Source organism: Rhodococcus sp. IEGM 1318 (assembly GCF_033142465.1).
Classification (GTDB): domain Bacteria; phylum Actinomycetota; class Actinomycetes; order Mycobacteriales; family Mycobacteriaceae; genus Rhodococcus_F; species Rhodococcus_F qingshengii_B.
The window spans coordinates 408,671-466,341 of sequence record NZ_JAWLSC010000004.1; the positions used below are offsets into that span (position 1 = coordinate 408,671).

At 62.9% G+C, this 57,671-nt stretch carries 50 protein-coding genes and 1 pseudogene (2 of these 51 running past the window's edge); 23 read left to right on the forward strand and 28 right to left on the reverse strand.

Features of this window, described 5'->3' with window-relative positions:
* On the forward strand, positions 1-163 hold the end of the coding sequence (locus R4P65_RS12820) for a histidine-type phosphatase (protein ID WP_317826748.1). It extends 536 nt beyond the left edge of the window; 163 of the gene's 699 nt are visible here — the last part of the coding sequence; its start codon lies off the left edge, out of view; the stop codon is at positions 161-163.
* Positions 160-432, forward strand: coding sequence for a hypothetical protein (locus R4P65_RS12825; RefSeq protein ID WP_317826749.1), 273 nt, complete (start codon positions 160-162; stop codon positions 430-432). Before R4P65_RS12820 ends, R4P65_RS12825 begins: the two co-directional genes overlap by 4 nt.
* On the opposite strand, the gene R4P65_RS12830 is transcribed toward R4P65_RS12825, so the two are convergent.
* On the reverse strand, positions 378-746 hold the full coding sequence (locus R4P65_RS12830; protein WP_317826750.1) for a helix-turn-helix transcriptional regulator: 369 nt from the start codon (positions 744-746) through the stop codon (positions 378-380). The genes R4P65_RS12825 and R4P65_RS12830 overlap by 55 nt on opposite strands.
* Before the next feature lie 139 nt (positions 747-885).
* Entirely contained in the window at positions 886-1,344 is a 459-nt protein-coding gene (locus tag R4P65_RS12835) for a hypothetical protein (RefSeq protein WP_230816135.1), read from the reverse strand.
* A 171-nt stretch (positions 1,345-1,515) separates the two neighbouring features.
* Here R4P65_RS12835 and R4P65_RS12840 point away from each other — a divergent pair, with 171 nt between their 5' ends.
* Complete coding sequence (locus R4P65_RS12840) at positions 1,516-2,412, forward strand: oxygenase MpaB family protein (protein WP_317826751.1); 897 nt, start codon at positions 1,516-1,518, stop codon at positions 2,410-2,412.
* Between the two features lie 52 nt (positions 2,413-2,464).
* Here R4P65_RS12840 and R4P65_RS12845 read toward each other — a convergent pair whose 3' ends face one another.
* Both R4P65_RS12845 and R4P65_RS12850 read right to left on the reverse strand, forming a co-directional pair.
* Complete coding sequence (locus R4P65_RS12845) at positions 2,465-3,073, reverse strand: hypothetical protein (RefSeq protein WP_230816137.1); 609 nt, start codon at positions 3,071-3,073, stop codon at positions 2,465-2,467.
* On the reverse strand, positions 3,070-3,534 hold the full coding sequence (locus tag R4P65_RS12850; protein WP_317826752.1) for a GNAT family N-acetyltransferase: 465 nt from the start codon (positions 3,532-3,534) through the stop codon (positions 3,070-3,072). Before R4P65_RS12850 ends, R4P65_RS12845 begins: the two co-directional genes overlap by 4 nt.
* Positions 3,535-3,683: 149 nt before the next feature.
* Between R4P65_RS12850 and R4P65_RS12855 the strand changes: the two genes are divergently transcribed.
* Positions 3,684-4,259, forward strand: coding sequence for a hypothetical protein (locus R4P65_RS12855; protein ID WP_317826753.1), 576 nt, complete (start codon positions 3,684-3,686; stop codon positions 4,257-4,259).
* A gap of 10 nt (positions 4,260-4,269) precedes the next feature.
* On the opposite strand, the gene R4P65_RS12860 is transcribed toward R4P65_RS12855, so the two are convergent.
* The 3 genes from R4P65_RS12860 to R4P65_RS12870 are packed head-to-tail and all read right to left on the reverse strand — an operon-like array spanning position 4,270 to position 7,620.
* Positions 4,270-5,214 (reverse strand): tyrosine-protein phosphatase, encoded by a 945-nt coding sequence (locus R4P65_RS12860; protein WP_317826754.1) that lies wholly within the window; start codon positions 5,212-5,214, stop codon positions 4,270-4,272.
* A 37-nt stretch (positions 5,215-5,251) separates the two neighbouring features.
* On the reverse strand, positions 5,252-6,415 hold the full coding sequence (locus R4P65_RS12865) for a hypothetical protein (RefSeq protein WP_317826755.1): 1,164 nt from the start codon (positions 6,413-6,415) through the stop codon (positions 5,252-5,254).
* Complete coding sequence (locus tag R4P65_RS12870) at positions 6,412-7,620, reverse strand: phosphotransferase family protein (protein WP_317826756.1); 1,209 nt, start codon at positions 7,618-7,620, stop codon at positions 6,412-6,414. The genes R4P65_RS12865 and R4P65_RS12870 overlap by 4 nt, the downstream gene beginning before the upstream one ends.
* Positions 7,621-7,744: 124 nt before the next feature.
* Between R4P65_RS12870 and R4P65_RS12875 the strand changes: the two genes are divergently transcribed.
* Positions 7,745-8,365 (forward strand): TetR/AcrR family transcriptional regulator, encoded by a 621-nt coding sequence (locus R4P65_RS12875; RefSeq protein ID WP_317826757.1) that lies wholly within the window; start codon positions 7,745-7,747, stop codon positions 8,363-8,365.
* Here R4P65_RS12875 and R4P65_RS12880 read toward each other — a convergent pair.
* On the reverse strand, positions 8,362-9,348 hold the full coding sequence (locus tag R4P65_RS12880) for a DUF2332 domain-containing protein (RefSeq protein ID WP_317826758.1): 987 nt from the start codon (positions 9,346-9,348) through the stop codon (positions 8,362-8,364). The genes R4P65_RS12875 and R4P65_RS12880 overlap by 4 nt on opposite strands.
* Positions 9,349-9,420: 72 nt before the next feature.
* Here R4P65_RS12880 and rraA point away from each other — a divergent pair, with 72 nt between their 5' ends.
* Positions 9,421-9,897 carry a ribonuclease E activity regulator RraA gene (gene rraA / locus R4P65_RS12885; protein WP_003943552.1) on the forward strand — a complete coding sequence of 159 codons (477 nt, stop codon included), beginning with the start codon at positions 9,421-9,423 and terminating at the stop codon, positions 9,895-9,897.
* Positions 9,898-9,912: 15 nt separating this feature from the next.
* Here rraA and R4P65_RS12890 read toward each other — a convergent pair whose 3' ends face one another.
* Entirely contained in the window at positions 9,913-10,140 is a 228-nt protein-coding gene (locus R4P65_RS12890; RefSeq protein ID WP_003943569.1) for an RNA-binding S4 domain-containing protein, read from the reverse strand.
* Positions 10,141-10,228: 88 nt separating this feature from the next.
* Between R4P65_RS12890 and lysX the strand changes: the two genes are divergently transcribed.
* The 4 genes from lysX (at position 10,229) to R4P65_RS12910 (ending at position 16,582) form a co-directional block, all read left to right on the forward strand.
* Positions 10,229-13,585, forward strand: a complete 3,357-nt coding sequence (gene lysX, locus R4P65_RS12895) for a bifunctional lysylphosphatidylglycerol synthetase/lysine--tRNA ligase LysX (RefSeq protein WP_317826759.1) — start codon at positions 10,229-10,231, stop codon at positions 13,583-13,585.
* A 13-nt stretch (positions 13,586-13,598) separates the two neighbouring features.
* Positions 13,599-14,489 carry an alpha/beta hydrolase gene (locus tag R4P65_RS12900; protein ID WP_317826760.1) on the forward strand — a complete coding sequence of 297 codons (891 nt, stop codon included), beginning with the start codon at positions 13,599-13,601 and terminating at the stop codon, positions 14,487-14,489.
* A 78-nt stretch (positions 14,490-14,567) separates the two neighbouring features.
* Entirely contained in the window at positions 14,568-15,977 is a 1,410-nt protein-coding gene (locus R4P65_RS12905; protein ID WP_230816148.1) for a diguanylate cyclase, read from the forward strand.
* A gap of 5 nt (positions 15,978-15,982) precedes the next feature.
* The gene (locus R4P65_RS12910) at positions 15,983-16,582 is read left to right on the forward strand and encodes a histidine phosphatase family protein (RefSeq protein ID WP_317826761.1); all 600 of its coding nucleotides are present in this window, start codon (positions 15,983-15,985) and stop codon (positions 16,580-16,582) included.
* A 6-nt stretch (positions 16,583-16,588) separates the two neighbouring features.
* On the opposite strand, the gene R4P65_RS12915 is transcribed toward R4P65_RS12910, so the two are convergent.
* From R4P65_RS12915 to R4P65_RS12940, 6 genes are all read right to left on the reverse strand, one after another.
* Positions 16,589-17,578, reverse strand: a complete 990-nt coding sequence (locus R4P65_RS12915) for an ABC transporter ATP-binding protein (protein WP_230816150.1) — start codon at positions 17,576-17,578, stop codon at positions 16,589-16,591.
* Positions 17,578-18,675, reverse strand: a complete 1,098-nt coding sequence (locus R4P65_RS12920; protein ID WP_003943600.1) for an ABC transporter ATP-binding protein — start codon at positions 18,673-18,675, stop codon at positions 17,578-17,580. Before R4P65_RS12920 ends, R4P65_RS12915 begins: the two co-directional genes overlap by 1 nt.
* Positions 18,672-19,766, reverse strand: coding sequence for an ABC transporter permease (locus R4P65_RS12925; protein WP_007735813.1), 1,095 nt, complete (start codon positions 19,764-19,766; stop codon positions 18,672-18,674). Before R4P65_RS12925 ends, R4P65_RS12920 begins: the two co-directional genes overlap by 4 nt.
* A complete protein-coding gene (locus tag R4P65_RS12930) occupies positions 19,759-20,715 on the reverse strand; it encodes an ABC transporter permease (protein WP_019746259.1) in 957 nt (318 codons plus the stop codon). The genes R4P65_RS12925 and R4P65_RS12930 overlap by 8 nt, the downstream gene beginning before the upstream one ends.
* Before the next feature lie 144 nt (positions 20,716-20,859).
* Entirely contained in the window at positions 20,860-22,479 is a 1,620-nt protein-coding gene (locus R4P65_RS12935) for an ABC transporter substrate-binding protein (RefSeq protein WP_317826762.1), read from the reverse strand.
* A 193-nt stretch (positions 22,480-22,672) separates the two neighbouring features.
* Positions 22,673-24,268 carry a Na+/H+ antiporter gene (locus tag R4P65_RS12940; protein ID WP_317826763.1) on the reverse strand — a complete coding sequence of 532 codons (1,596 nt, stop codon included), beginning with the start codon at positions 24,266-24,268 and terminating at the stop codon, positions 22,673-22,675.
* A 26-nt stretch (positions 24,269-24,294) separates the two neighbouring features.
* Here R4P65_RS12940 and R4P65_RS12945 point away from each other — a divergent pair, with 26 nt between their 5' ends.
* Positions 24,295-24,615, forward strand: coding sequence for a UBP-type zinc finger domain-containing protein (locus R4P65_RS12945; RefSeq protein WP_317826764.1), 321 nt, complete (start codon positions 24,295-24,297; stop codon positions 24,613-24,615).
* A gap of 292 nt (positions 24,616-24,907) precedes the next feature.
* A complete protein-coding gene (locus R4P65_RS12950) occupies positions 24,908-27,220 on the forward strand; it encodes a transketolase-like TK C-terminal-containing protein (protein WP_317826765.1) in 2,313 nt (770 codons plus the stop codon).
* Positions 27,221-27,295: 75 nt separating this feature from the next.
* Here R4P65_RS12950 and R4P65_RS12955 read toward each other — a convergent pair whose 3' ends face one another.
* Positions 27,296-28,915, reverse strand: a complete 1,620-nt coding sequence (locus R4P65_RS12955; protein ID WP_317826767.1) for an ABC transporter substrate-binding protein — start codon at positions 28,913-28,915, stop codon at positions 27,296-27,298.
* A 174-nt stretch (positions 28,916-29,089) separates the two neighbouring features.
* Positions 29,090-29,380, reverse strand: coding sequence for a putative quinol monooxygenase (locus R4P65_RS12960; protein WP_003943546.1), 291 nt, complete (start codon positions 29,378-29,380; stop codon positions 29,090-29,092).
* Between the two features lie 71 nt (positions 29,381-29,451).
* Here R4P65_RS12960 and R4P65_RS12965 point away from each other — a divergent pair, with 71 nt between their 5' ends.
* The gene (locus R4P65_RS12965; RefSeq protein ID WP_230816156.1) at positions 29,452-30,354 is read left to right on the forward strand and encodes an SDR family NAD(P)-dependent oxidoreductase; all 903 of its coding nucleotides are present in this window, start codon (positions 29,452-29,454) and stop codon (positions 30,352-30,354) included.
* A 1-nt stretch (position 30,355) separates the two neighbouring features.
* Here the strand turns inward: R4P65_RS12965 and R4P65_RS12970 are convergent, their stop codons facing one another.
* Both R4P65_RS12970 and R4P65_RS12975 read right to left on the reverse strand, forming a co-directional pair.
* Positions 30,356-31,081, reverse strand: a complete 726-nt coding sequence (locus tag R4P65_RS12970) for a hypothetical protein (protein WP_317826768.1) — start codon at positions 31,079-31,081, stop codon at positions 30,356-30,358.
* Between the two features lie 150 nt (positions 31,082-31,231).
* Positions 31,232-32,095, reverse strand: a complete 864-nt coding sequence (locus R4P65_RS12975) for a hypothetical protein (RefSeq protein ID WP_317826769.1) — start codon at positions 32,093-32,095, stop codon at positions 31,232-31,234.
* A gap of 212 nt (positions 32,096-32,307) precedes the next feature.
* Here R4P65_RS12975 and R4P65_RS12980 point away from each other — a divergent pair, with 212 nt between their 5' ends.
* Positions 32,308-32,874, forward strand: coding sequence for a DUF732 domain-containing protein (locus tag R4P65_RS12980; protein WP_317826770.1), 567 nt, complete (start codon positions 32,308-32,310; stop codon positions 32,872-32,874).
* A gap of 12 nt (positions 32,875-32,886) precedes the next feature.
* Here the strand turns inward: R4P65_RS12980 and R4P65_RS12985 are convergent, their stop codons facing one another.
* From R4P65_RS12985 to gltB, 3 genes are all read right to left on the reverse strand, one after another.
* Positions 32,887-33,783 (reverse strand): cutinase family protein, encoded by an 897-nt coding sequence (locus tag R4P65_RS12985; RefSeq protein WP_317826771.1) that lies wholly within the window; start codon positions 33,781-33,783, stop codon positions 32,887-32,889.
* 184 nt (positions 33,784-33,967) lie between these two features.
* Positions 33,968-35,419 carry a glutamate synthase subunit beta gene (locus R4P65_RS12990; RefSeq protein WP_317826772.1) on the reverse strand — a complete coding sequence of 484 codons (1,452 nt, stop codon included), beginning with the start codon at positions 35,417-35,419 and terminating at the stop codon, positions 33,968-33,970.
* A complete protein-coding gene (gene gltB / locus R4P65_RS12995; RefSeq protein WP_317826773.1) occupies positions 35,412-40,010 on the reverse strand; it encodes a glutamate synthase large subunit in 4,599 nt (1,532 codons plus the stop codon). Before gltB ends, R4P65_RS12990 begins: the two co-directional genes overlap by 8 nt.
* A gap of 556 nt (positions 40,011-40,566) precedes the next feature.
* Between gltB and R4P65_RS13000 the strand changes: the two genes are divergently transcribed.
* Positions 40,567-42,006 carry an NAD(P)/FAD-dependent oxidoreductase gene (locus tag R4P65_RS13000; protein WP_317826774.1) on the forward strand — a complete coding sequence of 480 codons (1,440 nt, stop codon included), beginning with the start codon at positions 40,567-40,569 and terminating at the stop codon, positions 42,004-42,006.
* Positions 42,007-42,289: 283 nt separating this feature from the next.
* Here R4P65_RS13000 and R4P65_RS13005 read toward each other — a convergent pair whose 3' ends face one another.
* On the reverse strand, positions 42,290-42,565 hold the full coding sequence (locus R4P65_RS13005; RefSeq protein ID WP_317826775.1) for a hypothetical protein: 276 nt from the start codon (positions 42,563-42,565) through the stop codon (positions 42,290-42,292).
* A 211-nt stretch (positions 42,566-42,776) separates the two neighbouring features.
* On the opposite strand from R4P65_RS13005, the gene R4P65_RS13010 reads away from it, so the two are divergent.
* The 3 genes and pseudogenes from R4P65_RS13010 (at position 42,777) to R4P65_RS13020 (ending at position 44,074) form a co-directional block, all read left to right on the forward strand.
* The gene (locus tag R4P65_RS13010; RefSeq protein ID WP_317826776.1) at positions 42,777-42,974 is read left to right on the forward strand and encodes a hypothetical protein; all 198 of its coding nucleotides are present in this window, start codon (positions 42,777-42,779) and stop codon (positions 42,972-42,974) included.
* A gap of 315 nt (positions 42,975-43,289) precedes the next feature.
* Positions 43,290-43,628 (forward strand): annotated as a pseudogene (locus tag R4P65_RS13015) (recombinase family protein); the annotation flags it as partial.
* 197 nt (positions 43,629-43,825) lie between these two features.
* Positions 43,826-44,074 carry a hypothetical protein gene (locus R4P65_RS13020; protein WP_317826777.1) on the forward strand — a complete coding sequence of 83 codons (249 nt, stop codon included), beginning with the start codon at positions 43,826-43,828 and terminating at the stop codon, positions 44,072-44,074.
* A gap of 53 nt (positions 44,075-44,127) precedes the next feature.
* On the opposite strand, the gene R4P65_RS13025 is transcribed toward R4P65_RS13020, so the two are convergent.
* On the reverse strand, positions 44,128-44,490 hold the full coding sequence (locus R4P65_RS13025) for a MerR family transcriptional regulator (protein WP_317826778.1): 363 nt from the start codon (positions 44,488-44,490) through the stop codon (positions 44,128-44,130).
* 74 nt (positions 44,491-44,564) lie between these two features.
* Between R4P65_RS13025 and R4P65_RS13030 the strand changes: the two genes are divergently transcribed.
* Genes R4P65_RS13030 through R4P65_RS13040 form a run of 3 tightly spaced genes read left to right on the forward strand, consistent with a single transcriptional unit; the run spans position 44,565 to position 47,043 of the window.
* Positions 44,565-45,785, forward strand: coding sequence for an MFS transporter (locus R4P65_RS13030; RefSeq protein WP_317826779.1), 1,221 nt, complete (start codon positions 44,565-44,567; stop codon positions 45,783-45,785).
* Between the two features lie 8 nt (positions 45,786-45,793).
* Positions 45,794-46,633 carry an MFS transporter gene (locus R4P65_RS13035; protein WP_317826780.1) on the forward strand — a complete coding sequence of 280 codons (840 nt, stop codon included), beginning with the start codon at positions 45,794-45,796 and terminating at the stop codon, positions 46,631-46,633.
* Entirely contained in the window at positions 46,570-47,043 is a 474-nt protein-coding gene (locus tag R4P65_RS13040; RefSeq protein WP_411742539.1) for an MFS transporter, read from the forward strand. Before R4P65_RS13035 ends, R4P65_RS13040 begins: the two co-directional genes overlap by 64 nt.
* Positions 47,044-47,847: 804 nt before the next feature.
* Here R4P65_RS13040 and R4P65_RS13045 read toward each other — a convergent pair.
* The 4 genes from R4P65_RS13045 to R4P65_RS13060 are packed head-to-tail and all read right to left on the reverse strand — an operon-like array spanning position 47,848 to position 54,117.
* A complete protein-coding gene (locus R4P65_RS13045) occupies positions 47,848-48,624 on the reverse strand; it encodes an enoyl-CoA hydratase/isomerase family protein (RefSeq protein ID WP_317826782.1) in 777 nt (258 codons plus the stop codon).
* Positions 48,624-49,865: a CoA transferase gene (locus R4P65_RS13050; RefSeq protein WP_317826783.1), complete on the reverse strand. Its 1,242-nt coding sequence runs from the start codon at positions 49,863-49,865 to the stop codon at positions 48,624-48,626. The genes R4P65_RS13045 and R4P65_RS13050 overlap by 1 nt, the downstream gene beginning before the upstream one ends.
* A 2-nt stretch (positions 49,866-49,867) precedes the next feature.
* Positions 49,868-52,045 (reverse strand): hydantoinase B/oxoprolinase family protein, encoded by a 2,178-nt coding sequence (locus R4P65_RS13055; RefSeq protein WP_317826784.1) that lies wholly within the window; start codon positions 52,043-52,045, stop codon positions 49,868-49,870.
* A 20-nt stretch (positions 52,046-52,065) separates the two neighbouring features.
* Positions 52,066-54,117 carry a hydantoinase/oxoprolinase family protein gene (locus R4P65_RS13060; RefSeq protein WP_317826785.1) on the reverse strand — a complete coding sequence of 684 codons (2,052 nt, stop codon included), beginning with the start codon at positions 54,115-54,117 and terminating at the stop codon, positions 52,066-52,068.
* 269 nt (positions 54,118-54,386) lie between these two features.
* Between R4P65_RS13060 and R4P65_RS13065 the strand changes: the two genes are divergently transcribed.
* Complete coding sequence (locus R4P65_RS13065) at positions 54,387-56,390, forward strand: helix-turn-helix domain-containing protein (RefSeq protein WP_317826786.1); 2,004 nt, start codon at positions 54,387-54,389, stop codon at positions 56,388-56,390.
* A gap of 148 nt (positions 56,391-56,538) precedes the next feature.
* Positions 56,539-57,671: the 5' portion of a hydroxymethylglutaryl-CoA reductase, degradative gene (locus R4P65_RS13070; protein WP_317826787.1), read on the forward strand. Its footprint extends 142 nt past the window's final position; only the first 1,133 of its 1,275 coding nucleotides appear in the window; the start codon lies at positions 56,539-56,541; its stop codon lies beyond the right edge, outside the window.

Genomic DNA, 57,671 nt, shown 5'->3' on the forward strand with positions numbered 1-57,671 from the left:
GGGTGTCGACCGTGCTGTGGACAGCGCTGAGAACTTCGCTCAGGGCCTGACCGGTGCGTTTCCAGCCGTCGCCGGCGATGTTGCACCGGCGACGCCGCCGTCCCGGGAGCGGACTTCCGGTTTGCACACGCAGAAACGATCATCCCCTTCGCGGCGCTCTTGAAACTGCCGGGAAGCACCGTCTCACAAGCCGAGGACGATCTCTACACCTACGCGAACAATCTCTGGCGCGGAGCGAATGTCAGCCCGATGGCCGCCAACGTGCAGTGGGACGTGTTCGGCGGACCGGACGGTAAGCGCGTGGTCCGAATGCTCTACAACGAGCGCGAGACAGCATTTGCGGCCCCGTGCGCTCCGGTGAGCGCCGGGAGTTACTTCTACACGCCGGACGAACTGGCCCGCTGCCTACCGGAGATTTCACCGGCGGCCTGAGGTCCGGACCGAGGTCGACGAGGGCGCGCCCATGCCTGGTGCAACGCCAGCATGCGCGCCTTCTCATCGTCTTCCATCAACAAGGCGTCGCAGATACGTACGATGACCGGAGCCGAAACACCAACGGACGTACCCTGTTCCAGCCGCTGATAGTGATTGAAACTGATGTCGGCGATCTGTGCGACATCACGCCGACTGAGGCCGTGCATGCGGCGAGAACCCTCGCAGCGCATGCCGACCTTTTCGGGCGCAAGACTGTTTCGTTTCTCGACGAGCATCTGGCTCATCAACTGACGCGCGCTCGACCCGTCCACGTCGCCACCTTTTCCATCCCTGAAATATGCCTTCACCTAACATGTTTCAGAATATGGGATGGGACGGGCACGGCGGTATCTCCGAGATGACAGATAATCACGCGATACCGCCAACCCTTGCCTGTTCGGGCTGTGACGATCAGGCTATGAACCTGCCGATAGTCGGATTCGACTGGCAGATCGGACTACTGCCCCAGTTGATCGAACCGAACGCCGTCGCAACGACATTGCCGACGCCGGTATTCACCGTCGCGGACAGATACGGGTACGTCCCTACCAGGTCGACGATTCCGGACTTGCCGGTGTCTGTGTTAACCCACGCAACAGTGACCTGACCGGCCGCCGGGATAGGCGCAGCTGCCGGGAACGAATCGAAGCGAATGTCGCCCTTGGCAATGGGCGGATTGGCCTCTGGTCCGGACTGGCCGGTGAGACCGGTCAACGAAGCCAGCGACCCCTGATTCGGACACCCGATGGTGACGGCGGCGCCGCCGAAAGGATGGGGCGGATCAGCCGAGGCGACTCCGGCGAACATGACGCTCGCGGCAATCGGTAGTCCGATGGCCGCAAAAACCCCGGCCGTGCGTGTGACGCTCATAGCTGCTCCTCGGGTCGACAACACTTTCCGGATACCCCTGGTACAACGCCCGAAACGAAGGAAAGACGACTATTCACACCCCCTAGACAACGCGTGTTGTCAGAACTACAGTCGGTGGTGCAGCTCACACCTACCTCTGCCGCGCGCAGACCAGTCTCAGGGAGTGTTCAGATGAAGCGCTACGACCTCCGCAGTCGCACGGATCGACTCGATCCCGAAACCGATTACGAAGAGATGTCGCGCATCCTCGCGGCGCAGGAGTTTCCCTGGGACATCAATCAAGCGCTCAGCTTCGCGCTGTTTCGTACGTACGCAGTCCCCTCCATCGGCAAGCTCCTTTTCTCCACGGGCGAGTTCACCGACAAGGTTCAGAAACGCTACGACGACACCAGCCTGATCCTCGACGCCATCCTCGAGCACGGCCTCAGCAGCACCGAAGGCCGCAAGAGCGTCCGTCGAATGAATCAGATGCACGGCTCGTACGACATCTCCAACGACGACATGCTCTACGTCCTGGCCACCTTCGTCGTCACGCCGGTCAGATGGCTCGACGAGTACGGCTGGCGAAAAATGACCGAGAACGAGATCGTCGGGTCGACGAACTATTACCGCCACTTGGGCAGGTACATGAACATCAAAGACACTCCTGACACCTACGCAGGATTCGTCAAACTTCTCGACGACTATGAGCGCGAACACTTTTCATTCGATCCCGGCGCCCGGGCCGTCGCTGATTCCACCCTCGACCTGATGTGCACCTTCCCGCCCAACAACCTGGCGCCGAAGGCTCTGGTCAAGGGATTCGCGTTCGCCCTCATGGACGATCACCTACTCGACGCCTTCCACTACAAGCACCCGAGCACTGCGATGCGCGTCGTCTCACGCGGTGCGCTGAAGGTCCGTGCGCGTCTGCTGCGCTTCTTCCCGGTACGCACGAAGCGGAAATTCGCCCGCGAGCTGCCCAACATCCGCAGCTACCCGAGCGGATACAAGGTCGAAGACCTCGGCACCTTCCCCGCCGGATGTCCGGTCAAGCACCTCCAGGCAGACCAGCAGGCCAAAGCGTAATCGCGCTAGGACACCCTGCTGACAGAACTCGACAACTGTCAGCGATCTGGCGTCAGTACCAGTACGGCGGGACGATATCCGGGTCGTCGAGCACGGCGTCGATCCGCGTATCGGCCACAATTCGTGTGATCGCTTCCTCGGGGGCGGCGATGATCGCGAAATGTGGATCCACATCATTGGTAATGCACCAGGCATGATCAGCCGGCCAGATGAAGGCCGGATCAGGGGAAGAACCCCACGGCCAACGAGCTGAGTTTTCCACGCTCCAATCGGCGTAGTCGGCAAGCGTTCCACGAAAGAGCCAGTAGTCGCGATTGGGGATCTCGAACCGCGGAACGTCATCACCGACCGCCGACTCCCACCCGGTCCACATACAGAAATAGCACTCGTCAGGTGTGGTTGTGTAACTGGACAACACATCCAGGGCATAGCCGATCAGCACTTTCTCTTCCGGCCCGGTTTGATCGAAATCGACATCATTGGATTTCTGACCGGGAAAGCTCGGATCGGGGATGAACCGCAAGCGCGCATACTTCGGAAATCCGATCGGGCCGCGCCCTGCCAATTGATACCAAGGCAAATCCTGATCGACCAGCCAATCGGTAGCCGTCAGATCGGTGCACAATGTCAGGCCCGTGCTGGGCTGATCCGTATCTCTCATGCCGGCGCGAAGGATGAGTCTCGACCCGTGCGACGCAGGGTGATCAATTCGTGGTTCGTCTCGGCGTCGAGTCGACGCCCCTCTTCTTCGAACTCCATCAGCTCATAGAACCTGCGGGCGCGATCGTTGAGGGTGTAAACCTCGAGTGTCACCTCGCCGTGCATGGTGGAAGCGTGTTCGACCAACGCCCGCCCGACACCCAACCCTTGTGATGCCGGCGCGACGAACAGTCCCCCGATTTCGGAGCCGATCATTCCCAACAGGCCAACGACTTCGGACTTGTGTTCAGCCACCCAATTGTCGGCCTGAATCAGATAAACCTCTCGCATCTTCTGCTCCCGTTCACCGGTCCCCTCACCCGCAAGGAACGGATGCGCTTCGCGGGCTGCACGAGACCACAGGTCGACGACCACGTCCTCATCCGAGGGCTGGTAGCGGCGAATGATCAGATCCTGGTTCACAATCCGACCATACCCTCAGGCGATAGAGGACTGACCGGCACCGAAAATGTTCAATTCGCGGATCTACGCACGACGACCCCGACGTATATCAGTGGGACAATTCCATTCGTTGCAGCTCCGCAGTTACTACATTGTGCAAGGGTTATCCGATGACTAGCGGCGATCCGATGACCGACGGTGGAGGCCCGGCATCTTGGTGGAAGGTGACAGCGATTGTCACCGCAGTGCTTGCCGCCCTCACGTGCGGGGTCATCGTGTGGTCCTTCATGCCGCCGGTTGTGTACTTTCCGTTCTTTGCGCTCGCCACCTCAGTATTGCTCGGTTTGGGTGGAGTGTGGTTGATACTCAGCCTGATTGGTTGGATGAAGTACAAGACACTGCGTTTGAGCACAATCGCGCCGGTGATAGTCCTCGTCACCGGCGCGCTCGTGACGTTGTCCGTCCCTTCGCATGTTGCGTTTGCATTGTCGAAAGATTCACTCGAAGCAGTCGCCGCGGATTGCCAGAAGTCGATGGACAACCAAACAATTGGCGTCTATCGGGTCCTGCAGGTCTGGCCCGTCGGCAACGGGTGCCGCTTCCACATCGAGGGCGGTCTGATCGATTCAATCGGATTGGCGTACTTACCTGACGGCGCACCATATCTCGGCAAGCCCCGCCGCGACGGCGAGATCGGTTACCAGGAGTTCGACGGCGACTGGTACACGTTCGTTCAAGCGTTTTAACAGCGTGAAACTAGCCGACCAGCTTGGCCTTCAGAAGCGCGATCGTGTCCGGAGTGAGTCCGAGACCTGCGGTGAGATAACCATCGACGGTTCCGTAGTCGCTGACGATCTGTGCGAGACCTGCCTCCAGGTACGAAGCGTCGACACCGAGAGCGGGCTCGAGATTGGTCGCCACCTGCGGACTCAGTGCCTGAGAGATCTGCGCGAGAATCTTCTGGTTGGTCGCCTGAAGGTAGGTGTTGCTCAACAAATAGTCGTCCATGATCGTCTGGGCGGGGACACCGGCGATGGACTGCAGCAACATCGCGGTCCAACCCGTGCGGTCCTTACCCGAGGTGCAATGGAACAACTGCACACCGTCACTCGCAGCGATGTCCGAGAGAACCTGCTTGAAGCCGGCCCGGCGCACGGGATCGGTGACAAAACTACGGTTGGTATCGACCAAGAACTGCTTGGCCTCCTCCGGCGACTTGATCGTTGTCGCGAGCTGGGTGAGATCCTTGAACTCGATCGGGATATTCGTGTACGTCACGCCGTCCGGGAGCTTGTCTGCGCCACCGATGAACGGGTTGGAGATCTCGGTTGCGCCGCGCAGGTCATAGGCGTCGGCAAGTCCGAGGCCGGCGAGCGTCGTCTTGTCTGCGTCGCTGGTCGCGGTCAGCGCATTGGACCGGTAGATGACGCCGCGCTTGAGGTGTAAGCCGTCGACGGTGGCGTATCCCTTACCGTCGTTACCGGCGATGTCGCGAAAATTGGCCACGGAGGCCAAGTTCGGTGTCGGCGCGAGCACAGGATCGAGCGAGCCGAGATCGATCGATCCGAGCGATCCCGTGTTCAGAGAACCCAGGTCGAGCGGGATGGCCGTGGCGGGAGCGGCAAACAACAGACCTCCGGCGACAACAAGGGCGGCGGCCTTCGCAGTGCGAGCGAACAACATTCGTGATCTTGTGGACATGTGGCAGTACCTCTCTTTGTGGTTTGGTGAGCTGTGGTTACGGTGCGACGTCACCGATTCCGGTGAATCCGTATCGCTGGTGAGGTCCGATCACTGCTACCTCGAACAGGCCTGTCCCGGTGCGCGTTACGCCGTCCTCGACGAGGGTGAACCGGGCCAAGTTGTCGACTGGGCACAGCATCTTCTTCCACGGTTCGATGTCCGAAACCTTTTCTCGCAGGCCTTGAACCACCAGTTCGCCCTGCCACATCCCGTGGCGCCAATCCTGCTCGAGTCCGTAGCCTGTGCCGACACCGATGTAATTGGGCAGTATTGGTTCACAGGTGATCTCCAGGATGTGGTCGGATTCGCCTGGTGCACCGGTGCGCCGGAAGTACAGAGTTCCGCTCTTCACCTCGCGTGTACCGGAAATGAAGGTGAGTTGGTGGTCGGGTCGACCCAACCACTCCGGCTCCCGCGAACGGTCCGCCCAGACGCGTGTCGCATCCTCGAGGATTCGGCGTCCCTGCTGATCTTCTTGAACGACCGTGACGATGGTGAAGTCACCGAATTGCATGATCGAGTAGATCCAGAAAAAGTTCTGACTACCGGCGATCGACGGATCCGCCTTGCGTCCAGGAGGTTCCGCTTCGCCGACCGGTCGAACACCCCAGGATCGGTCGCGATTACCCCGCCACGTCTCCGGGGTGACTGGGATGACGTCGCCGTCGACGGTCAGTGATCCGGACCATGTTCCGGTCTGCACGAATCGTTGAGTATCGAAGGTGACTCGTTCCAACTGACGGTGAAAATGCCTGGCCTCGAGATTAGCGGGGCCGTCGGACTCGAATGTGAGGTCGAAGCTCAGGTCCGGCGCTTCGGGACTCGGGTCCAACATCACCCGCAGACGGTGCAGACCCTCGATGATCTCAATCCTCAACGGGCCTACTGACAGGTCCATACGATCGTCGCCCAAGGCTCGGGATGCCCGGAAGACTATGTGGTCTTCGCCGCGCCGAAGAACCGCAAAGCCATCGCACACACCCAGATTGGGGTACTGACCGAGACCGATGATGAGAAACAGCGGCTCGGTGTCGCCGTCGACGCCTGCATGGCAGTTGAAGTAGTAGCGGTCGTAGAAGTTTCGATCCGAGGTGCCCACGTGGCGGATGGTCTCGGCGATCTGATGTACGGGGTAGTCGTCGAGCGGGGACAGTGTCATCGTGCATCTCCTGTTGCGACCGGGGCTGTGGCGAGCAATTCCCAATAAGTGCCGTCGAGCATGGCTTCGAGCGTCTTGTGGTGCAGGATCATCTCGTCCGGGTTGTCGGGGAATTCGGCCTGACCGAAAGCCACTGCGCGGCTTTGGACTCGGAACATGATCACCGCATGCCGCAACGCGGCGTACACGATGTAGAAATCGAGATCCGATACCTGGTGGCCGGACAGCGAGCGGTAAGCATCTGCCACGTCCTCGCGACGCAGGAAGTCCGGCATTCCGGGGAGGTCGGCCATGGCAGCGAGATCCTCGAAGAACCTGTGCTGGAAGATCATCCATCCGAGGTCCAGCTCACGCGGCCCCAGCGTTGCCATCTCCCAGTCGAGGACCGCCGCCGGCTCGAAGTCGCGGTAGATGACATTTCCGATCCGCGAGTCTCCCCAGCACAGCACTGCGGAACCGGCATCGGTGGGGAAGTTCGCCTCGATCCAGTCGAAACCACGCTCGATCAACGGGGATCCAGGTCCGTCAGCGGTTGCCCACTCGTAATAGCGTCGCTGCTCCTCGAGGTGCGCTCGAAGTGCTTCTACCCCAGTCGGTTCGGCACCGCCGCCGCACAACTCGGGGAGAGCCAGGTGCGGATCGGCCATAGCGTGCAACTCCGTGAGCACCCGGACCGATGACTGCTGGAGCCGAGAACAGTCGGCCGCTGAAGCCTCCGAGAGCCAGGATCCGAACGTGTACGGCATGACGTCTGGCGGGATTTCGCCGTCACGCCGTTCCATCACGAAGAACTCGCCGCCGAGCGCGTCCGGGTTGCTCTCGGACCAGTACACCCGCGGGACCGGCACCGACGTGTGAGCTGCGACGGCGCTCATGACCCGAAACTGCTGGTCCAGGTTGTACGACGGGAAGATCGGTACCGCACTGTCTCGCGGGGCGATGCGGGCGACCAGGCGATGCTCACCTCGAATCCCGTCCTCGATCCACGTCGCGTCGAAAAGCACAGTTTCGTTGGACATGCCGTTCGCGGCCGGTATCTCGACCGAGGTCACGGAGGGTTTCGAGCCTCGCCACAGCACGGTCGCGAGCCAGACTTCGAGGCTGCGCCGCATTTCGGCCGGGTCGTTGCGGGATTCGCCGGGTCTGGCGAATTCGGCGTAGTCGGGATCTTCGCCTGAGGTTTCTGTTTCGGTTCGAAGGTTCATCACCACTCCTCGTGGTTCGGTGGCGCCGATGCGCACGTGCCGATAGTCGATACAATATGTATCGACTAAAGCCGTGACAGAATGTAACGGCCATCACAGCGATACCGCAAGGGATTTGCCCAAAATGTCCAAAGATTCCGAAACTCAGCACCGCCTGGGCCCGCAGCGAAACCCTGCAATCGACGACGCAGTACTGGACGCGACCAGGCAACTGTTGGAGGAAAAGGGGTATGCAGGCACGTCCATCGACGCCATCGCCACCCGTGCGGGAGTGGGGCGCCCGGCGATCTACCGTCGGTGGCCGTCTAAGGCGCACATCGTCAACGACGCGATCTATCCGGTGCTCGACGTCGAACAGGGCGCGGACATCGACACCGAGCTCGGCACCGAAGGCACGATCGCGGATCAGATCCGCGCGCTGGTGCACGGCGCGGTTGCACTGTTCGCAGCTCCTGCCACGCGAGCCGCTGCACCCGGGCTGATGAGCGAGGTGCGAACAAACGCGGAATTGCGTGAGGTTCTGGTGGTGCGGCAACTGGCCGGAGTCCGCGTCGAACTGAACCGTCGACTGGAAGCGGCGAGGGAGCGCGGCGACATCCGAAGCGGTGTCGACGCCGACGCTCTTCTCGACATCATGGCGGGCGCGGCCATCTTCGCGATGTCGGTTCGGGACGTCCCAGACCCGGGGCCGTTCGCCGACTCACTCGCCGACATAGTGCTGAACGGCATACTCCCCGGTTGCTAATCCACTGGCGCCGTACTGGTTTGGCCTACCCAGTCGAGGAACTGCCCATGGCCACCGGCTAGTCCCTGGGGTGTGCCGTCAAGAGAGACAACAAATTTGCCGCGACATTCCTCGGGTGCCACGGTCAGCTTGGCGTCGACTTCAGACAGAACTCCAATACCTTCGTTGGCGATCCAGTGACATGGCAAAGCGCGAACAACTTCTGTGAATTCCATTCTGGCAGTGGGGATCAGATAGTTTAGGACTGCGCTGTGAAAGACGACGATCGTGGTGTCGAGTGGCGCACGTTCGACGAGATTGGCAACAGCCGACGTGAGATCTCCGCGAACCAGACGAGGCGGATCCGCACGCGCGAGGGCAGCAGCGTGGCGCAATCGCTGACGGCGATGGTCCTGTTCCGGCCACACAAGACTCTCCAACCATCCCATGTCGTCGGTATCGCTTACATCGAGTGGATTGAGGTCGATACCCGCCCGGTAGACCACGTCTGGGACTTTCTCCGGAATCGGCGGATTGCCAGTCGTCGCGCACTTGAGCAACACAGTGGACGGACCTTCTACTGGATGCAGGTACCTTTCCCTGCCATAGAGATAGCTGTAGCGGTCCGGATAGAGGCACAGGCCCGCCGAGGCACCGACTTCGATAAGTGAGAGCGGCCCTTTCAACAATCCGAGGACGGGAACCAGGACGGCAGCGCGGCCGGCTTCATTGGTCTGCGTAGTCCGGATCCGCGCGAGTTGTTCCACCTCGGACCAGTTCTCCCTCAGCCACCGGCGAAACGACGCATACGGCGCGACCGGGGCACCGAGGTGACGACTCGCCCCGAATATCAGGTTGGGTTGCCTGCGGGGTTCTGGAAGTCGATCGATCAGAGCGAGGACTGCTGGATCCTCCGATACGCCGAGGCCCCATTCCTCGTAGGTCGCTGAGTTCCCTCGAGCCTCCACTTCCGCGAACGATCGGTACCAGCGCGATGTGTCCACCGTCGATGTCTACCGGATGCGGCATAGGTCTGGGAACCCGTGGTCGGCTCGCTGCCGACTATCCTGTGGGGCATGACCGAGCCTGTAGCGACCGCTGACCTTGCCGACGAGATCGGACCCGACATCCGCAGCTGCGACACGCAGTTCACCCAGTTCGGTGGACGTGAGGTTTTTGCCGGCCCCATCACCACCATCAAGTGCTTCCAGGACAACCTGCTCGTGAAGCAGACCCTCAGCGAACCGGGCAACGGCGGAGTCCTCGTCGTCGACGGTGACGCGAGCATCCACACCGCGCTGGTCGGCGACATCATCGCCGGCCGCGGCGTCGACAACGGCTGGGCCGGCGTCATCGTCAACGGAGCTGTCCGCGACTCGGCGATCCTGCGCACCCTCGACATCGGCGTCAAGGCTTTGGGTACTAACCCGCGAAAGAGCACTCAGACCGGTTCGGGTGAGAAGAACGTGCCGATCGAAATCGGCGGCGTCACCTTCAACCCAGGCGAGATCGTCTACAGCGACCAAGACGGCGTCGTCGTTCGCGAAAGCTAGTCAGAAGTCGCGGGATCAGGCGGGGGCTTCCACTTTGGCGGCCATCCCGCCGATCTCGACGACATCGCCGTCACGAAGCTGACGGCCACGGCGATCTTCGACCTCACCGTTGACCGAAACCATGCCGTCGGCGATCACTTCCTTGGCCTCCGCGCCCGATTCGATGAGGTTCGCGAGCTTCAGAAACTGACCGAGCCGAATCATTTCGTCGCGGATGGGTACTGCTGGAATGTTGTCGGTCATGTCAATCATCTTCCTCCTCCCACAAAACTGGACACGACAGACCACACTTAGCGTGAGGATCTGATCGACCGGTAGGAGAGGAAGCTCGATGGCACCATTGACCGAGGTATCGGACACCACTGCAGAGTTGGTGGAATCGCCACCCGAAAATCCGCGCCAGGCGCGTCGATTCCGCAAAGGGCGGTTCAGCCAGGTTCCCCATATCTCGGGACTGATCCTCGGAGTCTTCTCTGTACTGGTGTTCCTGTGGAGCATCTCGCCGGTACTGCGGCACATCCTCCGCGTCCCACGCGAATACATCGACAATTACTACTTCGACGCACCGGATACGAGCCTGTCGTGGGCGCTCGTCGTCGCCCTGCTCGCCGCTGCCCTCGCGAGCCGCAAGCGCATCGCCTGGTGGCTGTTGACGATCTACCTGTCACTGATCACCCTCACTAACATCGCCTCCGCGATCGTCGACAAGAACCCGAACAACGCCGTGGCCGTTGTCGTTCTACTGATCGTGATCGGAATCCTGATCGCCGCGAGGCCCGAGTTCTACACACGCGTACGACGCGGCGCCGGCTGGAAAGCTCTCGGCGTGCTGATCGGCGGCATGGCTGTAGCGACCGTGATCGGTTGGGGCCTGGTCGAACTCTTCCCAGGTGACCTGCCGCAGAACCAACGATTCCTGTGGGCACTGAACCGCGTCACCGCCGCGGCTTCGGTTGACAACGAGGTGTTCGACGGTCATCCACGCGTCTTCGTCAACACGATCCTCGGTCTCCTCGGCGCCATCGCACTACTCGCCGCCGTCATGACGCTCTTCCGCGCGCAACGCTCCAACAACGCCCTCACCGGAAACGACGAGTCCGCGATCCGCGGGCTGATCCAGAACTTCGGTGCCGACGACTCCCTCGCCTACTTCGCCACCCGCCGCGACAAGGCCGTCATCTTCGCACCGAGCGGCAAGGCCGCGATCACGTATCGCGTCGAAATCGGCGTCTGCCTCGCCAGTGGTGACCCGATCGGCGATCCCGAAGCCTGGCCGCACGCCATCGAAGCCTGGCAAGGACTCGCGTCGCAGTACGGCTGGGCGACGGCCGTCATGGGCGCCAGCGAAACCGGAGCGACGGCGTACAAGAAGGCGGGCTTGAGCGTCCTGCAACTCGGCGACGAAGCGATCCTGCGTACCCGCGAGTTCAATCTCAACGGACGCGATATGCGTCCGGTCCGTCAGGCCGTCACCCGTGTGAGACGCCACGGCGTCACCGTCCGGATGCGACGCCATCGCGACATCCCGCCCGAGGACATGGCGGCCGTCATCATCCGCGCCGACGACTGGCGCGACACCGATACCGAGCGCGGCTTCTCCATGGCGCTCGGCCGATTGGGCGATCACCTCGACGGCGACTGCCTCCTCGTCGAGGCCGTCATGGGTGAAGGCACCGAGGACGAAAGCGTCGTCGGCATGCTCTCGCTCGTGCCGTGGGGTCCGAACGGCGTGTCGCTCGACCTGATGCGCCGCAAGCCGACTGCGCCCAACGGAGTCGTCGAACTGATGGTCGCGGAGTTGGCCACACGTTCGGACGAGATCGGCGTCGTACGGGTCTCGCTCAACTTCGCCGTGTTCCGCTCGGTATTCGAGGAAGGTTCGCGCATCGGCGCCGGCCCGATCCTCCGCATTTGGCGCTCGGTGCTCGTCTTCTTCTCGCGCTGGTGGCAGCTCGAAGCCCTGTACCGCTCGAATGTGAAGTACCAGCCTGATTGGGAGCCACGCTTCCTCTGCTTCGAAGACAACCGCGAACTGCCGCGCGTCGGATTCGCGTCGGCCATCGCCGAAGGCTTTGTGGTGCTGCCCAGTTTCGGGCGCAAGTCGAGCCAGGTCGTCAAACACACCGGCACGCATGTGGCGGTGCCCGCCGCTCTGGTGACGTCCGAAGGACTGCACGCCGACGGCAGTCCGCCGGACTCGGCGCCGTCGTTCACGACCAACGGCCCGCGTCGACCCGAGCAGGTTCGGGTGCGCATGAACAAGCTCGCGCAACTGGCCGACGAAGGAATCGCCGCGTACCCCGTCGCCTATCCGCCGACGCACACGATCGCGGCGGCAGCGAAGTCACCGGAGGGCACCCGCGTGCGAATCGCGGGACGCCTCCTGCGGGTCCGCGACTACGGCGGAGTGGTGTTCACGGACGTGCGCGATTGGTCCGGCGACATTCAGGTCCTGGTCGACCAGGACAACGTCGGCCGCGAGAAATTGGCGGAGTTCGCCGCCGAGTTCGATCTCGGTGACCTTATCGAGGTCAGCGGAACCATCGGCCGCAGCCGCAAGGGCGAACTGTCGCTCATCGCCACCGAATGGCGCATGAACGGCAAGTGCCTGCACCCGCTGCCGGACAAGTGGAAGGGCCTCTCGGATCCCGAGACCCGTGTCCGCCAGCGATACCTCGACATCGCTCTCAACCCGAAGGCCCGCGAACTGCTCGAGGCCCGAAGCGCCGTCGTGAAGTCGCTGCGCGATTCACTCGGTAGTCGCGGATACCTCGAAGTCGAGACGCCGATCCTGCAGCAGGTGCACGGCGGCGCGAACGCCGCACCGTTCCTGACACACATCAACGCGTACAACCTCGACCTCTATCTCCGCATCGCACCCGAGCTGTACCTGAAGCGCCTGTGCGTCGCGGGTATGGAAAAGGTGTTCGAGATCGGCCGCGTGTTCCGCAACGAGGGCGTCGACTTCAAACACAATCCCGAGTTCACGATCCTCGAGGCGTACGAGGCGCACAGTGACTACGAGGGCATGATGCGGATGTGCCGCGAGCTGATCCAGGCGGCGGCCGTCGCAGCGTTCGGTCGCGAGATCATCATGCGACCCGGCCCGGACGGCGAACTGGTCGAGGTCGACATCTCCGGCGAGTGGCCGGTGAAAACGATGCACGGCGCCGTCGCCGAAAAACTTGGCGTCGACGTCTCCCCCGAGACGAATCTCGAAGACCTGCAGAAGCTGTGCGACGCCAACGAGATTCCGTACCAGTCCAGCTGGGATACCGGCGCCATTGCGCAGGAAATGTACGAGCACCTGGTCGAGGACTACACCGAGTTCCCGACGTTCTACACCAACTTCCCCACCTCGATGTCGCCGCTCACCCGGCCGCACCGCAGCATCCCCGGCGTCGCCGAGAAGTGGGACCTGGTGGCGTGGGGCGTCGAACTCGGAACCGCGTACAGCGAGCTGACGGACCCCGTGGATCAACGCAACCGGCTCACCGAGCAGTCGATGCTCGCGGCCGGCGGCGACCCAGAAGCGATGGAATTGGACGAGGACTTCCTCCAAGCCCTCGAACACGCGATGCCGCCGACGGGTGGTCTCGGGATGGGCGTCGACCGAATCGTCATGCTGATCACGGGTGGCAGCATCCGCGAGACGCTGGCCTTCCCCCTCGCGAAACCGCGTCAGTAGTCCGGATTCTCGCGTGCCGGAATTGTTCCACGTGAAACCACCGGGCGAAATCTTGCAGGTCGGCGAGAACCGGCTGCATGTTCTGGCCGAAGGCGACGGCCCCGTCGTCGTCCTGTGCGGCGGGCTGGCAGGCAACTGGTTCGACTGGGATGACTGCGCACGTCATCTCCAGTCGGACCACACCGTCGTCCGGTTCGATCGCCCGGGTTTCGGACTCAGTGAGCCGACTTCCGAAGTGCCGACCGTGCGCGGTGAAGCTCAGCGGATCCTCGATGTTCTCGACGCTCTGGGGTTGGAGGGGCCGGCGGTGGTGGTCGGCCACTCCATCGCCGGCTTCTACGTCGAAGGCTTTGCACGCCTCTTCCCCGATCGCGCGGCGGGAATGCTCCTCCTCGATTCCAGTGCCGAGAAAGAACCGAAACGTCTTTTCCCCCGCGACCTACTGCTGATCGCCTCCCGGGCCGCCGCGGCCTCGTTCAGCACCACCGGGCTGCAACGTCTCCTCGGCACCACGACGCGCAAGATCCTCAACCAGTCCGTGCCGCCGAGCGGCTCCTCGGACGCGACGCTCGAATGGGTCCGGAAGATCTACCGCGAGCCTCATTATCTGGAAGCGGCGATGGTCGAATACGTCGCATACACCGATATGGCGTTGGAGCTCAACGCTTTACGACGGTCGAGCACGCACCCCCTACCCGACATCGACCGTAGCGTCGTCGCCGCGCACACGGGCCACACCACCCCCTGGTCCATCGCCTGGATGGCGAAACAGCAGAAACTCGCCACCTACCTCGGCGGAAGCTTTCACGTACTACGCCCGGCGCATCACCACGCCATGATCGATCAGCCCGAGGAGTTGGCGGAATTGATCCGGCGCCTCACGCAGCCGAACCGTCGAGAGTGACACCTAAAGTTACAACTCGGACAGTAGCCGGATCATTGCTAGTCTCGGACAGCTTCTGCTTTCTACGACAGGCTGACCATGGACCGTTCGACACGTCAGGTGCGCTCGTGCCTGATTTTCGTGGCGATCCTCGTTGTCGCCCTGGCGGGCATCGCCGCCCGTCCGCCCGGGTTTCTCTCGACCTTCTGGCCCGCCAACGCGATCCTTCTGGGCATTCTCCTTCGTAACCCTCGCTCGTTTGCGCCGATCGGACTGGCTGTCGGCGGCGCCGCGCTGATGACAGCGGATCTTGCGACCGGAAGCCCCGTGCAGCGGGCCTTCGAACTGAATGCGATCAACCTGATCGGAGTCACGACGGGATTGATCGCCGCGAACTTGCTCGGCTGCTTTCCACAGCGAGTCTCCGAAGCGAAGTACACCACCAGAGTCTTTCTCGTTTCGGTTCTGGCATCTCTGACGGCCGGGTCCGCCAGCGCACTCCGCACTCAACTCCACGAAGGAAGCGGTGCGGCAACGGAATTGGTGGGGTGGTTCTTCGCCGACCTGTGTACGTATCTGATCGTGCTGCCGATCGTTCTGTCGGCACCGACGCTCGAACACATTCGTAGAACCTTCGGGCCGTCTGTGCGGCAGAGTCTGCGCGTGAGGCGGCTCACACAGATCCTTGCGCCGCTAGCCGCACTCCTGGTCTGTCTGCCGTTCGCCTTGGAGGTGCAGGGTGCTCTTGCGCTACTGCTCCCGATGCCGGCGCTCCTGTGGTGCGCGATGCGCGTCTCACTGTTCAGCACTTCGCTACTGGCAGCCGGATGGAGTGCCTGGGCACTGGTCATGGCGGGCAAGGGGCGACTGGCACTGGCAGATCCGATTCACCTGCTGAGCGAAGGCGTGACCACCAGAATCTCCGTCATCTTGATGGCACTCTCCCCCATCGCCGTGGCCGTCGCGACGGGCGCACAGCGACGCGCTGAGCGAGAACTCCAACGAATCGCCGAATGCGACGCCTTGACCGGAACGCTGAGTCGCCACGCGTTCTGGACCCAATCGCAGGAACTCCTCGACGCCCAGCACGCGGCGCAACGACCGATCGCCGTCATGATGCTCGATCTCGACCACTTCAAATCCATCAACGACAACCTCGGTCATCTCACCGGCGATTCGGTCCTCGAACAATTCGGAAACACCCTCCTCGCCACTACCGAAGGACTGGGACTGTCCGGTCGACTGGGTGGTGAAGAATTTGCCGTCGCGATAGGCGACTGCACCTTCGAGGAAGCCATCCAGCTCGCGGAGCGGATTCGGCAGACCCAGGAGGCTCACGCGCGATCCATTCGCGGTTTCGCGGGAACGGTCAGTATCGGCGTCGCCTGGGTCGATCGTGCGATGCCGGGCATGGAGACTCTGCTCGACATCGCCGACAACGCGATGTACCAGGCAAAACGCGACGGCCGAAACCTCGTGGTGGCGTTCGATCTCTACATGGCAAGGTGACGTAGGTGCAACTACTCCTGATCCGACACGCGCTCCCCGAACTGGCCGAGGTCACCGAAGGCCGCGCCGATCCCTCGCTGACCGACGAAGGCCACGCTCAGGCACTACGGCTGCCCGCAGCACTGGCGCCGTACCGGACCACCGGGCTCTTCAGCAGCCCGCAGAAGCGCGCACTCGAGACCGCGGTCCCAGTAGCGCAGGTATTGGATCTTCCGGTCACCCAGCTCGAGGGTCTGGCGGAATACGACTACGAGCAGCCCCACTACATCCCGATGCACGAGGTCTTGGAACGCGCACCGGAAACGTATGCGCGCATCAAAGCCGGCTGGCTACCCGAGTCGGTGGACGGCGACGCTTTTCGTGAGCGCGTACTCGGCGCGATCGACGACGTGGTCGCGGCGACTGACAACGACGCCACCGTCGCGATCTTCTGCCACGGCGGCGTCGTCAACATCATTCTTCAGGAACTACTCGGGCTGGAGCGTCCGTTGACCTTCCCGATCGAGTACGTCTCCGTGACGCGAATTCTTGTTTCCCGTAATGGAAGCCGCAGGGTCGGGTCGATCAACGAAACCGGTCACGTGCGAAACATGTTGCGCGTCTAGCTCAACTCACACGTTGTGGCACGCCACCTGGTGTCCACCCTCGACGAGACGGAGTTCGGGAACTTCCTCCGCACAGAGATCCGTGGCCAGCGGGCACCGGGTACGAAACCGGCAGCCACTGGGCGGATTGAGCGGCGACGGCAGTTCGATGACCTTCTGCTCGACGTTCTGCGCCGCGGTCACGGTGGCGTCGGGATCGGGAATCGAAGCCAGCAGTAGCTGCGTATACGGGTGCAGCGCACGGTTCTGCATGTCTTCTGCGGGAACGATTTCGCAGACGCGACCCAGATACATGATCATCACGCGGTCACTGATGTTCTTCACGACGGCCATGTTGTGCGCGATGAACAGCAAAGACAGCCCGTGACGCTTCTTCGCGTCCTCGAGCAGGTTCAGAATCTGCGCCTGCACGGACACGTCGAGGCTCGAGACCGGCTCATCACAGATCAGGACCTTGGGGTCGAGCATCAACGCGCGGGCGATGCACACGCGCTGACACTGTCCGCCCGAGAGCTCGCGCGGGGTCCGGTCCCACACCATGTCTGGGTCCAACCCGACCTCGGCGAGAACCTCGCGCGCCCGAGCTTCGATGGCGGCCTTGTCTTTTCCGCCCCAGATCGACGGACCCTCGGTGATGAGAGCCTTGACCTTGCGTCGCGGGTTCAGCGAGGAGATCGGATCCTGAAAGATCATCTGCAACTGGGTGCGGCTGCGACGCAACTCCTCCGCGCCCAGTGCCGTCATCTCCGTCCGTCCCAGGCGAATGGAACCCGACGTCGGCGAAGGCAACTGCATGATCGCCCGGCCCGCCGTGGACTTGCCGCAGCCGGATTCACCGACCACACCCAAGGTTTCACCCGGGGCGACGGTGAAGCTGATCCCGGATACAGCATGAACAGTCTGACCCTTGCCGACGTTGAATTCGACGACCAGGTCCTCGACCGTCAAGGCCGCGTCCACCGTCTCGGGCTTTCTGGTATCCACTGATGCAGTCATCAGACCATCTCCTTCACCGCGAGCGTCAGGCCCGCTGCGGTCGTGCCGGCCTTCTCGTTGGCGACCAATGCCGTTGTGCCTTCCGGGGTATCGACCGGGTAGTGGCACGCGAACGTATGACTTTCGGTTGTGTTGTCCCCAGGGCCGCCGGGAGCCAGAGCCGGGTCGCCGGTCAGGCAGTCGTCCTGGGCGTACCGGCAGCGAGCGGCGAAGCGGCAACCGGTGATCGGCTTCGTCATGTCCGGGAGCCCACCCGGAATTGTCTGCAGCACTGTGTGCGTCGGCGATTCGAGTCGCGGAATCGCGGCCATCAGCGCTTCGGTGTACGGATGACGCGGACGAGTGAACAACTCTTCGGTCGCCGACGTTTCCACGACGGAACCGGCGTACATGACGGCGACACGATCCGATCGACCCGACACCACACCGAGGTCGTGGCTGATCAGGATGACGGCCATGTTGAGCTTGTCGTTGAGTGAGGCGAGCAGGTCGAGGATCTGCTTCTGTACCGTCACGTCGAGAGCGGTCGTCGGCTCGTCCGCGATCAGCAGTTTCGGCTCGCAGGCCAGGGCCATCGCGATGACCACGCGCTGTCGCATACCGCCCGACAGTTCGTGCGGGTACTGATCGAGCCGACGCTTGGGCTCGGGGATACCCACCATCGACAGGAGTTCCGCAGCGCGATCGCGGGCCGCGTCCTTCTTCAGACCCAGGTGGAACTTCAAGGATTCGGTGATGTGGGTGCCGATTCGCTTGAACGGATTGAGCGAGGTCATCGGGTCCTGGAAGACCATGGCGATCTCGGGTCCCCAGAAGTGCTTCATCTCCGACTTCTTCATCGTCGACATGTCGCGGCCGGCAAACGTCACCGTCCCGCTGATGTCGAGGGCTGGACCCTTCTGGAGCAGACCCATGATGGTGCGCCCGAGAACCGACTTGCCGGAACCGGATTCGCCGACGATGCCGAGAGTCTCACCAGCGGAGACGTGGATCGAGACACCGTCGACTGCTCGCAACTGGCCACGCGGAGTGGCGAATACGGTTCTGATGTTGTCCGCCTGCAGCAGCGGAACGCCGTTCTGAGCTGAAGTGGTCACAGCTTACTCCGATACTTCTCGCCGATGAGGTTGAAGGAGAACACCGTAAGGAAGAGGAAGACGCCTGGTACCAGGACGATGAACGGATGCTTCTCCACGATCCCGCCCTGACCTTCGGCAATCATGTTGCCCCAGGTCGGATCGGGTTGTGCGATACCGAGTCCGAGGAAGCTCAGTGAGGCTTCCGCGACGATCAGACCGGAGACGGCCACCAAGCCGAGCGCGGCGACGGGAACGAGGACGTTGGGAACCAACTCGCGCCAGATGACACGCCATTTGGTGGCGCCCATGGCACGGGCGGCAAGCACGAACTCCCGTTGGGCGACAACGATGGTGTTGGCCCTCGCGATTCGAACCATGCTGGGAATGCAGAGAATCGAGAGTGCGAGCGTGATGTTGCGCAGGTTCGACGTGAGCACTGCGGCCAGTGCGATCAGCAGGACCAGGGAAGGAATGGCCAGCAGCGAGTTGGTCAGGATTCCGACGACGGCATCGACCTTGCCGCGGAAGTAACCCGCCATGACGCCGATGGTGCCACCGATGATCATCCCGATCAGTACGGCGCAGATGGCCACGGTCAAGGATGCTCGAGCCCCGAACAGGGCGCGGGCGAGGAGGTCGAGACCGAAGTTGTTGGTACCCAACGGGTGATCGGACAGCAGACTCGGCGAGGCGAAGCCCGGCTCGGCCAAGGTCTTGACCGTGTCCTTGTACTCACCGAGCGGCAGCAGCGGCGCGAAGATCGCGGCCAGGATCAGCGCGACCAGCCAGATGCACGCCAACCAGTACGACAGATCGAACTGACTGCCCCACTTGGACGTACCGAGTTTGCCGAGACCCTTGAAGAGGAAAACCAGGGCAACGAGCGCGAGCACGATGCGGACGGTCATCATGATGGCCGAACCGAAGAGCGCGGTGCCGAGAAGCGCAACGCCGACCACTGTGAGAATCGATCCGATCAGGACCAGATTCTTGGGCTGTTCCAACGTCTCGACGGGACCGGGAGCCAGCAGGACTGTCTGCTGCCGGTATGTCATCACCTCGGACGGGGCCGGCGACGGGGCCGCTCCGTCTGGCGTCACTTCAGACATGGACACGACGACTCCTCGGGTCAAGATAGGTGTACAGAACATCGATCGCACTGTTGACGAGGACGTAGATGACGGCGATCACGACCACCGCGCCCAGCAGCATCGGCGAATCACCTTGCTGCGCTGCGCGGACGATGAGCGTGCCCATTCCGGGCAACGAGAAGAGCGTCTCGACGATCACGGTGCTGCCGATCATGCCGCCGAGAGCCAGACCCATCATCGTGATGAGCGAGAACGACGACGGCCGAAGCGCGTCACTGAAAAGCACTCGCAGCGTGGGCATTCCCTTGGCCTTCGACGCGAGGATGTAATCCTCACGGAGCGTCGTCACCAGGTCGGATCGGAGAACGCGAGTGAACATCGCCATCTCGAGGAGGCTGATGGTGATTGCGGGAAGTATTGCGTGTGAGAGGTTTCCGGAGAGGCTGTCGCCGATGCGCACCCACTGTGATCGCGGGAACCAGCCGAGCCAGTTGACGGTGACCATGATCAGCAACAGACCGGCGAGGAAGCTCGGGACGGAAAGAACACCGAACGTCGCGGCGCTGATGACGCGGTCGATGACGCCTCCTTCGTGGTGCGCCGACCAGAGTGCGAGCGGCACGGCGACGACGAGTGCGATGACCAAACCCATCACTGCCAACTGAACGCTGACGGGCAGTGCCGAGCCGATCGCGGTGAGGACGTCCTGCTGCGGGGGAACAAGCGAATTACCGAGGTCGCCTTGCAGAGCGCTGGTCAGCCAGTCCCAATAGCGAACCAGGAGTGGGTCGTTGAGCCCGAGCTGCTGCCGAACTTCCTCGTACTCGGCGGGCGTTCTGCCTTCACCGAGAACGGAGACAGCAGGATCGCCGGGGATCAGTGATGCCAGCACGAAGGTTCCGAAGCTGACGATCAGGATCACAATGACGAGCTGGCCCAATTTCTTACCTATTGCGCCGATGTTCATCGATTTCGTCTCCTTCGGACAGCGAGCTCGCAATACACAGCAGTTCCTCTGATTTCAGGTCTTCGTTCGCGGCCGGCCCCGATCCGCTGCAATATCGGCGCGGGGCCGGCCGTGAACTTCAAGCTCTCCAGGGCTTCAGGCTCTCTAGGACTTCCAGGCTCCGTCGAAGAGCACGATTCCGTCGAGGCTCTGCTCGAGACCGTGAACGTTCTGGTTCCAGACGTCGAGTGCTGCAACGTTGCCCCACACCTGCCACGGGACGGTCTCGTTGGCGCGTTCCTGAATCTGTGCCAGGACTGCCTTCTTGTCGTCGTCGGTGGTTGCGACGCCCAACTTGTCCAGTAGAGCGTCCATTTCGGCGTCGGAGTAGCCGGTCGCGTTATTACGGCCGCCGGACTTGATGCCCGTGTACAGACGCTCGTAGGGATCGGCCTCGGCAAGGCTCAATGCTGCGGTGCTCATGTCGTAGTCGTGATCGGCATACATCCGCTTGACCAGATCACCTGCACCGGTGACGTATTCGATCTGAGCGTCGAATCCGACTGCGTTGAGCATCGCCTGGATGGCCAGAGCGGTCGCCTGCGCGGACGGTTCCTGGATGGAGAGGAACGTGATCTTTCCGTCGTAGCCGTCGGCCTTGGCCTGATCGAGCAGTTCCCTCGCCTTGGCGGGATCGACACCGATCGGTGCGACGTCGTTGTGCCAACGCGAGGTGTCCTGGAAGATCTCCTGGCCGGGCAGTCCCTTGCCGTTGTTGACGCGGGTGTTGAGCGTCTCCGGATCGACGGCCAGCGCCATCGCCTGGCGGACACGAACATCCGAGCCCGGGCGGCCCGGGGCCATGTTCACGTTCGCGATGTAGCCGAGCGACGGGATGTCGACGAAGCCGGGGTAGCCCGACTCGATCAGATCCAGGATCGGGGTGAGCGTACGCATGTACGCGGCATCGATGCCGCCGGTCTTGAGGGCTTCGGCGGTGGGCTGAGCGCCGACGATGCTGATCAGCTTGAGCTTGTCGATGTTCGGTGCGCCGTCGTAGTAGTCGGGGCGAGCAGCCAACAGAAGTTCCTCGTTGGGAGCGAACTTCTCGAGAGTGAAGGCGCCGGCACCGATCGGGGTGAACTGGTCAGCCTGCTGGGCGCTCGGGGCGACGATCATGCCGGGTCCGGTGGCGAGCATCGACTGGATGCCCGTCCACGGATCAACGAGGTTGAAGACAACCGTCGTCGCGTCCGGGGTGTCGATCGAGGCAACCTTGGAAGCCCAGAGGCTCGACTGAGGTCCCTTGTTGGTGACGTAGCGGTTGATGCTGTCCGCCACTGCTTTGGAATCGAAAGCTGTTCCGTCGCTGAACTTCACACCGTCGCGCAACTTCAGCGTCCAGGTCTTGCTGTCCGAACTCGCTTCGAGCGACTGGGCGAGCTTGGGCTCGAACTTCTGCCCGATGGGGTCGTAACGCATGAGCACGTCGTAGATGGCGCTGAGCTCGCTGCCACCGGTAGCGCCGGCAACCTGAGCCTTCGCGGGATCGAGAGTCGTGACCGCCGAGTAGCCGCTGAACGTCAGCGTGCCGCCCTTGGTGGGAGTGCCGGGGTCGGCCTGCTCGTTGACCATGCCGATCTTCAGCGAGGAACCGGAATCAGCGGATTCGCCGCCGCCATTGCTCGAGCCATTGTCGGCGCACGACGCCAGGAACATACTTGCGGTGATCGCCAGCGCAGCCGCAGCCAATCTGCGACTTCCGCGGCGGGAACTACGACTCATTCGAATGCCTCCAAGGCGGGGTAAGACCATGACGTGATGTGGAACACGAAACAGTCTGTGATGGGAGGCACAGAAAATCGGATCGAGTCTCGCTCAGTGGAATCGGTTAAGTTGCAGGCCTCAACGGTCGGGTAAACCGACCCTGGCCAGCGAATACCCTCGCCGAGATCAGACCAGGCGGTCTAGTCCAGATCTAGTCTCGATCCAGCGTCGCTTCCTCGAGATCGAGCTCTCGAAGTACCTTTCGGAGAACCTCGTCGTCGATCCGGCCGGCATCGCGCTCGGCGATGAAGACACCTCGCTCGGCATCGATCATCTCGAGGCGCAGCGAGCGGAAGGCATTCGACGGGCTCTCCCCCAGATCCTCGTCGCTGCGCCCCAGTCGCTCCCACGCCGAGTTCGCGCGGTGGGTGTTCCAGCTTCGCAAGATGTCTGCGGCACGATTCCGGACCTGAGGAACGTCGTCGGCGTCGGCTCCGACCAACTCGTCCAGCCGCGCCGCAGCGGCCCGCGCAGCCTTGTCCTGTGCTGCCGCCTCAGCGCGTGCGTCGGACTGCGCTTCGTTGCCCTGCACGCCGAGGACACGGATGACCCACGGCAGCGTCAGGCCGTGCAGCAGTAGCGTGCCGACCACAACGACAAATGTCAGGAAGAGAATCAGCGAACGGCCGGGGAAGTCCTCCCCACTGTTGACCGTCAACGGAATCGCGAAGGCAGCCGCCAGTGACACGACCCCTCGCATACCGGCCCACGACACGACGAACACCGCCCGAGCCGAAATCTCCGGTTCCCTCGCCCTGATGCGGGGAGACAGCCAGCGTGGTACATACGTGAACGGGAACACCCAGGCGATCCGCACCACCACGACGGTCACGAGAACGGCAACCGACGCCCAGACGACGATCGAGGTGCTGTACCCCTGCAATCCGTTGACAACGCTGGGCAATTGGAGCCCGATCAACAGGAAGACGAACGACTCCAGGATCAGGTCGACGGCCTTCCACACTGCCGTGTCCTGCAAGCGCGTCGCATAACTCGCGCGGGTGGAGCGCTGGCCGAGGAACAATCCGGCCACGACGACGGCGATGACGCCCGACGCGTGGATCTCTTCTGCAGCCAGGTAGGTGAAGAACGGCACCACCAATCCGATTCCACTCTCCATCACCGGATCCTGGAGTTTGCCGCGAACCTTCGAGATGACAAAGCCCACCGCGAGGCCGATCACCGTTCCACCAACCGCTGCGACGAGGAACGTCTCGAAGCCGCCGATCAGCGTCGCACCAGTACCCACGGCGGCGGCGAGAGCAACCTTGTACGCCGTCAGAGCGGTGGCGTCGTTGAGCAGGCTCTCCCCGCCCAGCAGGGTCATGATTCGGCGCGGCAGACCGAGCTTGCGTCCGATTGCGCTCGCGGACACCGCGTCCGGCGGCGCCACGATGGCGCCGAGAACCAGTGCCGCTGCAATCGAGAACTCCGGCACGATCAGGTAGGCGACAAAGCCCACCGCTGCCGTCGTCGCCAGGGGCAGCCCCACTGCGAGAAATCCGATCGGACGCAGATTGGAACGCAGTGCCAGATATGAACTGTCCAGTGCTGCCGAGTACAGAAGTGGAGGCAACACGACGAACAGTACGAGGTCGGGATCGAGTTCCAATTCCGGAACACCCGGTATCTGACAGGCGATCAAACCGACCAGGACAAGGATCAGCGGCGAAGACAATCCGAACCTTCGCGCGACCGCCGCCACCAGCAACGCCGCTACTACAACCCCCAGTAATATGCCGTTCACCCTGGCAGCATGCAGTATGGAAGGCGATGAAGAAAATCCTGAAGCGAGCAGCAGCTCGCACACAGCAGCCCGCGCCCGCTCCGACAGGTTGCGAGGAACTAACCAATGCGCCCGACACGGACCCGGCGGCGCTGACACCCGGCGTCTGCCAGGAGTGCGCCGCGTTGGGCGAGGATAACTGGTCTCACCTGCGCATGTGCCTGTCCTGCGGCCACGTCGGATGCTGCGATTCCAGCCCTCATCAACACGCCACCAACCACTACCGCGACACCGGGCACCCGGTCATGCGCTCACACGAGCCCGGCGAATCCTGGCGCTGGTGCTACGTCCACGACCTGATGGACTGACGGCGCGCGACTCCCAGTGCACTGCGCATAGTGCCCACCTGTCACGGCGCACAGCCCTCGGCGTTGCGCACATTGCTCAATCCACTGGGTAGCTATTGCCCAATCTGTATGCCGATGATGAACTTTGACGCAGAATCTGCACAACAGATCAACAGGTGCGGCTGGACTTTGCCGCACCGAACGGTTCGGCCTCAGGAAGTCCTGCCAAACATCACAACCACATCGTCGGCCCCACGATCTGGGGTACAGGCGGTGCGGTGATCGATGTCCACTACTGAAGGCAGGACCGGCCGTGAACAGCCCCAGCATCAACCAGAACGCTCCCGAGTCACTGGCGGAGATCGAGAAGCGCGTTCTGTGGTTGTCGACCGCGATGATCCATCACGCCAACCGTGTCCGTCCGAACCCGAGTGGGCTCAAGGTCGGCGGCCATCAGGCCTCCTGCGCGTCGATGGTCTCGATCATGACGTCACTGTGGTTCGGCCAACTTCGTTCCGGCGACCGGGTTTCCGTCAAGCCGCACGCCGCTCCGGTGCTTCACGGCATCAACTATCTGCTCGGTGAACTCGACGAGTCCTACCTCACGACTCTGCGCGAGTTCGGGGGCCTGCAGAGCTACCCGAGCCGATCGAAAGATCCTGATCCGGTGGATTACTCGACCGGTTCGGTGGGCATCGGCGCGACGGCTCCCATCTGGGGCGCCATCGCACGCCGATACGTCGACGCCTCCCTCGGCGGCGCCGGAACCGGGCGTCAGTACTCCCTTGTCGGTGACGCCGAACTCGACGAGGGCGCTGTGTGGGAAGCAGTTCTCGATCATTCGGTTGCCGAACTGGGTGAGATCGTGTGGATCGTCGACCTCAACCGGCAATCACTCGACCGGGTGGTCCCGAACATCGCGGCAACCCGCCTGGAGCGCATGTTCTCAGGCGCCGGCTGGCAGGTCATCACCGTGAAGTTCGGCGCACTGCTGGAATCACTGTTCGCCCGGCCCGGCGGCACCGCGTTGCGCGAACGAATCCTGGACATGCCGAATCCGGAGTACCAGCGTCTGCTGCGATGCACGGCTGACGAGGTGCGTCTGAGACTGCCTGGCGACGCGGCGGACGCCGACGCGATCACGTCGCTGATCAACGACCTCGACGACGCCACGGTGCTCGAGGCCATCCGCAATCTCGGTGGCCACGACCTCGACGCTCTGCGAGAGGCGTACGCGCAGATCGACGACACCCGTCCCACCGTGATCATCGCGTACACGATCAAGGGCCGGGGCCTGCCGACGCAGGGTCATCCGCAGAACCATTCGTCGCTGCTCACCATCGAGCAGTACAAGCACCTGGCGGCGGAACTCGGTATGGATCCGTCGAAGCCCTGGGAACGGTTCGAGACCGACAGCCCGGCGGGCCGCATCTGCGCCGAAACCGCTGGGCGCCTGGCTCGCCCGAAGGTGGAGCATCTGGTGCCTCCGGCGGTTCCGAAAGATATCGGCCGCACTCCCTCCGGCACATCCACCACTCAGGCAGCTCTCGGTCGGGCGCTGCTCGACCTCAGCCGCGAAGCGCCGGACGCCGCGAAACGTGTTGTCACACTGAGCCCGGACGTCAGTTCCACCACGAACCTGGCAGGCTGGCTGAACAAGGTCGGGGTGTGGTCCCCCAACGAGCGGCACAACTGGTTTGCCGACGACGCCGAAACGATCATGCACTGGCGTGAGAAGCCCACCGGTCAGCACATGGAACTCGGTATCGCCGAGACCAACCTGGTCGGTCTGATGGGCGAACTCGGTGCAACCTGGAGTCGCTGGGGCCAGCCGCTCTTCCCCATCGGCGTGATGTACGACCCCTTCATCGAGCGGGCTCTCGAACCGTGGTCGTACGGCATCTACGCCGGTGGACAGTCGATCATGGTCGGCACTCCGTCAGGCATCACCTTGGCTGCCGAAGGTGGTGCACACCAGTCGATCAAGACCCCCTCCATCGGTTTGGAACAGCCGGGATGCGTCAGTTTCGAACCGGCGTTTGCCGTCGATGTGGAGTGGACGCTCCTCGACAGCATCGGACGCCTGGGCCGCCCCGACGGGAGCTCGTCGTATCTGCGTCTGTCGACTCGTCCGGTCGATCAGGCCCTGGCCGCGGTACCGACCGATCCGGCTGCGCGAGAACGCCGTCGACGTCAGGTGGTCGCCGGGGCTTACACGCTGCGGCACAATCCTGATCCTGCCGTCACTCTGGTCGGTATGGGTGCCACCGTCACCGAAACACTGGTCGCCGCAGAAAGACTCGGCGAACAAGGTATTTCCGCGGACGTCGTGTGCGTGACCAGTCCGGGCTTGCTCTTCGAAGCACTCCAGTCTCGGCGCGGCCTCGCGGACTGCCCGTCGTGGATCCTGGATCAGGTCTTTCCGAATAGCCGGTCCGCGCCGATGGTGACCGTTCTCGACGGACACCCGCACACCCTCGCGTTCCTGACGGGAATCAACAACGTCCCGGGCGCTGCGCTCGGAGTGAGCCGGTTCGGTCAGGTCGGTTCGCTCGAGGACGTCTACCGGTACCACGGCCTCGACTCCGACAGCATCGTCCGCGCCGCCCTCGATCTCACTTCTTGATCAATCACACTCTCTGATGCCGAGAAGCGTCCCCCGTGGGGAACGCTTCTCGGGTCTGGGCAGTTCTTCAGGTGTCTAGTTCTTCCAGGCCTTGTCGAAGAACATGATTCCGTCGAGGCTCTGCTCAATGCCGTGGACGTTCTGTCCCCACACACCGAGCCAGGGAGTGTTGCCGTAAACCTGCCACGGCACAACCTCATTGGCTCGCTCCTGAATCTTGGCGAGCACCTCGATCTTCGCGTCGTTCGACGTCGCTACACCCAACTGGTCGAGCAGCGAATCGATCTCGGGGTCGGAGAAGCTCGTGGCGTTGTTTCGTCCACCCGACTTGAGATTCGAGTACAGACGCTCGAACGGATCGGCTTCCGCGAGGTTGGCCGAACCTGTTGCCATGTCGAAGTCGCGGTCGGCGTACAAACGCTTGACGACGTCGGCAACCGAATTGACGTACTCGATCTGGAAGTCGAATCCGACGGCGTTGGCCATCGACTGCAGTGCCAGAGCCATCGCCTGCGCCGAATTCTCTTGGAGCGTCAGGTACGTGATCTTGCCGTCGAAACCGTCGGCCTTGGCCTCGTCGAGAAGCTGCTTCGCCTTGGCGGTGTCGACGCCGATCGGAGCTACGTCGTTGTGCCAGCGAGAGGTGTCCTGGAAGACGACCTGCCCGGGGAGGCCTTTACCTTCGTTGAGCCGGTTGTCGAGAGCGACGGGATCGGTTGCGAGCGCCAATGCCTGACGTACCCGCACGTCGGCACCGGGACGACCGGGAGCCGTGTTGACGAGCGAGAGGTACGACAGCGACGGAATGTCGACGAAGCCCGGGTAGCCGGAGTCGATCAGATCCAACACGTTCGGAAGCGAACGCATGTACGCGACGTCGGTGCCGCCGCTTTCGAGCGATTCGGTGGTGGACTGCGAACCGACGATGCTGATCAACCGCAGCTTGTCCACGTTCGGGGCACCGTCGAAGTAGTCTTCCCGAGCGTCGAGGATCAATTCCTCGTTGGGAGCGAACTTCTCGAGGGTGAACGCACCGGCGCCGATCGGGGTGAACTGATCGCCCTGCTGGGCGCTCGGCGCGACGATCATGCCGGGGCCGGTGGAGAGCAGTGACTCGATACCGGTCCAGGGGTCGACGAGATTGAAGACGACCGTCGATGGATCCGGAGTGTCGACCGACGCGACCTTCGATGCGTACAGACTCGACTGCGGTCCCTTGTTGGTGACGTAGCGATTGAGGCTCGCCGAGACGGCCGCCGAATCCACCGGAGTGCCGTCACTGAACTTCACACCGTCGCGCAGCTCGAGAGTCCACGTCTTGAAGTCCGAACTCGGCTCCATCGACTCTGCGAGCTTCGGAACAAATTCCTTGGACGCCGGGTCGTATCGCAAGAGCGTGTCGTAGATGGCGCCCAACTCCGAACCGGCGACCGAACCGGCGATCTGCGTCTTCGCGGGATCGAGATTCGTGACGGCGGAGTACCCGCTGAACGTGAGCGTGCCACCCTTGACCGCGTCACCCTCGCCGGATTGCTCGTTGACCGGGCCGATGGACAACCCTGAACCGGAATCCGGTGCGTCGCCGCTTCCACCCCCGTTCCCGCTGTCAGCGCACGACGAGACGAACAGGCCGGCGGAGACAGCCAGCGCGACGGCGGCAACCTTGCGGTGACCGCGCCGAGAACTGCGACTCATTCAAAACCTCCAGGTCAGAAACTGTGATGTGAAGCATTGTCGAGACAGTTTGTGACTTAAGGCACAGGTATTAGTCGTAGGTCCCGCTCAGTGGAATGAAGCGCGACGATTGGTCAGTTTTCGAGCGACATTCGCAGGTCAGACCCTTAGCGAAGGACAGGAATTCGTTCTGATTCAGGCGCCTTTCAACGGATGAATCGCCGGGGCGCCGTCGAGGAGCGGACCGGCAGCGGCCAGCGCAGCCTGCAAATGCGGGGACTGCATGTGAGCGTCCAACTCCTCCTGCCCGCGCCAAGTTTCGATCGTGACGAATGTGCCGGGCGCAGCCGCTGACTCGAACAACTCGTACGACACGCAGCCGTCCTCGGACCGACTCGCCTCCGCGAGAGTTGTCAGAGCCGATCGGACGTCGTCCTCGGAACCGGACTTTGCCGGGATGGTTGCAACTACACGAAGCTCGCTCATCGGATACCTTTCGCAGAGGGGAAGTCAGCTAGAGACACACGCCACAAACGTACATACGAAAAGGGCAACCAATGGGGCTACTGAAGGACGTCACCGGCTGGCGACGCGGAACGAAGTTGCAGCGTCGACTGCGCGATCTCACCGGCACGCTGGTGGTGATCACCGGTGCGGGCAGCGGCATCGGGCGTGAAACGGCCCTCGCCTTCGCGGCCCAGGGAGCTATCGTCGTCGTCTCCGACATCAACCTCGAAAGCGCGCAGGACACTGCGGCGCTCATCAACACACCCACTCAGGCCAGCGGAGCCGAAGCGGTGTTCGGTGGCGGTTCCCACGCCTACCAGGTCGACGTGTCCGACGAACAGGCAGTGATCCGGTTCGCGGAGATCGTCGCGGCACATCACGGCGTGCCGGACATCGTCGTCAACAACGCCGGAATCGGGTTCTCCGGAACGTTCGCCGACACCGAGCAACGCCAGTTCGAGCACGTCATGGACATCAACTTCTGGGGAGTTGTCTACGGCTGCCGCGCCTTCACCCCGATGATGATCGACCGAGGAACCGGCGGGCACGTCGTCAATCTGTCCTCGGCCGCCGCGTACACGCCTCAGAAGGCCCTCACCGCGTATTCGACCAGCAAGGCAGCGGTATTCATGCTCTCGGATTGCCTACGGGCAGAACTGCTTCCACACGGCATCGGCGTCAGCACCATCTGCCCCGGCCTCGTGCACACGAACATCCTCAAGACCACCGAGTTCGCCGGGACCACCGCCGAGGAGCAGCTCGAGAACCAGACCAAGGTCGACAACTTCTACCGGAAGCGAAACTTCACGCCTGATCGAGTGGCCAGCGCCATCGTGAAAGCAGTTCGCACGAACAAAGCCGTCGTGCCCGTCACCGTCGAAGCCAAGCTCGGACGCACGATCAGCCGGTTGTCTCCCGGATCGATGCGCGTCGGAGCTCGGTTCGAGATCTAGGTCAGCTGCCGAAGCTCAGGCTGCCCGTGAAACCCTGCTGCACATCGGCTTCCGAACGGGGAAGAACCTCGTAGGTGCTGGCGTACTGGCCACTGAAACCGGTGACGGTGATCGGGCGTCCTACCTCGACGGCGTCGACGGCGATTCCGGTCTGGGTGTTGACGAAGATGACGGTGTTTCCTTCGACACCCGAGACCAGGATCTTGTGACCGTAGGGAAGGTCGTCGACGACGGGTCCACTCACGATTCCGGACACTGTCACGAGACGACCCTCGCTGCCCTCACCGATTGCATTGAGGGGCAGTCGCGCCGGGCTGATCTGGGAGGTCGTGCCGATTACCTCGACGGCAGTCGGGCGGACGACAAGCAGGCCCTCCTGGTCCGCGAGGACGCCGGTGACCCGAACCTGATCGCCGAGAGTAATCCCGGAGTTGTTCGGATCGCTGATGTAGATGCCTGAATTGCCACTCTGGAGACCAAAGCCCTTGTCGTAGAAGCTGGATTCGAACACTCCGGACGGCGTAGTCGCGGTTCCCACGACGGTGACCGTCGTTCCGATGGCCTGCGCACGGGCTGACGCAATGGAGTCCGCGGACACCTCACCAACGGCTGCCGCCGGCTCCGCCGTTGCCGCAGTACCGACAAACATCGTGGCTGCCGCCACCACGGCCAGGGCCGTCACACCCCGACGTAGAACCGGACTCGCAAGAACGCTGTCTCGAAACATATTTGAGGACTCCCCTGTGATTTCGTGGCCGCGCAGGTCCTCCTGATGGAGTGCCGCCTTCGCCCACCCTGAGGCACAGGTTATTACAGGTCGGACGCCGCAGCGGTGGTGACATTCCGTCACCACCGCTGCGCCTGGGCATCCGAATTTCTAGGAACCGGAGCTTCCGGACGAACCGCTCGAGCCGCTGGATCCTGTTCCGCCACCGAGATCGTCGAGAGGATCGCTACCGGTGAGCCCGCCCGGGTACAGGTAGGCGTCGGAGATCGTGCTGAGCGAGGTTCCGGACGTAGCCGGTACCTTTGCGCGCCAGTTGACGATCGGATTCAGTACCCCGAACGGTCCGCAGCCACTGGCGGCGGGCAGCGCGAAGCCGGTGGCCTCGTTCCCGACCGGGCTCACTTTCAGCGCATTGTCCGGGAGCACCGTGTAGGTCGGGACCACCGACGGGTCAGGCGAGAGACGGAGATTCACCGGCGCAGCCTCGGAACCCAGGTAGCAGTTGTCACCGAGGAACGCGTTGTTGATCTTCATCCGGACCGGGATGCTCAGATCCATGTCGGTGATGATGCCGTTCAGGGTCGGCGCCTCTACTGCCTGCACCTCGGCGGTGACGGCGGCAAGGCCGAACAGATTGCCGAACGGCAGATCGATTCCCAGAACGCCGCCGGGAACCGTCAGCGGCTTGGAGTAGACACCGTTGTGTCCGTCGTCGCGTGGGAGAAGAACGGTGGACTCACCTTCACCGGAGCCGGCCTCGGCGGCAATGATCATGTCGCCTTTTCCGATCGGGAGGTTGAAGCCGTTGTTGTCGAAGGTTCCGCTCTGAACCACTACCGACACACAGGATTCGGCAGTAGCCGGACACACTGCGGCGCCCGGTACCGAATTGTCGACCGGGTCCTGAGCCGAGGCCATCGGCGCTGCAAAAGCCAGCACTGCACCTGCGGTACCTGCAATAACGGCCACGCGCGTGCCGAGACGTCTATTGCCGTTCTTGTGAGATGTCTGCACTGATTTCTCCCTGCCTTTTATGTGATGGGGGACGAAACTCGCAGTTATTGCTTGTGTTTCGACCGCCGCCGACAAGGTCTTGCGGTGTGCTCCTACTCACAAGTAACAACTGAACAGATGTATATCACAGGACTTCGACTTAAAAACAGGGCAAAAGGGAGTTTCCTTAAAACGGACAAACTAAGCGGTACGGTGTGTAACACTCACGGGTGATGAACACGAACAGACTGGTCCTCTGCGTCGCGGCAGCGGGCTTACTCCTCAGCGGTTGCAGCAGCCAATCCGACCGCGATGCAGCAGAATCCACATCTGCTGCCACCAGCACCACGGTGGCGGCGACGTCGAGTTCAGCTGCCCCCGAGTCCCTGTCGGCGCTGGCGACCAGCCCACCCGCCGCAACTCCGGAAGCCGCGCCGAGCGTGGTCGAATCGACGCCTCCACCGGTGTCACTACCGGTAGCGCCACCGGCAAATTCAGTGCCACAGCCAAACGCACCGATCGATGCACGGTCACCGGAAGAGATCGTCGCGAACGCGGGTGAGAAGGGACAGCGGTACATCGCCGCTCTGCGCCTGGCCGGGATCCCGCCCGCCGGAATGGATTCCGCAGAGATCCTTTACGCCGACGGCACGTGCAAGGCTCTTGCCGACGGCATGCCTCGGTCCGAGGTGCTGGCGGAGTTCGACTCCGTGGGCGAGGTGTACTCACAGATCACGCCGATGTCCTCGCAGCGAATCGCCGAGATCTACGTCGACACCGCGCAGCAGACGTACTGCTGACGAGCGATGTGATCAGGCCTTGCCGGCCAACCAGCCGTGCAGCCAGGATGTCGCCGAATTGCCCGCGCCGTCAACAACGTAACGCGTGTAGTCGGTGTGGACTTGCGAGCCGTAGAAGTCGACCAACTGATCGACGCGCCGCGAATTCGCGCCCGGATCGAGCTGAGCGATCAGTGCGGGGAGCCCACCAGCGGTCACCAGATCGTTGACGATCACGGCAGCCTCGTCGCGCAGCGCGAGCGCACTGGCGGGAGTGGGATCGGACGCCTGAGCCATGAATCCGGCCAGACGCATCACAAAATCGTCCTTGGGCGTCGAGCAGTACAGGTCACCGACGGCGCACAGCGTCACCGTTTTGCCTGACAGCCAACCGAACCCGCCGATGCGCGGGCCACTGGCACCGTTACCGCCGACAGCGGGGCCGATCAGGACGTCGGACTCGGAACGACGGGGATCGGACAACAAGCCGACGCCCTCGACGCGAGTCGGGGGAACAACGCCGATGCCGGTTCCGATCTCGGCGGCGAGATCGCCTGCCGCGTCGGCACCCTGGCTGTATCCGACGATGGCGAAGCGAGTGTCACCGCACGAGGCTGCCATGGCGCCGATCATGCCGCGGGCATTGTCGACGGCCTGCTGCTTCGACTTGGCGTAGACGTTGGATTCCCAGGGGAACGCCGTCGCCGAGTAGGTGACGTAATCGGTGCGCACGGAGCCCGGAAGCCCGTTGGTCACCGGGGCGAGCATGCCGGCGCCGGGCCTGGTGCCCGAGGGCTCCCACGTTCCCGGGATGGCCACGACGTAGAGGCTGGGGCAGGGATCAGCCGACGCCACGGGAGAACTGACAACCGGTACCACTACTGCCGCAGCTAGTGCCGACAACACCGCAACGAGACGCCTCGCACGCATGAAACTCCCCTGATTTAACTGAAGCAACCCATACACCACTATCGATGCTCAGGAATCATACTGTCTGGGCGTTGTGTCTGTCCGATGCACGATCGATGAATGTTTGTTACAGATCGTGCGAATTACTTGCAGAAACACAGCCGCACCCCACCGAATGCGGTGGGGTGCGGCTGTGTAAGAACCTCTAGCGCTGCGGAGCCGCTGTCGGGTGGATCGGTGACGGAAGGGCCGTGACACCCTCGAGGTAGGTGTCCACAGCAGCTGCTGCGGAACGTCCCTCGGCGATGGCCCAGACGATCAGGGACTGACCGCGGCCCATGTCGCCGGCCACGAACACACCGTCGACGTTGGTGTTCCACTTCGACGTGCGGGCGACGTTGCCACGCTCGTTCAAGTCGACACCGAGATCGGTGAGCAGACCCGGCTTCTCGGGACCGACGAAGCCCATGGCCAGGAGCACGAGATCGGCTTCGAGCTCGAAGTCCGAGCCCTCGACCTTCTCGAAGCGACCCGACTTCATCTCGACCTCGTGAGCCTTGAGTCCGGTGACCTTGCCGTTTTCACCGACGAAGTTCTCGGTGTTGACGGAGAACAGACGCTCGCCGCCTTCCTCGTGAGCGGAAGCCACGCGGAACATGAGCGGGTATGTCGGCCACGGAGTCTGCTCCGCGCGAGTCTCCGGCGGACGCGGCATGATCTCGAACTGGTGGACACTGGCCGCGCCCTGACGGTGTGAGGTGCCGAGGCAGTCCGCACCGGTGTCGCCGCCGCCGATGATGACAACCTTCTTGCCCTCAGCGGTGATGGTGGGAGCGTCGAGGTCACCCAACTGCACGCGGTTGGCGATCGGCAGGAACTCCATCGCCTGATGGATGCCGTCCAGTTCGCGACCCGGGATCGGCAGATCGCGAGCTGCGGTGGCGCCGCCGGCCAGAACCACTGCATCGAACTGCTTACGCAGCTCGTCCGCGGTGATGTCCACGCCGACATTGACGTTGGTCTTGAAGACGGTGCCTTCGGCTTCCATCTGCTCGAGACGGCGGTCGATGTGCCGCTTCTCCATCTTGAACTCGGGGATGCCGTAGCGCAGCAGGCCGCCGATGCGGTCTGCCCGCTCGAAGACCGTCACTGCGTGACCGGCACGGGTCAGCTGCTGCGCTGCAGCCAGACCGGCCGGACCACTGCCGACAACTGCGACCTTCTTGTTGGTGGCGTGCGCGGCGCGAACCGGCTTGACCCACCCTTCGTCGAAGGCCTTGTCGATGATCTCGACCTCGACCTGCTTGATGGTGACCGGATCCTGGTTGATGCCCAGGACACAGGACGCCTCACAGGGTGCGGGGCACAGACGACCGGTGAACTCCGGGAAGTTGTTGGTCGCGTGCAGACGCTCGATGGCGTCGTGCCAGTGGTCCTTGTAGACCAGGTCGTTCCACTCGGGAATCAAGTTTCCGAGAGGGCAACCGTTGTGGCAGAAAGGAATTCCGCAGTCCATGCAACGGCTGGCCTGAGTCTTGAGGGTTTCGTTCGGGAACTCCTCGTAGACCTCTTTCCAGTCGAGCAGGCGCAACGGCACCGGCCGGCGAACCGGAAGTTCGCGCGACGTGTGCTTCAGGAAGCCGCTTGGATCACCCACGAGCTGCCTCCATAACTGCCTCGTCCACGTTCTTGCCATCCTTCTCTGCGGCCGCGATGGCCAAAAGAACCTTCTTGTAGTCGCGGGGCATCACCTTTGCGAAGTGACCCACCTGCTGCGACCAGTCGCCGAGGATGCGCGTGGCAACCTCGGAGCCGGTTTCGTCGCGATGACGTTCGATGACGCTCTTCAACCAGGTGAAGTCGTCGCCCGAAAGATCCTCGAGGTCCACCAGTTCGGTGTTGAGGTTCTTCTCGAATGCCTTGTCGGGGTTGTAGATGTACGCGACGCCACCGGACATGCCGGCGCCGAAGTTACGTCCGGTGGCTCCGAGGATGACCACCTTTCCACCCGTCATGTACTCGCAACCATGATCGCCCACACCCTCGACGACGGCAGTGGCGCCGGAGTTACGGACTGCGAAGCGTTCGCCGACGACACCGCGAAGCAGAGCCTCGCCGCTGGTGGCGCCGAACAGGATGACGTTGCCACCGATGATGTTGTCCTCGGCGACAAAGCCTTCCGCTGCATCCAGCGGCGGGCGTACGACGATGCGTCCACCCGAGAGGCCCTTGCCGACGAAGTCGTTGGCGTCGCCGTGCAGGCGCAGGGTCATACCGCTGGGCACGAAAGCACCGAAGCTGTTACCGGCAGAACCGGTGAACGTGATGTCGATGGTGCCCTCGGGCAAGCCCTCTCCACCGAACGCCTTGGTGACCTCGTGGCCGAGCATGGTGCCGACCGTGCGGTTGACGTTGGTGATCGCGGACTCGAAGGAGACCGCCTCACCCTTGTCGAGTGCGTTGCGGGCCGAAACGATCAACTGCTGATCGAGTGCCTTGTCGAGACCGTGATCCTGCGTGCCGGTGCAGTGGACGTCCTGGTCCATGAACGCGGACTCGACCTGGGTGAGGATCGGCGACAGATCGAGATTGCCTGCCTTGCTTCCCTTCCAGTGATCGAGAGCGCGCGTGGTGTCCAGCATGTCGACCTGGCCGACGGCTTCGAGCAGCGTGCGGAAACCGAGTTCCGCGAGAAGCTCGCGAACCTCTTCGGCGATGAACATGAAGAAGTTCTCGACGAATTCCGGCTTGCCACTGAAACGCTGACGCAGCAACGGGTTCTGCGTCGCGACACCGACGGGGCAGGTGTCGAGATGGCAGACGCGCATCATGATGCAGCCCGAGACCACCAGCGGTGCGGTGGCGAAACCGAACTCCTCGCCGCCGAGCAGGGCAGCAACGACGACGTCGCGACCCGTCTTGAGCTGGCCGTCGACCTGCACGACGATGCGGTCACGGAGACCGTTGAGCAGCAACGTCTGCTGGGTCTCGGCGAGGCCGAGCTCCCACGGTGCGCCCGCGTGCTTGACGGAGGTCAGCGGGGTGGCACCGGTGCCACCGTCGTGACCGGAGATCAGAACGACGTCGGCATGTGCCTTGGAGACACCGGCCGCGACGGTTCCGACGCCGACCTCGGAGACCAGCTTCACGTGGATGCGGGCCTGCGGGTTGGCGTTCTTCAGGTCGTGGATCAGCTGAGCGAGATCCTCGATCGAGTAGATGTCGTGGTGCGGCGGCGGCGAAATCAGGCCGACGCCAGGCGTGGAGTGCCGAACCTCGGCCACCCACGGGTACACCTTGTGAGCCGGAAGCTGGCCGCCCTCACCGGGCTTGGCTCCCTGCGCCATCTTGATCTGGATGTCGGTGCAGTTGCTCAGGTAGTGCGAGGTGACGCCGAAGCGTCCCGACGCGACCTGCTTGATGGCACTGCGACGCAGATCGCCGTTCTCGTCCGGCGTGAAGCGCGACGGATGTTCGCCGCCCTCACCGGAATTGGAGCGGGCGCCCAGACGGTTCATCGCGATGGCGAGAGTCTCGTGAGCCTCGGCGGAGATGGAGCCGTAGCTCATCGCACCCGTCGAGAAACGCTTGACGATCTCGCTGGCCGGCTCGACCTCGTCGATCGAGATCGACGGCCGCTTGCCGATGTTGAAGTCGAACAGACCACGCAGAGCGGCAAGGCGCTCCGACTGGTCGTTGACCATGGTCGTGTACTCCTTGAACACCTCGTACTGACCTGTGCGAGTTGCGTGCTGGAGCTTGAAGACCGTGTCCGGGTTGAACAGGTGGTACTCGCCTTCACGACGCCACTGGTACTCGCCGCCGACCTCGAGCTCGCGGTGAGCGCGCTCTTCGGGGCGATCGAGGTACGCGATGCGGTGACGTGCTTCGACGTCGGCTGCGATCTGGTCGAGGCCGATGCCACCGAGCTGCGACTGCAGACCGGTGAAGTACTCGTCCGTCAGCTCCTGCGAGAGGCCGATGACCTGGAACAGCTGAGCACCGGTGTACGACGCGAGCGTCGAGATGCCCATCTTGGACATCACCTTCAGGACACCCTTGCCGGCTGCCTTGATGTAGTTCGCGATGCCCTTCTCGAGGGTCAGACCCTCGAGCTCACCGTTCTGCAGGAACTCGTCGATGGTCTCGAAAGCCATGTACGGGTTGACCGCTGCGGCACCGAAGCCGATGAGGAGCGCCATGTGGTGCACCTCGCGGGCGTCGCCGGCTTCGACGATGAGACCGACCTTGGTGCGCGACTTCTCACGAACCAGGTGGTGGTGCACGGCTGAGGTGAGGAGCAGCGACGGGATCGGCGCGTAATCCTCGGTGGACTCGCGGTCCGAGAGCACGACGATGCGTGCGCCACCCTCGATTGCCTGCGAGACCTGGTACTTGATGCCCTCGAGCGCACGACGGATACCGTCGCCGCCTTCCTTGACGGGGTACAGGCCGCGGATCACGACGCTGCGGAAGCCCGGGAATTCGCCGTCGTCGTTGACGTGAACGAGCTTCGACAGGTCGTCGTTGTGCAGGATCGGCTGCGGGAGCGCAATCTGCTTGCAGGAGTCCGCATTCGGGTGCAGCAGGTCGCCCTCGGGGCCGATGGTCGCGCCGAGGCTGGTGACAACCTCTTCACGAATCGCGTCGAGAGGCGGGTTGGTGACCTGAGCGAAGAGCTGCGAGAAGTAGTCGAACAGCATCCGGGGACGTGACGAGAGCACGGCGATCGGAGTGTCGGTACCCATCGAGCCCAGTGCCTCGGCACCGGAGAGAGCCATCGGCTTGACCAGCAGGTTGACCTCTTCGCTGGTGAAACCGAAGAGCTGCTGACGCAGCACGACGCGCTCGTGCGACATATACGTGTACGGGCGGTCCGGCAGGTCGTCCATGTGGATCAGACCTTCGTCGATCCACTGCTGGTACGGGTGCTCGGCAGCGAGTTCGGACTTGAGTTCGTCGTCGCTGATGACCCGGCCCTGCGCGGTGTCCACGAGGAACATGCGGCCGGGCTGGAGGCGGACCTTGCGGACCACGGTGGACGGATCGATCGGCAGAACGCCGACCTCCGACGCCATGACGACGAGGCCGTCTTCGGTGATCCACAGACGCGACGGACGCAGACCGTTGCGGTCCAGCACGGCGCCGATGACGGTGCCGTCGGTGAAGCACACCGATGCCGGTCCGTCCCAGGGCTCCATGAGAGCCGAGTGGTACTCGTAGAACGCCCGGCGGGCGGGGTCCATGCTCTCGTGCTTCTCCCAGGCTTCCGGGATCATCATGAGAACTGCGTGCGGCAGGCTGCGGCCGGCGAGGTGCAGCATCTCGAGCACCTCGTCGAAACGAGCGGTGTCACTGGCGCCCTGGGTGCAGATCGGGAAGATCTTGTCCAGGTTCTCGCGGCCACCGAAGACGTCGCTGTCGATGAGGGACTCGCGAGCGCGCATCCAGTTCTCGTTGCCGGTGACGGTGTTGATCTCACCGTTGTGAGCGACCCGGCGGAACGGGTGCGCCAGCGGCCACGACGGGAACGTGTTGGTGGAGAAGCGCGAGTGGACCAGGCCCAGTGCGCTCTCGACACGATCGTCCTGCAGATCGAGGTAGAAACCCTTGAGCTGCGGGGTGGTGAGCATGCCCTTGTAGACGAACGTCTGGCCGGACAGGCTGGGGAAGTACACGGTCTCGCTACCCGGGCCGCCCTTGCCGGCGCCTTCGGAGCCGAGTTCGTGCTCGGTGCGCTTTCGCACCACGTATGCACGACGCTCGAGATCCATGCCGGTGTACTTGTCATCCTCGGAGCCGATGAAGATCTGACGGAACGTCGGCATCGCGTCGCGCGCCAGTGCGCCCAGCGATGAGTCGTCGGTTCCGACCTCGCGCCAGCCGAGAACCTTCAGGCCCTCTTCGACGACGATCTTCTCGACTGCAGCAGCAGCCTCGTGCGCATCGGCGTCGCCCTGCGGGAGGAATGCGATACCGGTTGCGTACGCGCCTTCGGCGGGCAGCGCGAAGTCCACGACAGCTCGGAAGAACTTGTCGGGAACCTGCAGCAGAATGCCCGCACCGTCACCCGTGTTGGGTTCTGATCCGGCAGCGCCGCGATGCTCGAGGTTGACCAGAGCAGTGATCGCCTTTTCGACGATGTCCCTGCTGCGGCGACCATGCATGTCGACAACAAATGCGACTCCACAGGAGTCGTGCTCATTGGACGGGTGATAGAGGCCCTGGGGGCCTGGAAGTTGCTTCATACCCAGCCTTCGTATGCCATAAAGATGCACCGACGACCAGCAGCGCTGATGGCCATCAACTTGCAATGCAAGTCCTTCAAAGCACCGACACGACGATGTGATCGGTACCACCGAAGTAGCCGCCCTGCGCAGACGCGATGGTGTGCGTTCTGGCACCCGGCGACGTGAGTCTTCGGTCGGTTGAAACTTTTGTGAGTCAACCGTGTAACGAAAACGATAATTCAGAACCCCGGCACGGGCGCAACTAAGGTAGCCCTATAATTGCTCTGAACTGCGGCGATGCAGGGAGCCAGAAGGCCCCTCGACAGATTTCGGAGCTGCGTCTGTGCAGAGAAGTTCCGATTCACAGGATACCGAATCCGCAGGAAACAGGCGCGATGGGCGATGAATGCAACAACTGGCCGCAGCGATAAGAATCAGCTGCGGCCAGTGCGCCTCGAACTGTAACAAAAGTTGATCGATCAACCAAGGTCTAGGCCTGAATTGTTTGCTCGCAGAATGCCATCGCTGTAATTTCCGTAGGCTCACCCTTGAGAAGACGGGTGGCGAAGAGCAAATGACAACAGCAGTAGTGGTGGGCAGTGGCCCCAACGGCCTCGCGGCGGCGATCGAACTCGCCCGCGCCGGAATCGACGTCCATGTCATCGAGGGTGCGGACAAGATCGGCGGTGGCACCCGCAGTAGCGAATACATAGTCGACGGGCTCGTCCACGACGATTGCTCCGCCTTCCATCCCACGGCCTTGGCTTCTCCCTACTTCAAGGAACTCGACCGCGAATTCGGGCTCGCCAAGCATGGCCTGACGTGGCTGTGGCCCGAGATCGATCTGGTCCATCCACTCGACGACGGCACCGCCGGGGTTCTGTGGCGTGACATCAACCGGACCGCTGACGGATTGGGTGTCGACGGTAAGCGCTGGCTCGATGTGTTCGGATACCTCTCCGAGAACTTCGACGAGTTGGTGCAGGACGTTTTCAAGCCGATCGTGCACGTTCCGAAGCACCCGCTGATGCTCGCGCGTTTCGGGACGGGCGCTCTGCTTCCCGCGACGGGTTTCGCTCGGATGTTCAAGACCCCACAGGCGCGGGCACTGTTCGGTGGCGTCGCGGCGCACATGTTCGGGCGGTTGGACCTTCCCCTGTCCAGCGCTGTCGCGTCAATGCTGACCGCGGCCGCTCATGCTCACGGTTGGCCTGTCGCGCAAGGTGGTTCGGGCTCAATTGCAGCCGCCCTCGCGTCGATCCTGCGAAGCCTCGGTGGCACCATCGAAACCGGGAACTGGGTCACCAACTACTCCCAGATCGCCGACTACGACATCGTCATGCTCGACATCGCCCCCGACGCGGCCGGTCGTCTGCTCGACGGCCGGCAGCCCGACCGCATTGCCCGGGCCTACCGCAAATTCCGCTACGGCACCGCCGCGTACAAGGTCGACTACGCCGTGCGCGGTGACTCCGACGGAAGCGTCGTGCCGTGGACGAATCCGCATGCCCGCAAGGCCGGCACCCTGCATCTGTCCGGGACGATTTCGCAAACTGCTGCTGTCGAACGCCAGACCGTGCGGGGTCAGATGCCGGACAAGCCCTTCATTCTGTTGGGCCAGCAGTTCTTGGCCGACCCATCCCGTTCCGTCGGAGACATCCATCCCGTATGGGCGTATGCGCATGTGCCGCACGGCTATCCGGGTGACGCCACCGATGCGATCACGAGTCAGATCGAGCGGTTTGCGCCGGGGTTCCGGGACCGGATCGTGGGCGTCCACGTGCGCAATGTGCCGCAGATGCAGGAGTACAACCCCAACTACGTGGGCGGCGACATCTCCGCGGGTGCGAACACTGCGCGGCAGATCATCGCGCGCCCCCGGTTCGGGCTGGACCCCTATGCCACCGGCGCCCCGGACGTCTACCTCTGCTCGTCCGCGACTCCCCCGGGCGGCGGGGTCCACGGGATGGGTGGGTTCAATGCTGCGCGGGCGGCGCTGAAGGCGCGGGGTTGAGGCGTCCCCGATGGGGACGACATTGTCAGCGCGACTGCGGACGGGATCCTTGACGAAACCCATTGGGTTGAGCCGAAGAAGATGCTTCCTCCCAGGGCGCTCGCGCAATACATGACTAGCGAGAGACCTTGCGTCACTGAGCGTTGACGGCCGCGCGTTCGTTAGCGGGATTGAAGATAACCATGGGAAGCCCGGCGCGGTCATCGGCGTCAACACGGAAGGATTCATATCCAGCCTCGACACCACTGCCCCCGGCCGGCGCACCACATATGGTCGACGACACCTATTGGGGGCGGGGCGACGAGGACAAGAGGCCACTTCGGGATTCGAAGTCCGTCGACTTCTCGCTTTCAGACAGGAACGCGCCGATGACTTCGAAAATCGACTGAGATTTGTTGGGCAACGAGTCGTGCGCCCTCATTCGGTACGCGTTGTGCTCGAAGTCGGTCGGCAGTTGACCGATTCCGAGTTCTCGATCCACGAAGTGTGCGACAACCCGATCTGTGTCCGGGCCACGACGAGCGTCGCCGGACGTCCCCATGCGGTTGCGGGTACGCAATCGCAGAATCCTGCAGGGATGAGCGCGAAAGGTCGCGGCGGCGGCCGGGGGCAGAGCTGGCATTGGTACGGCCCGGATCGCGACGCCCGTGCGGCTCGATCGAAGGCTCTGCTGGATGCGTTGCGCAATGGATGGGACGCAGACGCGGTGGAATCCGCATTGCTTAGCACGGACACTCCGACACTCTTTGACGAGCGAAAGGCACGAGAAGATGAGCGAGAACTTCACTCCGCGGGAGCGGTCCGCAGTGGAAGCGGCGGCATACCAGGCAACGAAGCACAGGCAAAAGATCACCGCCACGGATCTCATTACGGTCGTTGAGGGTTTGACCGGAACGTCGGTTGCGCGGACTCCGCGTATCGACATCGCGTTTCCGGCGGCGGGTGATCCGGACGAGCTCTTCCACTGACTGACGCACGACGCGGCTCGGTTCGCCGGTACGCGCAGTGTGGCGCAGTGGTGGTAAGGGCTCGATGCCCAAGCAACCACCACCACGTACGGGGGCGGCCCCGACTCTCTCGAGTTGAGTCGGGGCCGCGTTTTTGTCCGTTCGGCTATTCGGTGTCGAGGTCGATTCCCATCGACCGCGCCACCTCGACGCCGATGGTGGCAAGTTCGGCGATCGCCTCCGGCTTGATTCCGGCCGTGCGGGACGCGTCGAGCAGCTTGAGCAACGTCGTGAGACTGGGATCGTCGCCGATAGCGCTAGCAGCGTCGAGGTCGCTCCCTCCCCTATCTGTTGCAGACGGTAGAGGATCTCGCCGCCCGCGGTGTCAGATTCAAATCGTTGACCGAAGCAATCGATACCACCACCTCCGGCGGCAAACTGATCTTTTCCATCTTCGGTGCTCTCGCCGAGTTCGAACGAAACCTCATCCGTGAAAGGACTCAGGTCGGTCTTGCCGCGGCCCGAGCACGGGGCCGTACCGGTGGCCGGCCACCGAAGATGACGTCGACGAAACTCGCTCAGGCACAACGGATGCGGGAGAACGGAATGCATCTGACCGACATCGCCGAGATCATCGGAGTCGGCCGGACCACGCTGTACCGACACCTGAAGTAGCCCCAGGATTCACTTCGTCGGTCTACTTGAGTCAACGGTCTCCGCACTGCCCGAAATCGTGCATTCACCTGTTTCGGTCAGTACGGTTCCGGTCATGAGTTTCGGTCGACGATTCGCTTGTGACTTTCGGCTGAAGATGGCGCGGTTTCTGATGCCGTGGTTGACATGGTGTGGACGTTTGTAGGCAACCGTTCTACATGCCGCCGATGACACGGGCGCTCGCGACGGTGTCGACGACATCAGCGGCGACTGTGGGTGAGGTCATTGATTTTCGTGATGTGTTTGACCTGCGTGTGACTCTCGGAATTATTTGGCACGCCACCGCGGGACGTTTGTCAGGTGAGGTTCCGATAAACGGTCGATCTGCAGACGCCGAGCGCTTCAGTGATTTGGCTATCGACATGCCATCGCTGAACACTCACGTACTGAAGACCGACGAAGGGTGATCCACTCATCGCCGGGCCATCCGGAGGCTTCCACTCAGTTGGTGAGAGTCGTATCAGGCGAGAGCCTTGACCGCGTCGAGATACCCGATGATCGCGTCGCGGTTGCGCGTCAGGAACTCGATACGATCGCTCATACGGTCGCGTTCATGTTCCAGAGTGGTCAGCATCTCGGGAGTCGCATCGACGAAGTGAATGGTACGGGGTTTGTCCAGACACGGCAGGATCTGCTTGATGATCCGAGTCGGCAAGCCGGAGTCGAGCAGGCCCCGGATCTGAATGACCCGATCGACCAAATAGTCGTCGTACTCCCGGTACCCATTCGCCATACGGCGGGGCACGATCAAACCTTCGTCCTCGTAGTAACGCAACGCTCGTGCAGACGTGTCCGTCAGCTTCGCGAGTTCTCCGATCCTCATGCGACGCAACTCACTTCCCGTTCCGGGCCTCGAACTTGACCTTGACACTAACGTCAACCATGGACGATAAGGTTATGGCTCAAGTACAGCACACCCCGCAGCGTGCATCCCGGCCCGAGCGTCTACCGCTGGCCGGCCTGCTGGCACTGGGCGCAGCCGGGTTCATCACGATCATGACCGAGGCGCTGCCCGCCGGAATCCTGCCCGCGATGAGCGGCGACCTCGGCGTCACCGAATCCGCAGCCGGGCAGACGGTGACCGTCTACGCAATCGGCTCCGCCCTCGCCGCCGTACCGCTCACCGCGGCAACCATCGGCTGGGCGCGCCGCCGCCTGCTATTGCTAGCGATCGCGGGGTTCGCCGTCGCGAACACGATCACCGCCATCTCCGACAACTACGCACTGACTCTGGTCGCACGGTTCGCCGCCGGGATTGTCGCGGGACTTCTCTGGGCACTGATGGCGGGATACGCCCGCCGCATGGTCGCTCCGGACCAGCGAGGAAAGGCGATGGCGATCGCTATGGCCGGCACCCCGGTCGCCCTGTCGATCGGAGTGCCCGCCGGCACGTTCCTCGCCAACCTGGTGGGCTGGCGGTACACGTTCGGGATCATGACACTGCTCACCCTGATCCTGATCGGTTGGGTACTCGCGGCAGTGCCGGAATTCCCCGGCCAAGCCAAGGACGCGCGCCTGCCCTTGCGTCGCACCCTTACGATCCCCGGCATCGGCGCGGTGCTGTTCGTGACGCTCGCCTTCGTCCTCGCCCACAACATTCTCTACACCTACATCGCCCCCTACCTGGCACCGCTCGGTCTCGCCGATCGCGTCGACGCGGTGCTGCTCACCTTCGGCGTCGTTTCCCTGCTGAGCATCTGGTTCACCGGTGTCCTCGTCGACCGCCGCCTGCGTCCACTGATGATCGCGAGCTGCGCCCTGTTCGCCGTCGCTGCAGCCGCACTGGGACTCTTCGCCGCCGTCCCGTGGCTGGTGTTCGCCGCCGCCGCGGTGTGGGGGCTCGCGTTCGGCGGTGCCGCGACCCTGCTTCAGACCGCTTCCGCCGAGGCCGCCGGGGAGGCGGGTGATGTCGCGCAGTCGCTGGTGGTCACCTGCTGGAACATCGGCATCGCCGGAGGCGGGATCGTCGGTGGTCTGCTCTTGAGTGGCGTCGGCCCGGCCTCGCTGCCCTGGGCTGCGCTTGCCCTCCTGATCCCCGCCCTCGTCGTCACCGTCGCCGCGCACCGACACGGGTTCCCAGGACACCAGCACCGCAGCGACCGCGAGACCGCGGTATGAACAAGGACGTGACACCCGAAACTGGCGACGGCCGGCCGGGATGGTCGCTGGCGGCCGCGAGCACAGTAACGGGAGTGTTCGTACTCTCCAACGCTCCGACGCCACTGTATGTGCGATGGCAGGCCGAATGGGGATTCAGCTCAGGCACCTTGACCGTTGTGTTCGCCGCCTACATGGTCGGCCTGATTGCCACCCTCCTCACCGCTGGAACACTCGCGGACCACTACGGGCGCAAAGCCGTCCTGATACCCGGGCTGGGAGCCGCCGTCGCCTCATCGGCACTCTTCCTGCTCGCCGGCAACGTTCTCTGGCTCCTGGTAGCGCGACTACTCGCCGGAGTTGCGGTCGGAGCGGCCGTGACCGCGGGCATGGCGGCGACGGTAGACCTCGCTGGGCGGCGCCGTGGCCGAACCGGATCGCTGATCGCTTCGGCGGCAATGGTTTTCGGCGCCGGGCTGGGACCACTCCTTTCCGGCATCATCGCCCAGACGAGCAACGCACCCCAGCGGCCGGTGTTCACGATCGTGCTCGCCCTCACCCTGCTCGCGCTCATCGTTGCCGTGTGTCTCCCGATCGGTCGACCGACGGCGGCGAGCAGTAGCCCGCACCGCTGGTCATGGCCGAGCGTGCCCACCCGGAATCGCCGCCCACTCGCGTGGGGTATCGCTACCTTTGCCCCCGGCATCACCGCCACCTCATTCGTCCTCTCTCTCTCGGGCCGACCGTGCTCTCAGACGGGCTGGGGCAGAACAGCACCCTGTTCGCCGGTCTCACCGCAGCTTCGATGTTCTTCGTGGCCACCGGCGTCCAATTCGCCCTCGCCCGGCTGGAGACTCAGTCGCATCTGATCCTCAGCTCTGCCGCAGCGGTCGCGTCTACGACCACGCTGGCTCTCGCCCTCACCGCCTTACCGGTCCCGGAACTGTTCGTCTGCGCGGCCCTTTTCGCCGGTGCTGCCCAGGGCCTCGGTCAACTAGCGGGCCTCACTCTCATCGCCACCCACGTCCCAGGTACCCGGCGAGCCGAAGCGAACGCCGCCCTCAACATCGCCGGCTACATCCCCGCAGCCATGCTGCCTGTCGCCACGGGCTACCTCATCGACGCCACCGGACTCACCCCAGGAGTCCTCGCCTTCGCCGGAGTGCTCGGCGCTGCGGCAATGATCGCGCTCATGATCGTGGGATTCGACACCACGAGAGAAGTAAGAATCCAGGCGAGAATACGTTCCAGTGCTTCACCCCAGTACTTCACCGAGTAACTGACAGAAGCCATGCAGGTGCCTCGGACCGCGATAGCAATGCCTCGGATCATTTGGCAGAGGACACCTGACAAGTCGGGCGAGAATCAAGGTTCAGTCATATTTGTTCTCCCGCTGTGTCACTCCATATTTGTGCGCGGTTGGTGACGATAATTTCGGTTATCGCACCGTCTCACCGAAATCGCCTGATCAGCACACTTTTCGCCTGTTCTGGCTCATCAAATCTGATACGGACTCATCGAATCTGATCTTTGCGCCAGCCCCAGCTGGGCTAGCGTGATTCCTCGGCCTTCCGGTCACCGGCCGCGCCAACCTCTCTTGGCGCGCTGCACTCAACCGGAAGTCAGTCCGTCACGTCTACGATCGATGGATTCGTCGCGCTCTCCGTGCCACATAATTCTGTAAAAAAATTCCGAGAGTCACACCGCTGGAGATTGATGTGGTCAGAGCTTTGCGTTGCACTGTTCATGGGCTGTCGCGGCTTGGCGAGTGATGTGGGTCGGGACAGTCTCACCGGTCTCGGGGCAACGGCGCCGATTTCAGCCGTTTCTTGGTAGGGATGTGAGTGCCGTCCGCCAGTAGGAGGACACCCGGCGGCAGTCGGCACGCACGTTGCGACTCGCCGGTCGCTGAGATGTGACTCAGCCTTGTAGGTGAGTCGAGTTCTGAGGTCGGTGGACTCCATCAATGGGCGGTTCGGGGTCGATGACGTTGACCGTGGCGGATCTTCGTCGTCGTGCCGAATCAGCGGCGATTCGCGTGTCCTGAAACGGAACGCCACGCCGCCGCTGATTCGGTTGGCGGTCAGTTCCCCCGGCTGGGGAACCGTGGGGATTCGCGGTTGGCGAACGCTGCCAGCCCGGCGCGGGCATCAGCGGAATCAAAAGCTTGCTGCCCATACAGGGCTTCGGCATGAAACGCAGCCTCGAGTGGCATATCGCCGAGCTGGAGTACGGAGCGTTTGACCACATCGAGTGCATTGCCGGACAGCGTCGCGAGACGGTCCGCCCACCGCATCGCTGCATCGAGGACTTCGTCGGGCTCGACTACCAGATTCACCAGACCCATTCGGTACGCCGTGTCGGCATCGACGCGGTCGCCGAGTAGAAGCAGTTCCATGGCGTGCGCGTACCCGATCTGCCTGGTCAACCGTGCGAGGGTACCGCCAGCGGGAACAACACCGATCCCTACTTCCGGCAACGCGAACTGCGCAGTACGAGACGCCACCCGTAGATCCGTCGAGAGCATGATCTCGAACCCACCACCGAGAGCGAGCCCGTTGATCGCGCAGATCACCGGTTTGAACAACCGGGTGTGCTTCTGATGAGCACCGTCCCAATGCGAGATGTCGAAACGACCCTCCGCCAGGGCGGGAATCGATTCCGAAAGGTCTGCACCGACACAGAAAGCCCGATCACCAGCACCGGTGAGAACCACCGTAGCTACTCCGTCGTCACACCTGGCTGACTCGAACGCCTCGGCCAACTCGTCGTACATCGCCAAGGTCAGTGCGTTGAGCTTGATCGGACGGTTGATGGTGACGAGGGCTGTGGGTCCGTGTTTTTCATACGTGATCGACATCAGATCGCTCCTACTGACCGGAGTTTCTCGATGTCCTCGGGGCTGTAGCCGACCAATGCCCGCAGGACCGGGGAGGTGTGTTCGCCGACCAGGTTGGCGCGACGAGCGGGGGTTGCCGGTGTGACGCCGAGTTTGATCGGTTGCCCGAACATCCGAAGGTGTCCGAACTGGTTGTAGTTCACGTCGACGATCATCTCTCGGGCAGCGGTCTGCTCGTCGGTGACGACCTCGTCGATCGTTTTGATCGCCGTCATTGGCACCTTCTCGCCTGCCATGTCCTCGAGTTCGCTCCGTGTTCGATCGGCGAACCATTTGTGCAGGAGCGGGCGGACGCGTCGCTCGTAGGTGTCGCGGTCGAAGCGCTTGGCCATGGTGTCGATTTCGGGATCAGTCGCGGCATCGGGCTCATTGAACATCTCGCATGTAATCGTCCAGAACTTGTCGGTGTATCCACCGAAGAACACATCACCGTCCTTGCAGGGGAACAGCTCGTACGGGCGGACGAACGGATGCTCGTTTCCGAGACGGCCTGCGACCTGGCCGTCGACGGTGAAGTTGACGACGGCGGACTCGGTCATCGCCACCACGCTGTCGACCTGTGCGACGTCCACCAGCTGACCTACTCCGTGCTGTTCGGCGTGTCGCAGTGCGGCGAGGGTTCCGATGACGCCGAACATTGTTGCCGACAGGTCACCGATGATGGTGCCGACCCGCTGCGCGGGGCGGTCTGGTTCACCGTTCATCGACCACAACCCGCCGGCGGCTTGGGCGGTGTTGTCGTATGCGGGGCGGCGGCTGAGGGGGCCGGTTTGTCCATATCCGGAGATCGCGGTGTACACCAGTCGCGGGTTGATCTCTCGCAGTACGGAATACCCGAGGCCGAGCTTGTCCATGGTTCCGGGGCGGAAGTTCTCCACGAGGATGTCGGCTTTGGCCACGAGATCTTTGAGGACCTGTTTGCCCTCGGGGACAGCGAAGTCGACGGTGATGCCGAGCTTGCCTCGGTTGTATTGCGCGTAGAAGGCGCTGAGTTCCTCGTCTTCGTGTTTCAGGAACGGGGGGAAGGTCCGCGTGTAGTCAGGGTCGCGCGGGTTCTCGACCTTGATAACAGTCGCTCCTAAATCCGCCAATATCTGCGAACAGTACGGTCCTGCAACCACTCTGGAGACATCGAGGACCACCACACCGGACAGTGCACCGTTTACTGTGTCGCCTGCCAGCAAGGCCTCGGGCGTGCTCATTGTTACGTTCCGATCTTCGATGGTGTGACGCCTTCGACCTTGATGCGGGCGTCGAGTTGGGTGCCGCAGTCCGGGCAGTAGAGCTCTTCGAGGTGCACGGTGCCGATTTCGTTGTTGCGGTGGCGGATACGTACGCCGAGGGCTTCCATGGATTCGGCTGCTACAGAAGTTCGGGTGTGGCAGCCACCTCGCCAGGAGTCCGTCGATCCGAGGTTACCGGTGCACGACGGGCATTCCCAGAAGCTTCCGTTGCGTGTGGGCGAGACGGGGCCGGAGATCAGATCGTCGCGGACGCTTCGTGTCGGCGCGGTGCCGATTCGTGCAGCACGCATCTGGCTGCGGAGCTCGGTCGTTGCGGTGGCGTCGACATTGCCGTCCGCATCGAGGCCGACACCGTAGACGTCGTGTGCAGCGGCGGCGGTAATGTAACGATCGCGTACATCCTGCGCGACGGTAGCGGCCGAACGGAGGAGCGGGTCGCCGTAGCCGCCGCCGCCGGCGCACCACTGCACGAACACATCGCTCTGGTGGACGGTCAGGCCTGTGTGGTTGATGTCGAGGAGTTGGCGTTCGTCGGAGACGAGATTGGTCTCCGTAGGGACGACGCCCTCGTCGATGAGCGAGTTGGCGTTGGTACCGCGCCAGATTTCGTGTCCGCTACCACCTCCGGGAAGTCCGCCGCCGAATCCGTCGGCGGGTACCTGGGCGGTCGGCGAGAACACGGTCTGCACCACCTCTTCGGCCCCGCGTAGCGTCCACGCGAACTCGGCTCCGAGGCCGCCGCGGGTGCGGCCGTGCCCGCCGCTGGACAGAGACAGCCTCTTCCAGAGGTAGTGCACCGGGTAGAGCATCTCGTTCATCTCCACGTCGGGGAGCATGTTGTTGACCTGGGTCATCATGCCGGCGCAGTCCAGTCCGTCCGATTCTGGTTGCGCGCCGGCGCCCACGGCGCCGCCGTCCATGTTGAACAGCACGGTGTAGTTGCCGTCGTCGGTGTCACCTGACGAGATGCCTCCGGTCCAGGAGTCCGCCCACACACCCTGGGTGCGGTTGCGGATGATCTCGTCCTCGCTCAGGCGGCAACTTTCGTTGAGCAGTTTCGTCACCACACGGCTGACACGAGCGCCGGTGGTGAGGTGGCCGTTGCTGATCGGCGCTGGAGGGACGGGGTCGACGATGCTGCCGCGCCTGGTCTTGACCTCGAATGCGGCGACGACACCTTCGTTGAAGGGAACGTTCCACGCCAGGATCGGGACGATCGCACTGGCGACGCTGCCGAGCAGTGCTCCGTAGGAGCAGTTGACGAAGCCGCCGGTCTGGTCGCTGGAATCGGTGAAGTCGAACGTGACCTGGCCACCGGACTTGGTCATGACGCAGTGCACGCGGTACAGGTCGTTGTCGTGGCCATTGTGCTCGGTCCACTCTTCCGCTTCCCACCGTCCGTCGGGCAGCTTGGCGATGCGCTCGCGCATCACCTGTTCGGAGAGCTGGAAGCTGAGTTCGGAGTACTCGTGGAAGGTATCGAGGCCGAACTCGTCGATGGCCTCGAGCATCCGTTGAATGCCGGTGTTGTTGCTCGCTACCAAGCTTCGGACGTCATTCCAGTACAGGACCGGCACACGCACGTTGTTCAGAAGCAACCGCTTGGTGGACTCGACCGGAGCGCCGGCCTCGAAGACCTTGACTCCTGGTGGAATGCGGACCGCTTCGCTGTAACAGTCCAGTGCGGCGGGTGCGAATCCGCCCGGTGTCATACCGCCGACGTCGACGAGGTGTGCTTGTGACTGCGCCCAGGCGATCAACTGGCCCTTGTAGAACACGGGGGAGATGACGGTGGTGTCCGGCGGATGGCTGGATCCGGAGGTGTGGGGGTCGTTGCAGATGAAGGCGTCGCCCGGCTGCAGTTGCTCATCGCCGATGGTGGCGACCAGGTTGCGGACTGCTACGCCGCCTGAGCCGATGTGGAACTGGACGTAGTCGGAGTAGCTGTAGATGCGGCCGTCCGGGGTGAACAGTGCGGTGTTGAAGTCGCCTGCTTCGGTGATCACAGGTGATCCGCTCGAGCGGATCATCGCGATGCCCATCTCCTCGACAATGGAGTCGAGTCGCATGCGAATCACTTCGAGCGTGACGGGGTCGTACGTGGGCAGTGACGTGTTTGCGTCATGTGTCGTAGTCATGTCAGGTGAACTCTTCCTCGTCAGTTCGAAGCCAGGCGGATCAACAGGTGGTCGGCGCCGTTTTCCACGACTGCGCCTTGCGGGATGAAGATGGTGGTGTCGGGTTCCTCGAGAATGCAGGGACCGTGGAATGGTTCGGTCAGTGCCGTGGCGTTGCGGTGCACGTCGACGGTGATCCGTTCACCGGTCATGGGGTCGACGATCTCGCGCGAATACGTGCTGTGCACGCCTTCGTTCTTGCTCGCCTGTACGTCGAGGACTTCGCTGACGCCAACTGCTCGGACGCGAGCATTCATCAGGACGACTTCTGCTTCCGCCCACGCGGTGCCCAGCCCGAATTCGGCTTCGTAGTCCTCGATGAACCGCTGGCGCAGGACGTCTTTGTCGCTCTCGGTGAAGGCTTCGGCGGGCAGTTTGGTGGTGACCTCGAAGATCTGGCCCGCGAACTTCATGTCGGCTTCGCGGTACAGCTCGCGACGATCCGCGGCGATACCTTCGGTTTCGAACCAGGCCTGTGCGCGTTCTTCGAGAGCTGCAAATGCGCCTTCGAGTTGGGTGGCGGGCATACCGAAGTCCCACGGTGTGGTTTGCACGATCGAGTAGACGCTGTCGGCGTGCATGAGTCCGTACGCGGAGAAGACCGCAGCATTGCGCGGAACGATGACCTCGTGAACGCCCGCTTCGGCCGCGATGGCCGCTGCGAAGAGACCGCAGGCACCGCCGAACGCCACCAGGGAGAAATCTCGAGGATCGTGGCCGCGGTTGACTGTGATCTTGCGCAACGCGTTCGCCATCTGCGAGACGGTCAGGCGGTAGATGCCGTGGGCCGCTTGATCGGTGGTCAGGTGCAGCGCTGCGCCGACCTCCGCATCGATCGCGGCGCTCGCCTTTGCGGTGTCGAGTTCGACAGTGCCGCCCAGGTAATAGTCCGGGTTGATCAGCCCCATCGTCAGCGTCGCGTCGGTGACGGTGGGTTTGAGGCCGCCGAGTCCGTAGCACGCGGGCCCGGGAGTCGATCCTGCGCTGTGCGGACCCACTCGTAGCAGCGCTCGTTCGTCGACCCAGGCAATAGAGCCGCCACCTGCGCCGATCGATTCGATATCGACAGCTGTCAGGCTGGTGGGCCACTCGCCGACCTGCGCGCGAGGTGAGACCCGAAACTTGCCGTCGACGATGGCTGCCGCGTCGAGGCTGGTGCCGCCCATGTCGGCTGTGAGGATCTTGTCGCGGCCCAGTTGTGAGCCGAGCAACCGCGCCCCGGTCACACCGCCGACGGGACCACTGTTGAACATGGCGATGGGAGCTTTGTTGGTTTCTTCAACAGAGAGGAAACCGCCGTGGACCTGCATGATCTGCACTCGGCACTGAAGTCCTCGCGCCTTGAGATCCGCTGCAAGATGCCCGAAGTGCGAACTGACAATGGGTTTGACTGCGGCGTCGAGCGTGGTGGTGATCATGCGCTCGTACTCGCGGTACACAGGGGTCAGATCACTCGATGTCGAGTACGGAAGATCTGGATGGTGCTTGTCCAGGTAGTTTCCGACGGCCTGCTCGTGAAGGGGGTTGCGGAATGACCACAGGAAACACACCGCGATCGCTTCGACGCCGGAGGCCAACAGTTCCTCGACTGCTGCTGCGATGTCATCTTCCTTGATCGGTGCAACGACGACGCCTCGAGAGTCCACTCTCTCATCGATCTCGTAGATGTTCGATCGCGGGAGGATATCGGCGCGCGGGTGCAGTTCGTGGGGATCGCGTTCACTGCCACGAGCTGAGCGGCTGATCCGGAGAGTGTCACGAAACCCGGCTGTGGTCAGCAAACCGACCGGGGCGAATTTGTACTCGTCGACCGCGTTGGTGACGATGGTGTTGCCCAGCGCGAACCGGGTGATCTGCGCGAAGAAGTTCGGTTCGGAAAGACCCAGACGCTCGCGTAGGACGGCGAGCGCGTTCAAAATTCCGGTGGTGACATCGCGGGTAGAAAAGGCCTTACCCCGAACCGTCCGACCGTCGGCGATGGCAACCGCATCGGTGAATGTTCCACCGACGTCGATACCGACATGTATCTGCATTGCTACTCCTCGTGCATTGGAAAAGATGAGGTGTGGATATGGATGGGCCCGGGTCGCTTTCACCTCGACAGAAGAGGGCCGATAGCTGTGTGTTACCCATCACAGTAGGATCAAGTCGGCAGCTAGTCGATGGGGGTTCAACCTACAAACTGATGCAATAAGTGTGGCAATGACACAGTGGATGAATATTTGCAGTATCCGCTATCTTCAGGAAACCGTGGCTACGTCACGTGTTGGACGCAGCATCGGCCTCCGGGGAATCTGGACGGATGTCGCTGCATTACCGGCGGGACCTCGATTGCATCGCGGTTCTGTGTCGATTGGGAGAAACACTGGTGATGGATTCTCGGACCAAGCCCCCTGCACTGGGGATCCTGATCGATGTCGTAGTCGGCAACCTCGCCATCGATTCGCCCGAGGTCGGTGCGTTGTTCGAGCGGTTCCGCGTTCACGCGCCGGAGCGGGCAGCATTCGCCGAGAAAGCACGCCACCATCAAGGGGAGCTCACTCGCCTACAACGGCGAGAACGTGAACTCGGAGTGTTGTTCTCGAGCGCGCGTGAACTCGCCGAACTCCGTGATATCGACGCGCTCCTCGAGCGGTTGGTGAGCCGCGCCCACGAGATGATGGGCACCGATGTCACCTACCTGTCGGAATTCGATCCGGCGACCCGAGAGCTGAACGTACGTAAGACAGTCGGCTCGGTGACGGCGCAGTTTCAACATCTGCGCGTTCCGCCCGGTATGGGATTGGCCAGCCAGGTCGCGAATTCCCGTTCAGCGCAATGGGTTCACAACTACCAGGAGTGGGTCGAGGGGGAACACGAAACACGGATCGACGACGCGGTCTCGGCCGAGGGAATCGTGTCCATCCTCGGGGTGCCCATGCTGACCGAAGGGCGGGTTCTGGGAGTGCTGTTCGCCGCCACCAGAACTGAGCACACCTTCACGCCGGAGGAGATAGCCGTGTTGTCCGCACTCGCAGATCATGCGTCGGTGATACTGCAGACCGCGAACACGCTCGAACGGATCCGCCGTTCCGAAGACGAGGCCCGCACGGCATTGGACCGGCTTACCGAGTACCTGGAAGTGCGGGATCGGTCCAATGTCGTGCACCAGGAACTCATCGACGTACTTCTGGTGGGCGGCGGGTTCGAGCAGGTTTCGGGCACTCTGTCCACTGCGCTCGGTCGCACGGTCACGATCGTCGATCGAGATCTGCACCCGGTCGCGGCCTCGACCTCGACCTCGACCTCGACCTCGACCCAGGATTCACTGTCCTTGCCGTCGAGACATTCTTTGCCGTCGAAGGTTCTCGACGCTGTCATGACCAGTCGTACAACCGGGCATTGCGTTCGCGTCGACGACACCAGCACACCGATCGTCGCTGCTATCACCGCAGGCAAACTGTATTTCGGCGCGGTACTGATCAGCGGCGGTGAATCCGATCTCGGGCCGGTCGACGAACGAACTATCGAACGTGCCGCCCAAGTGGGAGCACTGTTGGTGCTGCAGCAGAATGCCGTTGCCGACGCAGATCTGCGTGCCCGCGTGGAGTTGGTCGCCGACCTTCTCGACCCCACACCGGAGCGGCGCCGCGACCTGGATCGGCGTGTGCGTGCACAGAACGTCACTCTCGGCGCGCTCGACTCGGTCGTACTTCTCTCCGTCCCCGCCGACGACCGCGGCGCCGCCGCCCGTGCCGCAACAGGGTTCGTCGGCGATCACGGTCTGGTCGGTGAACATGCCGGGATGGTCGTGGTCATCCTTACCGCCACCTCTCCGTCCGGGATCGCCGCGGACCTGCGTAATTACCTACGAGATACGCTGCACAGTCCGGTGCTGGCGATCACGACACCGACCGCGTCAACCCCGGAGTCCCTTCCTGCCCGCTTCGAATCCGGGCTTCGCACCGCACGTCTGCTTGCGGCACTCGGGACAACGGACGCTGCGGTCAGTAGCAATGCGTATCTGCCGTACGCGCTGTTATTCGACACAGATGCACGGACCTTGAATGCGTTCATCGACGAGACGATCGGCCCTGTCCGTGACTACGATTCGCGCAAGGGCTCCGACCTGCTCTCGACCCTGCGGGCATTCGTGCGCAACGAAGCTAGCCCCACCAAGACCGCGAGGGCGCTCAACTACCACACCAACACAATTCTGCAGCGTCTTGATCGATTGAAGTCGCTCCTCGGCGACGACTGGCGAAGCGACGAGCACCTGTTTCGGATTTCTGCGGCGGTCCGTCTCGACGAGCTACGTAGGCAGTGATGATCACCCACCAAGTCAGTGAATCTATGGGTTTTCGATACATACCTGCACGCCGAGAACCGTCCTACTGTGTGAAGCGAAGCACATAACAGGGTTGACTTCGGAACAGACTACGTCCGAGCGCCCGCGAGTACGTGGAGGAACGCCAGTGCCCGTCAACAGCCGCATCCCCGGCCTGAAGGACTCCAGCGCGCAGGAGCGCCGCAAGGTTGTCGCCGAGCGGACAGGTCTGTCCGACCTCGACGTCGCCGTCTTCGATCCCGAACAGGGGCTCGGTGTCGAGCAGGCCGATCACATGATCGAGAACGTCGTCGGTGTCATGGGGATCCCGGTGGGTATTGCCACGAACTTCACCGTCAACGGACGTGACTACCTCGTGCCGATGGCTACCGAGGAGCCGTCGGTGGTTGCCGCCGCCAGCAACGCCGCCCGAATGGCGCGAGTACACGGTGGATTTCACACGTCGAGCACTGATCCGGTCATGCAGGCTCAGATCCAAATCCTGAACTGCCCCGACCCTGAAGCCTCCCGCCTTCGGGTGCTCGAAGCCCGCGCCGAGATTATCGAACTGGCCAATGCCCAAGACCCGATGCTGGTGCGGTTCGGTGGCGCCGCCCGTGAACTCACCGTGCGACTGGTGCGGACCCGCACCGGAGTGCACGTCGTGGTGCACATCCATGTCGATGTGCGAGATGCCATGGGCGCCAACGCCGTCAACACCATGGCCGAGGCAATCGCTCCGCGGCTGGCCGATATTTCCGGAGGTCGCACGTTGTTGCGGATCCTGACTAACAAGGCGGATCTCCGCATCACCCGGGTACGAGCAATCTTCGACAAGGAATTGCTCGGCGGCGACGAAGTAGTCGATGATATCGTGCACGCCTCTGCCTTCGCCGAGGCTGACTCCTACCGGGCCGCGACCCACAACAAAGGGATCATGAACGGCATCACCGCGGCAGTGTTGGCCACCGGTAACGACACCCGAGCCGTCGAGGCAGGGTGCCACTCGCATGCCATCTCCGCCGACGGCCGCTACACGGCACTCTCGCACTTCGAGAAGACCGCGGACGGCCATCTCGCGGGCACTCTCGAAGTGCCGATGGCCGTCGGGTTGGTCGGAGGCGCCACCAAGGTCCATCCCGTCGCGCAAGCCGCGGTGAAGATGCTCGGCGTCTCCACCGCCTCGGAGCTGGCAGACGTGATCGTCGCCGTCGGACTCGCACAGAACCTCGGTGCCTGCCGTGCATTGGCGGCGGAGGGAATCCAACGCGGTCACATGAG

Excerpts from the sequence above, each read along its gene's own strand:
- R4P65_RS12945 (WP_317826764.1), top strand. The coding sequence starts at position 24,295 with ATGAAGAAAATCCTGAAGCGAGCAGCAGCTCGCACACAGCAGCCCGCG.
- R4P65_RS13020 (WP_317826777.1), top strand. The coding sequence starts at position 43,826 with ATGCCGCCGATGACACGGGCGCTCGCGACGGTGTCGACGACATCAGCG.
- R4P65_RS13060 (WP_317826785.1), bottom strand. The coding sequence starts at position 54,117 with ATGCAGATACATGTCGGTATCGACGTCGGTGGAACATTCACCGATGCG.
- R4P65_RS13050 (WP_317826783.1), bottom strand. The coding sequence starts at position 49,865 with ATGAGCACGCCCGAGGCCTTGCTGGCAGGCGACACAGTAAACGGTGCA.
- R4P65_RS12845 (WP_230816137.1), bottom strand. The coding sequence starts at position 3,073 with ATGAGAGATACGGATCAGCCCAGCACGGGCCTGACATTGTGCACCGAT.
- R4P65_RS12980 (WP_317826770.1), top strand. The coding sequence starts at position 32,308 with ATGAACACGAACAGACTGGTCCTCTGCGTCGCGGCAGCGGGCTTACTC.
- R4P65_RS12835 (WP_230816135.1), bottom strand. The coding sequence starts at position 1,344 with ATGAGCGTCACACGCACGGCCGGGGTTTTTGCGGCCATCGGACTACCG.
- R4P65_RS12865 (WP_317826755.1), bottom strand. The coding sequence starts at position 6,415 with ATGACACTGTCCCCGCTCGACGACTACCCCGTACATCAGATCGCCGAG.
- R4P65_RS12855 (WP_317826753.1), top strand. The coding sequence starts at position 3,684 with ATGACTAGCGGCGATCCGATGACCGACGGTGGAGGCCCGGCATCTTGG.
- R4P65_RS12840 (WP_317826751.1), top strand. The coding sequence starts at position 1,516 with ATGAAGCGCTACGACCTCCGCAGTCGCACGGATCGACTCGATCCCGAA.
- R4P65_RS13010 (WP_317826776.1), top strand. The coding sequence starts at position 42,777 with ATGAGCGAGAACTTCACTCCGCGGGAGCGGTCCGCAGTGGAAGCGGCG.
- R4P65_RS13055 (WP_317826784.1), bottom strand. The coding sequence starts at position 52,045 with ATGACTACGACACATGACGCAAACACGTCACTGCCCACGTACGACCCC.
- R4P65_RS13040 (WP_411742539.1), top strand. The coding sequence starts at position 46,570 with ATGTTCTTCGTGGCCACCGGCGTCCAATTCGCCCTCGCCCGGCTGGAG.
- R4P65_RS12970 (WP_317826768.1), bottom strand. The coding sequence starts at position 31,081 with ATGTTTCGAGACAGCGTTCTTGCGAGTCCGGTTCTACGTCGGGGTGTG.
- R4P65_RS12860 (WP_317826754.1), bottom strand. The coding sequence starts at position 5,214 with ATGTCCACAAGATCACGAATGTTGTTCGCTCGCACTGCGAAGGCCGCC.
- R4P65_RS13030 (WP_317826779.1), top strand. The coding sequence starts at position 44,565 with ATGGCTCAAGTACAGCACACCCCGCAGCGTGCATCCCGGCCCGAGCGT.
- R4P65_RS12955 (WP_317826767.1), bottom strand. The coding sequence starts at position 28,915 with ATGAGTCGCAGTTCTCGGCGCGGTCACCGCAAGGTTGCCGCCGTCGCG.
- R4P65_RS12870 (WP_317826756.1), bottom strand. The coding sequence starts at position 7,620 with ATGAACCTTCGAACCGAAACAGAAACCTCAGGCGAAGATCCCGACTAC.
- R4P65_RS12965 (WP_230816156.1), top strand. The coding sequence starts at position 29,452 with ATGGGGCTACTGAAGGACGTCACCGGCTGGCGACGCGGAACGAAGTTG.
- R4P65_RS12985 (WP_317826771.1), bottom strand. The coding sequence starts at position 33,783 with ATGCGTGCGAGGCGTCTCGTTGCGGTGTTGTCGGCACTAGCTGCGGCA.
- R4P65_RS12960 (WP_003943546.1), bottom strand. The coding sequence starts at position 29,380 with ATGAGCGAGCTTCGTGTAGTTGCAACCATCCCGGCAAAGTCCGGTTCC.
- lysX (WP_317826759.1), top strand. The coding sequence starts at position 10,229 with ATGGCACCATTGACCGAGGTATCGGACACCACTGCAGAGTTGGTGGAA.
- gltB (WP_317826773.1), bottom strand. The coding sequence starts at position 40,010 with ATGAAGCAACTTCCAGGCCCCCAGGGCCTCTATCACCCGTCCAATGAG.
- R4P65_RS12875 (WP_317826757.1), top strand. The coding sequence starts at position 7,745 with ATGTCCAAAGATTCCGAAACTCAGCACCGCCTGGGCCCGCAGCGAAAC.
- R4P65_RS12915 (WP_230816150.1), bottom strand. The coding sequence starts at position 17,578 with ATGACTGCATCAGTGGATACCAGAAAGCCCGAGACGGTGGACGCGGCC.
- R4P65_RS12925 (WP_007735813.1), bottom strand. The coding sequence starts at position 19,766 with ATGTCTGAAGTGACGCCAGACGGAGCGGCCCCGTCGCCGGCCCCGTCC.
- R4P65_RS12890 (WP_003943569.1), bottom strand. The coding sequence starts at position 10,140 with ATGACCGACAACATTCCAGCAGTACCCATCCGCGACGAAATGATTCGG.
- R4P65_RS12905 (WP_230816148.1), top strand. The coding sequence starts at position 14,568 with ATGGACCGTTCGACACGTCAGGTGCGCTCGTGCCTGATTTTCGTGGCG.
- R4P65_RS12935 (WP_317826762.1), bottom strand. The coding sequence starts at position 22,479 with ATGAGTCGTAGTTCCCGCCGCGGAAGTCGCAGATTGGCTGCGGCTGCG.
- R4P65_RS13025 (WP_317826778.1), bottom strand. The coding sequence starts at position 44,490 with ATGAGGATCGGAGAACTCGCGAAGCTGACGGACACGTCTGCACGAGCG.
- R4P65_RS13065 (WP_317826786.1), top strand. The coding sequence starts at position 54,387 with ATGTCGCTGCATTACCGGCGGGACCTCGATTGCATCGCGGTTCTGTGT.
- R4P65_RS13045 (WP_317826782.1), bottom strand. The coding sequence starts at position 48,624 with ATGTCGATCACGTATGAAAAACACGGACCCACAGCCCTCGTCACCATC.
- R4P65_RS12930 (WP_019746259.1), bottom strand. The coding sequence starts at position 20,715 with ATGAACATCGGCGCAATAGGTAAGAAATTGGGCCAGCTCGTCATTGTG.
- rraA (WP_003943552.1), top strand. The coding sequence starts at position 9,421 with ATGACCGAGCCTGTAGCGACCGCTGACCTTGCCGACGAGATCGGACCC.
- R4P65_RS13000 (WP_317826774.1), top strand. The coding sequence starts at position 40,567 with ATGACAACAGCAGTAGTGGTGGGCAGTGGCCCCAACGGCCTCGCGGCG.